This window comes from Bacillus yunxiaonensis (genome assembly GCF_037104695.1).
GTDB lineage: Bacteria > Bacillota > Bacilli > Bacillales > Bacillaceae_G > Bacillus_A > Bacillus_A yunxiaonensis.
Genome location: NZ_JBAWSV010000001.1, coordinates 1038084 through 1095754, shown reverse-complemented (window position 1 = coordinate 1095754; position 57671 = coordinate 1038084). Strand labels below are relative to the sequence as shown.

At 35.6% G+C, this 57671-nt stretch carries 55 protein-coding genes (2 of these 55 cut by a window edge); 44 read left to right on the top strand and 11 right to left on the bottom strand.

What is annotated here, in order from left to right; all coding sequences use genetic code 11:
- The 5 genes from WAX78_RS05460 to WAX78_RS05440 form a co-directional block, all read left to right on the top strand.
- Positions 1–1161, top strand: partial view of a glucosamine inositolphosphorylceramide transferase family protein gene (locus WAX78_RS05460; RefSeq protein WP_336481239.1) — the 3' portion only. Its footprint begins 474 nt before the window's first position; only the last 1161 of its 1635 coding nucleotides appear in the window; its start codon lies off the left edge, out of view; its stop codon occupies positions 1159–1161.
- A 276-nt stretch (positions 1162–1437) separates the two neighbouring features.
- Positions 1438–2052: a sugar transferase gene (locus WAX78_RS05455; RefSeq protein WP_336481238.1), complete on the top strand. Its 615-nt coding sequence runs from the start codon at positions 1438–1440 to the stop codon at positions 2050–2052.
- Positions 2049–2684, top strand: a complete 636-nt coding sequence (locus WAX78_RS05450; RefSeq protein WP_336481237.1) for an acetyltransferase — start codon at positions 2049–2051, stop codon at positions 2682–2684. The genes WAX78_RS05455 and WAX78_RS05450 overlap by 4 nt, the downstream gene beginning before the upstream one ends.
- An 11-nt stretch (positions 2685–2695) precedes the next feature.
- Positions 2696–3847: an aminotransferase class I/II-fold pyridoxal phosphate-dependent enzyme gene (locus WAX78_RS05445; protein ID WP_336481236.1), complete on the top strand. Its 1152-nt coding sequence runs from the start codon at positions 2696–2698 to the stop codon at positions 3845–3847.
- A gap of 540 nt (positions 3848–4387) precedes the next feature.
- Positions 4388–4732 carry a helix-turn-helix domain-containing protein gene (locus tag WAX78_RS05440; protein ID WP_336481235.1) on the top strand — a complete coding sequence of 115 codons (345 nt, stop codon included), beginning with the start codon at positions 4388–4390 and terminating at the stop codon, positions 4730–4732.
- A gap of 420 nt (positions 4733–5152) precedes the next feature.
- Here WAX78_RS05440 and WAX78_RS05435 read toward each other — a convergent pair whose 3' ends face one another.
- The 3 genes from WAX78_RS05435 to WAX78_RS05425 all read right to left on the bottom strand — a co-directional run bounded on the left by WAX78_RS05435 (position 5153) and on the right by WAX78_RS05425 (position 8490).
- On the bottom strand, positions 5153–6277 hold the full coding sequence (locus WAX78_RS05435) for a nucleotidyltransferase domain-containing protein (RefSeq protein ID WP_336481234.1): 1125 nt from the start codon (positions 6275–6277) through the stop codon (positions 5153–5155).
- Positions 6278–6314: 37 nt separating this feature from the next.
- Positions 6315–8141, bottom strand: coding sequence for an ABC transporter ATP-binding protein (locus tag WAX78_RS05430; protein WP_336481233.1), 1827 nt, complete (start codon positions 8139–8141; stop codon positions 6315–6317).
- A 130-nt stretch (positions 8142–8271) separates the two neighbouring features.
- Positions 8272–8490, bottom strand: a complete 219-nt coding sequence (locus WAX78_RS05425) for a hypothetical protein (protein ID WP_336481232.1) — start codon at positions 8488–8490, stop codon at positions 8272–8274.
- A gap of 593 nt (positions 8491–9083) precedes the next feature.
- Here WAX78_RS05425 and WAX78_RS05420 point away from each other — a divergent pair.
- From WAX78_RS05420 to WAX78_RS05375, 10 genes are all read left to right on the top strand, one after another.
- On the top strand, positions 9084–9878 hold the full coding sequence (locus tag WAX78_RS05420) for a hypothetical protein (RefSeq protein WP_336481231.1): 795 nt from the start codon (positions 9084–9086) through the stop codon (positions 9876–9878).
- Positions 9875–10147, top strand: coding sequence for a PqqD family protein (locus WAX78_RS05415; RefSeq protein WP_336481230.1), 273 nt, complete (start codon positions 9875–9877; stop codon positions 10145–10147). Before WAX78_RS05420 ends, WAX78_RS05415 begins: the two co-directional genes overlap by 4 nt.
- Positions 10134–10598, top strand: a complete 465-nt coding sequence (locus tag WAX78_RS05410; protein WP_336481229.1) for a S24/S26 family peptidase — start codon at positions 10134–10136, stop codon at positions 10596–10598. The genes WAX78_RS05415 and WAX78_RS05410 overlap by 14 nt, the downstream gene beginning before the upstream one ends.
- A gap of 312 nt (positions 10599–10910) precedes the next feature.
- Positions 10911–12848 (top strand): lasso peptide isopeptide bond-forming cyclase, encoded by a 1938-nt coding sequence (locus WAX78_RS05405; protein ID WP_336481228.1) that lies wholly within the window; start codon positions 10911–10913, stop codon positions 12846–12848.
- A 14-nt stretch (positions 12849–12862) separates the two neighbouring features.
- Positions 12863–12994 carry a paeninodin family lasso peptide gene (locus WAX78_RS05400; RefSeq protein WP_336481227.1) on the top strand — a complete coding sequence of 44 codons (132 nt, stop codon included), beginning with the start codon at positions 12863–12865 and terminating at the stop codon, positions 12992–12994.
- Between the two features lie 107 nt (positions 12995–13101).
- Positions 13102–14034 carry an aldolase gene (locus tag WAX78_RS05395; RefSeq protein WP_336481226.1) on the top strand — a complete coding sequence of 311 codons (933 nt, stop codon included), beginning with the start codon at positions 13102–13104 and terminating at the stop codon, positions 14032–14034.
- Complete coding sequence (locus tag WAX78_RS05390) at positions 14031–14330, top strand: lasso peptide biosynthesis PqqD family chaperone (RefSeq protein ID WP_336481225.1); 300 nt, start codon at positions 14031–14033, stop codon at positions 14328–14330. Before WAX78_RS05395 ends, WAX78_RS05390 begins: the two co-directional genes overlap by 4 nt.
- 46 nt (positions 14331–14376) lie before the next feature.
- A complete protein-coding gene (locus tag WAX78_RS05385; RefSeq protein WP_336481224.1) occupies positions 14377–14859 on the top strand; it encodes a lasso peptide biosynthesis B2 protein in 483 nt (160 codons plus the stop codon).
- A complete protein-coding gene (locus WAX78_RS05380; protein ID WP_336481223.1) occupies positions 14852–16039 on the top strand; it encodes a nucleotidyltransferase domain-containing protein in 1188 nt (395 codons plus the stop codon). Before WAX78_RS05385 ends, WAX78_RS05380 begins: the two co-directional genes overlap by 8 nt.
- Positions 16040–16051: 12 nt before the next feature.
- Positions 16052–17854 (top strand): ABC transporter ATP-binding protein, encoded by a 1803-nt coding sequence (locus WAX78_RS05375; protein ID WP_336481222.1) that lies wholly within the window; start codon positions 16052–16054, stop codon positions 17852–17854.
- Positions 17855–18021: 167 nt separating this feature from the next.
- On the opposite strand, the gene WAX78_RS05370 is transcribed toward WAX78_RS05375, so the two are convergent.
- Complete coding sequence (locus WAX78_RS05370; RefSeq protein ID WP_336481221.1) at positions 18022–18879, bottom strand: peptidoglycan-N-acetylglucosamine deacetylase; 858 nt, start codon at positions 18877–18879, stop codon at positions 18022–18024.
- Between the two features lie 297 nt (positions 18880–19176).
- Here WAX78_RS05370 and WAX78_RS05365 point away from each other — a divergent pair, with 297 nt between their 5' ends.
- The 3 genes from WAX78_RS05365 to WAX78_RS05355 are packed head-to-tail and all read left to right on the top strand — an operon-like array spanning position 19177 to position 20861.
- Complete coding sequence (locus WAX78_RS05365; protein ID WP_230575534.1) at positions 19177–19488, top strand: PadR family transcriptional regulator; 312 nt, start codon at positions 19177–19179, stop codon at positions 19486–19488.
- 3 nt (positions 19489–19491) lie between these two features.
- A complete protein-coding gene (locus WAX78_RS05360) occupies positions 19492–20037 on the top strand; it encodes an HAAS signaling domain-containing protein (protein WP_336481220.1) in 546 nt (181 codons plus the stop codon).
- Positions 20038–20042: 5 nt separating this feature from the next.
- Positions 20043–20861 (top strand): DUF4097 family beta strand repeat-containing protein, encoded by an 819-nt coding sequence (locus WAX78_RS05355; RefSeq protein WP_336481219.1) that lies wholly within the window; start codon positions 20043–20045, stop codon positions 20859–20861.
- Between the two features lie 27 nt (positions 20862–20888).
- Here the strand turns inward: WAX78_RS05355 and lexA are convergent, their stop codons facing one another.
- A complete protein-coding gene (lexA, locus tag WAX78_RS05350; protein WP_336481218.1) occupies positions 20889–21509 on the bottom strand; it encodes a transcriptional repressor LexA in 621 nt (206 codons plus the stop codon).
- A 141-nt stretch (positions 21510–21650) separates the two neighbouring features.
- Between lexA and WAX78_RS05345 the strand changes: the two genes are divergently transcribed.
- On the top strand, positions 21651–22307 hold the full coding sequence (locus tag WAX78_RS05345; protein ID WP_336481217.1) for a YneB family resolvase-like protein: 657 nt from the start codon (positions 21651–21653) through the stop codon (positions 22305–22307).
- A 45-nt stretch (positions 22308–22352) separates the two neighbouring features.
- Positions 22353–22592 carry a DUF896 domain-containing protein gene (locus WAX78_RS05340; protein WP_336481216.1) on the top strand — a complete coding sequence of 80 codons (240 nt, stop codon included), beginning with the start codon at positions 22353–22355 and terminating at the stop codon, positions 22590–22592.
- 44 nt (positions 22593–22636) lie between these two features.
- Here the strand turns inward: WAX78_RS05340 and WAX78_RS05335 are convergent, their stop codons facing one another.
- Positions 22637–24220 (bottom strand): bifunctional metallophosphatase/5'-nucleotidase, encoded by a 1584-nt coding sequence (locus WAX78_RS05335; protein WP_336481215.1) that lies wholly within the window; start codon positions 24218–24220, stop codon positions 22637–22639.
- A gap of 183 nt (positions 24221–24403) precedes the next feature.
- Between WAX78_RS05335 and WAX78_RS05330 the strand changes: the two genes are divergently transcribed.
- The 11 genes from WAX78_RS05330 to WAX78_RS05280 all read left to right on the top strand — a co-directional run bounded on the left by WAX78_RS05330 (position 24404) and on the right by WAX78_RS05280 (position 36634).
- Positions 24404–25342: a phosphate/phosphite/phosphonate ABC transporter substrate-binding protein gene (locus WAX78_RS05330; RefSeq protein WP_336481214.1), complete on the top strand. Its 939-nt coding sequence runs from the start codon at positions 24404–24406 to the stop codon at positions 25340–25342.
- Between the two features lie 122 nt (positions 25343–25464).
- Complete coding sequence (gene phnC / locus WAX78_RS05325; protein ID WP_336481213.1) at positions 25465–26238, top strand: phosphonate ABC transporter ATP-binding protein; 774 nt, start codon at positions 25465–25467, stop codon at positions 26236–26238.
- Positions 26235–27032 carry a phosphonate ABC transporter, permease protein PhnE gene (gene phnE / locus WAX78_RS05320; protein ID WP_336481212.1) on the top strand — a complete coding sequence of 266 codons (798 nt, stop codon included), beginning with the start codon at positions 26235–26237 and terminating at the stop codon, positions 27030–27032. The genes phnC and phnE (WAX78_RS05320) overlap by 4 nt, the downstream gene beginning before the upstream one ends.
- The gene (gene phnE / locus WAX78_RS05315) at positions 27029–27832 is read left to right on the top strand and encodes a phosphonate ABC transporter, permease protein PhnE (RefSeq protein WP_336481211.1); all 804 of its coding nucleotides are present in this window, start codon (positions 27029–27031) and stop codon (positions 27830–27832) included. The genes phnE (WAX78_RS05320) and phnE (WAX78_RS05315) overlap by 4 nt, the downstream gene beginning before the upstream one ends.
- A gap of 163 nt (positions 27833–27995) precedes the next feature.
- Complete coding sequence (locus tag WAX78_RS05310; protein ID WP_336481210.1) at positions 27996–28730, top strand: MerR family transcriptional regulator; 735 nt, start codon at positions 27996–27998, stop codon at positions 28728–28730.
- A 441-nt stretch (positions 28731–29171) separates the two neighbouring features.
- The gene (tkt, locus tag WAX78_RS05305) at positions 29172–31172 is read left to right on the top strand and encodes a transketolase (protein ID WP_336481209.1); all 2001 of its coding nucleotides are present in this window, start codon (positions 29172–29174) and stop codon (positions 31170–31172) included.
- Between the two features lie 247 nt (positions 31173–31419).
- Positions 31420–31860: a sporulation inhibitor of replication protein SirA gene (sirA, locus tag WAX78_RS05300; protein WP_336481208.1), complete on the top strand. Its 441-nt coding sequence runs from the start codon at positions 31420–31422 to the stop codon at positions 31858–31860.
- Between the two features lie 78 nt (positions 31861–31938).
- Positions 31939–32160, top strand: a complete 222-nt coding sequence (locus tag WAX78_RS05295) for a YneF family protein (protein ID WP_098309636.1) — start codon at positions 31939–31941, stop codon at positions 32158–32160.
- Between the two features lie 126 nt (positions 32161–32286).
- A complete protein-coding gene (locus WAX78_RS05290; protein ID WP_336481207.1) occupies positions 32287–34038 on the top strand; it encodes an ABC transporter transmembrane domain-containing protein in 1752 nt (583 codons plus the stop codon).
- Positions 34038–35801 (top strand): ABC transporter ATP-binding protein, encoded by a 1764-nt coding sequence (locus WAX78_RS05285; protein ID WP_336481206.1) that lies wholly within the window; start codon positions 34038–34040, stop codon positions 35799–35801. Before WAX78_RS05290 ends, WAX78_RS05285 begins: the two co-directional genes overlap by 1 nt.
- A gap of 254 nt (positions 35802–36055) precedes the next feature.
- A complete protein-coding gene (locus tag WAX78_RS05280) occupies positions 36056–36634 on the top strand; it encodes a DUF2238 domain-containing protein (protein WP_336481375.1) in 579 nt (192 codons plus the stop codon).
- Between the two features lie 322 nt (positions 36635–36956).
- Here the strand turns inward: WAX78_RS05280 and WAX78_RS05275 are convergent, their stop codons facing one another.
- A complete protein-coding gene (locus WAX78_RS05275) occupies positions 36957–37163 on the bottom strand; it encodes a DUF3903 domain-containing protein (RefSeq protein WP_336481205.1) in 207 nt (68 codons plus the stop codon).
- Between the two features lie 139 nt (positions 37164–37302).
- Between WAX78_RS05275 and WAX78_RS05270 the strand changes: the two genes are divergently transcribed.
- The 4 genes from WAX78_RS05270 (at position 37303) to WAX78_RS05255 (ending at position 41751) form a co-directional block, all read left to right on the top strand.
- Positions 37303–37704 carry an NUDIX hydrolase gene (locus WAX78_RS05270; RefSeq protein WP_336481204.1) on the top strand — a complete coding sequence of 134 codons (402 nt, stop codon included), beginning with the start codon at positions 37303–37305 and terminating at the stop codon, positions 37702–37704.
- Between the two features lie 229 nt (positions 37705–37933).
- Positions 37934–38839, top strand: coding sequence for an acetoin biosynthesis transcriptional regulator AlsR (gene alsR / locus WAX78_RS05265; protein WP_336481203.1), 906 nt, complete (start codon positions 37934–37936; stop codon positions 38837–38839).
- A gap of 269 nt (positions 38840–39108) precedes the next feature.
- Positions 39109–41007 (top strand): ABC transporter permease, encoded by a 1899-nt coding sequence (locus WAX78_RS05260; protein ID WP_336481202.1) that lies wholly within the window; start codon positions 39109–39111, stop codon positions 41005–41007.
- Positions 41008–41175: 168 nt separating this feature from the next.
- Positions 41176–41751 carry an FtsX-like permease family protein gene (locus WAX78_RS05255; RefSeq protein ID WP_336481201.1) on the top strand — a complete coding sequence of 192 codons (576 nt, stop codon included), beginning with the start codon at positions 41176–41178 and terminating at the stop codon, positions 41749–41751.
- Positions 41752–41822: 71 nt separating this feature from the next.
- On the opposite strand, the gene WAX78_RS05250 is transcribed toward WAX78_RS05255, so the two are convergent.
- A complete protein-coding gene (locus tag WAX78_RS05250) occupies positions 41823–42731 on the bottom strand; it encodes an EamA family transporter (RefSeq protein WP_336481200.1) in 909 nt (302 codons plus the stop codon).
- 544 nt (positions 42732–43275) lie between these two features.
- Here WAX78_RS05250 and WAX78_RS05245 point away from each other — a divergent pair.
- A complete protein-coding gene (locus WAX78_RS05245; protein ID WP_336481199.1) occupies positions 43276–43983 on the top strand; it encodes a cytochrome c biogenesis CcdA family protein in 708 nt (235 codons plus the stop codon).
- 89 nt (positions 43984–44072) lie between these two features.
- The gene (locus tag WAX78_RS05240) at positions 44073–44579 is read left to right on the top strand and encodes a CcdC family protein (protein ID WP_336481198.1); all 507 of its coding nucleotides are present in this window, start codon (positions 44073–44075) and stop codon (positions 44577–44579) included.
- 25 nt (positions 44580–44604) lie between these two features.
- Here the strand turns inward: WAX78_RS05240 and WAX78_RS05235 are convergent, their stop codons facing one another.
- Both WAX78_RS05235 and WAX78_RS05230 read right to left on the bottom strand, forming a co-directional pair.
- Positions 44605–45036 carry a DUF2621 domain-containing protein gene (locus tag WAX78_RS05235; RefSeq protein ID WP_336481374.1) on the bottom strand — a complete coding sequence of 144 codons (432 nt, stop codon included), beginning with the start codon at positions 45034–45036 and terminating at the stop codon, positions 44605–44607.
- Positions 45037–45140: 104 nt separating this feature from the next.
- Positions 45141–45440: a hypothetical protein gene (locus WAX78_RS05230; RefSeq protein ID WP_336481197.1), complete on the bottom strand. Its 300-nt coding sequence runs from the start codon at positions 45438–45440 to the stop codon at positions 45141–45143.
- A 257-nt stretch (positions 45441–45697) separates the two neighbouring features.
- Here WAX78_RS05230 and WAX78_RS05225 point away from each other — a divergent pair, with 257 nt between their 5' ends.
- The gene (locus WAX78_RS05225; protein WP_336481196.1) at positions 45698–46390 is read left to right on the top strand and encodes an aspartate/glutamate racemase family protein; all 693 of its coding nucleotides are present in this window, start codon (positions 45698–45700) and stop codon (positions 46388–46390) included.
- Positions 46391–46704: 314 nt separating this feature from the next.
- On the opposite strand, the gene WAX78_RS05220 is transcribed toward WAX78_RS05225, so the two are convergent.
- Entirely contained in the window at positions 46705–47652 is a 948-nt protein-coding gene (locus WAX78_RS05220; RefSeq protein ID WP_336481195.1) for a class I SAM-dependent methyltransferase, read from the bottom strand.
- 215 nt (positions 47653–47867) lie between these two features.
- Between WAX78_RS05220 and hutP the strand changes: the two genes are divergently transcribed.
- From hutP to WAX78_RS05190, 6 genes are all read left to right on the top strand, one after another.
- Positions 47868–48308, top strand: coding sequence for a hut operon transcriptional regulator HutP (gene hutP / locus WAX78_RS05215; RefSeq protein ID WP_336481194.1), 441 nt, complete (start codon positions 47868–47870; stop codon positions 48306–48308).
- A 107-nt stretch (positions 48309–48415) separates the two neighbouring features.
- The gene (gene hutH / locus WAX78_RS05210; protein WP_336481193.1) at positions 48416–49933 is read left to right on the top strand and encodes a histidine ammonia-lyase; all 1518 of its coding nucleotides are present in this window, start codon (positions 48416–48418) and stop codon (positions 49931–49933) included.
- Between the two features lie 16 nt (positions 49934–49949).
- Positions 49950–51608, top strand: a complete 1659-nt coding sequence (hutU, locus tag WAX78_RS05205; protein WP_336481192.1) for a urocanate hydratase — start codon at positions 49950–49952, stop codon at positions 51606–51608.
- 12 nt (positions 51609–51620) lie between these two features.
- Positions 51621–52892: an imidazolonepropionase gene (gene hutI / locus WAX78_RS05200; RefSeq protein WP_336481191.1), complete on the top strand. Its 1272-nt coding sequence runs from the start codon at positions 51621–51623 to the stop codon at positions 52890–52892.
- Positions 52871–53842, top strand: a complete 972-nt coding sequence (gene hutG, locus WAX78_RS05195) for a formimidoylglutamase (protein WP_336481190.1) — start codon at positions 52871–52873, stop codon at positions 53840–53842. The genes hutI and hutG overlap by 22 nt, the downstream gene beginning before the upstream one ends.
- A 255-nt stretch (positions 53843–54097) precedes the next feature.
- Positions 54098–57671: the 5' portion of a S8 family serine peptidase gene (locus WAX78_RS05190; RefSeq protein WP_336481189.1), read on the top strand. It continues 635 nt past the right edge of the window; the window shows 3574 of its 4209 coding nt (coding positions 1–3574); it begins with the start codon at positions 54098–54100; its stop codon lies beyond the right edge, outside the window.

Sequence of the window (57671 nt, the reverse complement as noted above, 5' to 3'; positions counted from 1 at the left end):
GGAAAAGGGATAGAATCCTTTTGGGAGATGGCTAGCAGGAATATACCTTTAGAAACTACCCTGCAAATTTTAGCAAGCAAGCCTGAAAATCACAAGGTTATTTATAGAACAGTGTCTTCACTGAACGTTGAATCTTTATTTTTTAACCGCAATCTTCTGTATTGGAAAGTTAAAGATATTGTTTTGAGAAGGCTTTCCGATTTATACAAAAAGGGATGGTCGTATATTACAAACTTAGATACAAATAACCAACCTTCATTGGTCAATGAGCGTCAAGATAGATACCCAACAAATTTTCAGATGATTCTTTTTATTTTCCAGCTTGCTATGAACAAGTTAAAATCTAGATTATTTATGGAACATTGGTTTATAGCATTTAAAAATAGAAAAGAGGACCGTAGTAAATTTCATATCATTAAAGCTCCGTTAAGTAGATTTTATGCCGATCCTTTTGTTATCGAAAGAAATGAAAGAAATTTCATTTTTTTCGAAGATTATATATACAGCGAGGGTAAGGGAAATATTGCGTTTGTCGAAGTAGATATTGAATCAAATAGTGTTTCACAACCTACTACTGTGTTGGATAAACCGTATCATTTATCATATCCTTTCTTGATAGAAGATGGCGGAGAGATTTATATGATACCTGAGACGGCAGGTAATCAAACAATAGAACTTTATAGAGCAACTAATTTTCCGTATGAGTGGGAAATTGAAAAAGTATTAATGGAGAATATTAATGCTGTTGATACTACAATTATTGAGCATGACGGTAAGTATTGGTTATTTACTAACATTTTTACTGATGGAGCTAGTTCACTTGATGAGTTATATTTATTTTATTCTGATTCTTTATTCGGCCAATGGGTGCCGCATCCAATGAATCCTATAGTTTCTGATGCAAAATCGGCTAGACCTGCTGGTAATATATTTGTCCAGGATGGTAAATTAATTAGGCCATCACAAAATTGTTTGTTTTCTTATGGATATTCAGTTAATTTGAATGAAATCGAAATACTAAATGAAGAGTCATATAGAGAAAAAATTTTAAAAGAGATTACTCCAAGTATTTTTAAGAGGAACAAAGGTACTCATACTTACGTTTTTAATGAAGATTTGGAAGTGCTTGATGGTAGGAGGCAGGTACTTAAATTTAAGTAATCTCTATATTATATATGTTGTTTGTTTTTTATAAGAAGCGGAAAAAAGTAGCATTAAGAACCAATTGGTGCAAAGAAGATACAGCTACCTATAATCTAGATTGTATCTGTTAGTGTGAAGCTTTTATATTATTGTCTACTAGTTCAATAAAAAATGAGTTATCTTTATAGAGTCAAGAGTAAAAGGAAGGGAAACAATAGCCCTTCCTTTTATTTATTGTATTCATATGGTTTAGGAAGACGCTCTAAAAAATTTGAATGAGGAGTATAATTATATATGAAGAGACTTTTGGATTTGTTAGTTTCTTTGTCATTCTTATTAACTTTGTTATTACCTATTCTTATAGTAGCTATTTTAGTTAGAATTAAGTTAGGCTCTCCGATCATATTTAAACAGCAACGCCCCGGGCTGCATGGTAAGCCTTTTTATCTTTATAAGTTTCGATCCATGATTAATGAGAGAGATAGCAATGGTAATTTATTACCTGATGATAGAAGGATTACGCCGTTTGGGAGTTTTATGAGAAAATATAGCATAGATGAATTGCCACAGCTTATAAATGTTGTAAAGGGTAATCTAAGTTTAGTAGGACCGCGGCCATTATTAATGGAATACTTACCTTTATATTCTAATGAACAAGCTAAAAGACATCATGTAAAACCGGGAATTACTGGGTGGGCCCAAGTGAATGGGAGAAATGCAATTACTTGGGAAGAAAAATTTGAATTAGATGTATCGTATGTAAATAATCAATCCTTTTTATTCGATATGAAAATATTATTTCTTACAGTAATAAAAGTGTTTAAGTCAGAAGGAATAAACCAAGTTGGTCACGTAACAATGGAACGTTTTACAGGTACAAAATCAGCTGTAAGAGAGGGTAGCAAATGAAAATTGTAATTATTGGACAAGGTGGTCATAGCAAGGTCATACAGGATATTATTTTATCAAACAATGAATATGAAATCGTTGGATATTTAGATGATCGATATGAAGATATAGTTATTGTAGATAATATTTATTTTGGGCCGATTTCAACTGCATACGATATGATTAATTATTTTAATCAAATAAACTTTGTTATCGCAATAGGGGATAATAAAGTTAGAAGAAAAATTGTCGAAAAATTGCATCTATCTGACGATTTTTACATCACGTTAATACATAAAACAGCCGTTGTCAGTCCGAGTACTAAGATAGGAAACGGCACAGTTGTCATGCCCAATGTAGTGATAAATGCTGATACTCAAATTGGCAATCATGCCATTATAAATACAGGTTCTGTCGTTGAACACGACAATATAATAGGTGATTTTGTGCATATTTCTCCTCACGCTACACTTACAGGTTCTGTCATCATAGAAGAAGGGGCACATATAGGGGCCGCGGCTACTATGATTCCAAGTGTCAAAGTCAGAGAATGGTCTATTATTGGAGCAGGAGCTGTAGTAATAAATGATATGCCGCCTAATTGTACTGCTGTTGGTATTCCTGCCAAAGTTATCAATGAAGTAAGTTACTAGGGGTGATAAAAATGGTAATGACACAACAAAAAAAACGAATCTATCTCTCTTCACCGCACATGAGCGGTAATGAACAAAAATATATTCAGGATGCATTTGATACAAATTGGATTGCTCCTCTTGGTCCGAATGTAGATGCCTTTGAAAAGGAACTTGCAACTTTTGTTGGCGTAAAGGATGCTGCAGCGGTTAGTTCAGGCACTGCCGCTATTCATTTGGCACTGCGGTTATTAGAAGTTCAAAAAGGGGATAAAGTGTTTTGTTCAAGTCTTACTTTTGTAGCAAGTGCAAATCCAATTGTTTATTTAGGAGCTGAACCAATATTTATTGATTCAGAGCCAGAAACATGGAACATGTCACCTCAAGCATTGGAACGTGCGTTATGTGATGCGAATAAAGAAGGGAAATTGCCAAAAGCTGTGATCGTTGTTAACTTATATGGACAGAGTGCGAAAATGGATGAAATTCTTTCATTATGTAATGAATATGATGTTCCTGTCATTGAGGATGCAGCAGAATCTCTCGGTTCTACATATAAAGGAAAATTAAGTGGAATATTCGGAAAATTCGGTATTTATTCATTTAATGGAAATAAAATTATTACAACCTCTGGTGGAGGAATGCTTGTTTCTGATGATGTTGAGGCATTACAGAAAGCACGGTTTTTAGCAACTCAAGCAAGAGATTTAGCATCTCATTACGAGCATAGTGAGTTGGGTTACAATTATCGAATGAGTAATATATTGGCCGGTGTTGGAAGAGCTCAATTAGAGGTGTTAGAAGAGAGGGTTAGGGTTAGAAGATTCATATTTGAGCGGTATTACCGAGAATTATCCAGTATACCTGGGTTTCACTTTATGCCCGAACTAGAAAACACTTGCTCAAATCGGTGGCTTACAACTTTAACGATTGATGAAAAAGAATCAGGTATATCTATAGAATCACTATTGGGATACTTGGCCGAGGAAAATATTGAAGCTCGACCTGTTTGGAAACCGCTTCATATGCAGCCGCTTTTTGAAGGAATGAAATATTATCCTCATAGCGAAAGTAATCATGTGAGTGAACAATTATTTAAAATGGGGATTTGTCTTCCTTCTAGTTCTAACATGACAGATGGGGAACAACAAAGGGTCATTCAATGTATCAAAAATGCTTTATAAAATAAAGCACCTTCTGAATGGTATGTATAAATTCAGGAGGTGTTTTTAAATGAATTATTATGTTTGAAATTGGATTAAACACGAATAAAAGTAGCTGGATGTATCTTCTTCTCGTGATGTTTTCTTCTTTTATAGAACTTTTCCTTTAATTGAATATCAAGGCAATCTCTATAAAGAATGTAATTATAAGTATACATAATCTTATGGTAATTGTTCTTTGCCTTTTTATATGAAAGTGTTAAAAGTGAAAACATAGTGCTGAACCTCCTTGATAGACTTTATGAGCGCAAAGAAGTATGTATTCAATGATGTGTAACTCATTAACTGTTTTGCGTTGCTATTTCTTAATAATTTTATTTATGATGATTGTACATTTCTTTTTAAAGAATAATATTTTTATATTGAGTTTCTTATTACGAAAATACTTTATGAACATCAACCTTATATATATTAACAGTTTTTAAAAGAAGGGTAAATCTTAGTTTCCCTTATAGAGAAGTGTATGATATAAAAAATGGGGCTAAGGAGGGGTTTAAACGAATGATTGGGAAAAATATTTATCAATTTCGAAAAAATAGGGGGCTTACTTTATCTGAACTAGCAGAAAGGGCTGGAATTTCCAAGTCCTATTTAAGCAATATTGAAAGAAATATAAACCAAAATCCGTCTATCCAAGTGATGGAAAAGATAGCATTGGTATTGGAGGTAGATCTAAATACATTACTCGAAACGAAAACAAATGTGGAAAAAAAGCAGCAGATTGAAAGAGAGTGGATTGAATTTGTTTATGAATTAAAAAAAGCAGGGGTTGATAAAGAGGAACTTCGGGAATATAAAATATTAATTGATTTTATTAAATGGCAGAATTCAGGAATAAACAAGTAAGGGAATTGTACATTCTTGTTTATGGTAGTTTCGTTATTATGATAGATTTTATGTTATGTAGTGTACTGTAAAACTTATCTCCATGCAGAATTTACGCATAAAAAGACAACCTCTCCTTATGATAACTCCTCATAAACATGTCTTGCAAAAGTTGTTTTATTATGTTGACAGTAGCACTCTGCTTATTTTTTTACTTCTATCTTTTCAGGTTGAATATGGTAAATTTTATTTCGTGAAAAATTGTAAGCGCTTTTTCTATCTTTAATCTTACCAGTAATACCCCACCTTAAAGTTTGGAGGAAAATAAGGAAGTTAGGTGGGGAATAAACTGCTGGCATGTACCTAATTGGGCTGACTTTAATTTCAAAAGGATGAACCTCCGCTGATGAAAGTATTATTTTTTATAAAATAGAGTTCTTATTACTTTTCGCTTTTCTGGCGATGTAATATTGTGCTAGAAAAGTTATATCCCCTCTTTTTATATAATCTTACATATTCAAAGAAAAGGCGTTTCTCCTTATTATGTGATCCCAATTCGAAAGAGAGCTCTATTTTGGAAGGTAGTATCCAATTGTATAACGCTATCAAACGATGTTTAATTGTATCAAAATCTAAAAAATTGAAGTAAGCAAAATTTATGTATTGCTTAAATGATTTAAAATCCCTGTCTCTGATTGCCTTGTATTCCCACCATAAATTGTCACTTCTTTTAGAAGGGAGTTGTTTTACATTTTCTAATTGTGGAAACAAATTATAGACAATCGCTAAAGTTCTAAGGACTCTTTTTAAAGTTTTGTGAGAAGCTGCTTCTTTCAATAAAACAGCATAATCAAGTTTGTCATTTAGCACATATATCATTTGAATTATATCTATAAAATACTTTAAAGAATTCAAATTATGCTTCCAACCATGAAGGCAAATCATATAAAAGGTATGATAATCAGATAGTTCTTTTATATGGTTATATGGTTTTAGAGATTGTGCTTGATCCCAAAATTCCTCTATTTGAAGATTGGATGTGTTTTCTTTTAATAGATCCCAATGTATCTCAACTGTTAGCGGAATTGGTGAACCAGGCAATACCTTACTAAGGCTACAATGGAAATGAGAAGGGATATATTGTTCTTCAACTGTAAATCCTAGTGATTTTATGCAATCAATTGCTTTTTTTAGATCGGGTGCTTTGATTAACAAATCAATATCTGATGTCGATCTAGCGCCTATGTGACCAAAATATTTTTCAGCAAAGACAACACCTTTAAGTGGGATAACATCAACTTGAATTTCCTCAAATTTGTTTAGAATTTGTTCTGTTTGGTTTTTAATGAATAAATTTAGGTATAATGTTTCGTTGTATTTTTGAGTCAACTGTTCCTGAAAAAAAAGGGGTGTTTGATTAAGTATCCCTTTTTGTTTTAATAAATAATAAATTTGGGAATGAATTTCAAAAAACTCAATATCCTCCATGGCTTGCTTATAAAATGCTTCGTCAGTTGGTACAGGAATTTGTGAATTATATAATGCTTGTATCAAATGAACAATCAAGGATTTCAGCACCTTTCTGCATTAGATCAATTTCAATTTAAGCATTTAAAGTTATTGTATTGTTTTCTTTTGATTGTTGAGAAACTTGCATATGGTATAAGTCACGATACAAACCGTCTTTGGATACGAGCTCCTCATGGCATCCAGCTTGTACAATTTTCCCCTCATCCATTACGATAATATAATCTGCATTCTGAATCGTTGATAATCGGTGTGCGATGACAAGTGTCGTTCGATGCATCATTAATCGATCTAAAGCATTTTGTACTTGTTGTTCAGTTTGGCTGTCTAGTGCAGATGTCGCCTCATCTAACAAGAGAATAGGTGCATTTTTTAATATAGCTCTGGCTATGGCAATTCGCTGTTTTTGTCCTCCAGACAGTTTTATACCTCTTTCGCCGATTTCTGTGTCATATCCATTCGGTAGAGACATAATAAATTCATTGATATTAGCAGCCTTTGCAGAATCGATCATTTCCTCCTCAGAAATAGTAATACCTGGACGTGCTAATAGGAGATTTTCCCTTATTGTACCTCCAAAAAGGAAGGTTTCCTGAGGAACATGAGCAATCGAACTTCTTAGTTCAGAAGGAGAGAGGTTTTCAATTGCGATATCATCAATCAAAATGCAGCCAGATTGCGGTTTATAAAAACCTTGAAGTAAATTAAATAGAGTTGTCTTCCCTGCACCGCTTAAACCAACAATCGCAGTTACTTTCCCTGCTTGAATCTGTAAATTGAAATGATTCAATGTTTGTTGTTGTTCATCGTAGCTAAACGTGATGTTTTGGAACTGGAGTGACTTTACCACTGGTTTAGCTGGGGAATAGGTTGCTATATCTGTAGATTCAGTTGGTAATTCCAAAATCTTTAGGAGTCTTTCTACAGCTGTAATCGATCTTTGAAACCCTGCCCATTGACCTGCTAGTCCTGTTAACGGATATACTAAATGATTAACTAGATTGATAAAGGTTAATAAGGAACCTACTGACATTACTCCATCTGAAACAAAATATGCCCCTAAACAGAGACTGATAAGAAATGTGAAGGAGCTTACAGCTTGACCGCCTGCATAAAACCATCCTCCTAGTTTTGTGTTCTCCAATTCTAGAGAATATAGCTGTTGATTTTGCTTGGTGAATTTTTTATATAGTAATTTTTCCATTGTAAACGAACGAATTACAGAGAAGCCAAGAAAAGTTTCGTTAAGCAGGTTATTCATCGTACCTAGTAGGTTATGTATGAGTCGACTGTTTCGCCGAAGTAGTAGACCGAAAACGATACCTGATAGTGCTGCGAGAGGGGCAACTAATACACTTAATAAAGCTAATTTCCAATTGATATAAACTAAATAAATAAAAACAGTAATATAAATAAGAGGAAGTTTAATTAAGTTAATAAGGCTCCTTCCAATAACTCCATTAATATTATGAATATCATTAGTAAAGTGAGATAACAATTCTCCTGAACGGAGGTTAGAAACATCTTTGGTAGAGAGTAATAATATATGTTTAAATAACTGTTTTTTTAAATCTCTTTTTACACCGTTTGTTGCGACAGATTCGAAGTAAGTATCAAAAAACCCTGACGTAATGCTCATGAATGTTAGGATGCATGCTAGTGGAACTAGCAATTTTATACGATGAAAGTCGCTTCGTACAGCTGCGTCTAAAATATTCCCAAAGAGCCAAGCGAACGTTAATGTAAGGAAGATATCAATAAATAGCAAGAAAAGGAGAACCATATACGCTTTGCGATGTCTCATAATATAAGGCTTTAATAAGGAAAGGGTTTTTTGCATGTCTCCCATTGTAAAGTATTGTTTCATTGTATCTAGTATCGCCTGTTTTTTTTGTCCGATCATATGAGCCTCTAATTTTATATTTTTTTATAAAATGTATTATCTGTCATAGATATGAAAATTGATAATGTTTATGCCAGAGAATTCAATTGTAAGATTACAATGAACGCTCTGGCTGACATGTATTTACTATTTACTTGCCTTTTCCACCGCCATGGCCGCCGCCATTCCCAGGACGCGGACCTGTGTATGGAGGATTTGGATAGTGTATTCCTCCATTTCCGTGTCCTGGGTGATCTACATTACCATGCCCTTTGTTCCAGCTTTGAGCGGTTTCAAAGCGGATAGGTTGACTGCTTAATACCATAGGACGGGTGTAGGACTTTTGTCTATTTTGATTCTCTGTTTTCATCGAGTTACCCCCTAAAATAAAATGTAGCACTTTTTGTTCATTATAAAGAACAGGCAACATAAAGTAAAGATACATAAAAAGATATTTTCTGAATTTTTTATTATATTAATAAGTAATTATTTCCTATATCAAGATTGTCAGGAATCAAAGGAAATATATGTGGAATAGATACTACTGGAATGTACCACTTTGTCATACTTTCCATCAATGAGGATGAAAAACCACCCATTGATGGAAGTTTCACTTTATACTTGTATTTCATTACTACAAAATAGAGAATTTATTCGTGATGCTAGATTAAAAAAAGAAATGAAGGGACTAAAGAAAGGGTACAAACCATATGGGAACTTTGTAAGTTTCTAAGTTGAAAAGAGTAAGGGAAAGCAAAGAATGTTTCAGTAGCTATATCTATTTTGAATTATATAAAAATATATTTACAAACAGAAAATCAGTGTTTAAAATGAAAATAAATTCATTATATAGAACAAAGTCAGGTGAAATGTTCGTCTTAACGAATTGGATGTAAGGCTTAATTAAAGGAATTAAAATTTTGTCACACGCAGAAACCAATATGAAATATAGGAGCTTATGCTATGGAAAATATATTAGTTCAAATAGCAGAACATATAGTTTCAATCTATTCTACATCTGAAAAGTTAATGGATTGGATAAAAACACATTTTCAAATTGCTGAAGGAAATCATGTTGCAAAAATTAACTCACCAAATTTATCTATTCGTATTGAAGACAATTATGGAGTTCCTTTTGTGGATTATAATGTAGAAATTTGTTCCGATTCAGACGAGATTACGTACCGACGTGCTGATTATCTCATAGATGTTAACAGTACATATAATGAAGCAACGATTTCAGTTTATGATGAGCTAGCTTTAAAACACGCTTTACATAATCTATATAGCGCCTTTATCATTCATAATCGTTGGGGACTATTAATTCATTCATCTTGTGTGGATCATCAAGGAAAAGCTTATCTATTTAGTGGTCAATCAGGAGCAGGTAAATCGACAGTTGCTAAGTTATCAGCTCCTAGATCGCTTTTATCTGATGAAGCTACTATTGTGAAAATAGATGAGAATGAAATTAGAGTATTTGATTCTCCATTTCGAAGTGAATTAACGACATCTTATGACCATCAATCTTGCCATCTTTCGTCAATTTATTTTCTGATTCAGTCGTTGGATGTGAAGGCTCTACCAGTGAAAAAATCAGATGCTATGTTAGGGATAATGGATAAAATTTTTTATTGGCACCATGACTCCTTAGAAACTACAAAACTATTGGATATGTGTAAACAATTAGTAGATAAAGTTCCGGTTTACAATATGTATTTTCAAAAAAATAATAGCTTTTGGGAGTTGATATCATGAGTCTAAAATGTGAATGTTCAAAAAACGTAAATATTGTAGAAATTGATAATGAGTGGATTATTATGGATACAGAAAATTTTACGGTAACAAAAGTAAACGCTATTGGCGCTTATGTTTTAGAGGAAGTAAGAGGACAAAAAGAGATTGAAGACATCATTCGAAACATTTCATTTAGTTACGATGTCGATCTAAATACAGCCCGGTCAGATGTATTGGTTTTTCTAGAAGAATTAAAAGGAATAGGTTTAATCCAAAATGGAAGAGCGTAGCCTTCCACTTTCAGGTATCAAATATTTACTTCAAAAACAAGGGTGGGTTGATATTCCTTCCTCTGGAGTCAGCATGTATCCTCTGATTAAGGAGGGGGATATTTGCAGGTTCATCCCTTTAGGGAGTGAGGAATTAAAAAAAGGTGAAGTTGTATTATTCGTATCGAATCAAGGGCAGTTAATAGGGCACAGATATTACGAAAATTTTGTTGAAAATGGTGTGCTTTATTATGTATGTAAGGGAGATACGAATATTTCTGTCGACTCCCCTGTGCAAATTTCCCAATTAATAGGAAAGTTAGTTTGCATTAAAAAAAAGAAATTTCAACTAAATTCCAAAGGTTTCATCGCTCAATTATGGGGAGGTATTGTTCTAACCTTCCCTAGTTTGCCAAGGGGTTGTAAAAAATATCTTAACTTGCGGAAAAGATTGAGGATATGGAGCAAATAGAAAGTTCACTATAACGAATATAATGCTTGAGAAAATTCTGTCTAAAAATTCTGTTTATTAATTGACTTAGAAAAGGTAAAGTGATAATTTTATCTTATATAAGTTCTTTTTATAGAACGAAAAATAGCTATATAATAAAAAACAGATAGTAATATTAATTTGTAGTATTAAATTAGTAATTTACTGAAGAAAAAACTTTTGTTCTTTAAAAAGAACAAAAGCGACGTAACACAATACGGGAATTCAAACATATATTAACGGTTATTTATCTAAATAGGCTTTTACTTACTTGTTGCATAGCGGGAGGGGAAAATGAGTGCTATAACAGGAATTTTACATTTTAATGATGAGCCTATATCGATTGAGCACGGTACAAGATTAATGAAGGATTTGCAAAAGTATCCTGCTGATGATGTTCAAATATGGCACAAAGATAACGTCTTCTTTGGTTGTCACGCACAATGGATCACACCAGAATCCATTGGTGAACAATTGCCTTTTTATGATTACGAAAGACAATTAGCGATTACAGCAGATGCCATTATTGATAATCGTGAGGAGTTATTTGAAAGACTACAAGTGGAGTATGCTGATAGAAAAAGAATGACAGACAGCGAATTAATCTTGCTTTCCTATCAAAAGTGGGGAGAAGAAACTCCTAAGTATTTAATAGGCGATTTTGCTTTTATGATTTGGGATGAGAGAAACCAAAAACTATTTGGAGCAAGGGACTTTTCTGGGAGTCGGACTCTTTATTTTTATCGTGACCAGCAACGGTTTTCTTTTTGTACGCTTATAAAGCCGTTATTTACTTTACCATATATCGAGAAGACTCTGAACGAGCAATGGCTTGCTGAATTTTTAGCTATAACTAATATGATTGATACAATAAATGCTTCATCAACAGTCTATAAAAATATTGAACAAGTGCCTCCTTCCCATACTATTACAGTAGTCAGTGAGAAGATAACGATTTCCAAATATGACGCATTGGCTACAGGGGAGCAGCTACAATTAAAATCAAATCAAGAATATGAAGATGCATTTCGCGAGGTATTTCAAAATGCAGTGACAGCAGGGTTACGTACCCATCGCAATGTTGGTGCTCATTTAAGCGGGGGATTGGATTCGGGTTCTGTTGTTAGTTTTGCGGCAAAAGCTTTACGTAAAGAAAATAAGAGATTACATACATTCAGCTCTGTTCCCGTAGCTGATTTTATAGACTGGACACGTAACCACATGCTAGCGGACGAAAGACCATTTATCCAGTCAACTGTACAACATGTAGGAAATATTACAGATCATTATTTAGATTTTGCAGGAAAAAGTCCACTTTCAGAAGTTAACGATTGGCTTGATATAATGGAGATGCCATACAAGTTTTTCGAGAATTCTATTTGGGTGAAAGGGATTTATGAGAAGGCACAGCAGCAAGGGGTAGGAAAACTTTTAAACGGTGCAAGGGGAAACTTTACGATATCTTGGGGACCTGCTTTGGACTATTATGCTGTTCTTTTAAAGAAGCTAAGTTGGATTCGTCTTTATCATGAAGTTAATTTATACAGTAAAAACATTGAGGCAAAAAGATCGAGAATTATGAAGGTTGTCGGAAAGAAGGCATTTCCGTTTATAAATCGAATTCTTTCATCGAAATATCAATATGATTTTCCAATGTTAATAAATCCAGATTTTGCAGAAAGGATTAATGTGTTTGATAAGCTCAGAGAACATGGGATTAGTATAGCGGAATCTTCTAGGCCAAATATATATGAAATAAGAAAGAAACATTTTGAACAGTTAAATTTGTGGAATGTAACTGGGACCAGTGGAACGAAACTATCTTTACGTTACGGGTTACAAGGGCATGATCCAACAAATGATATACGAGTTATTCGATTTTGCTTATCTGTTCCAATTGAACAATTTGTTCAAAATGGTTTAGATCGAGCACTTATCCGGAGGACAACAAAAGATATCCTACCTGATAAAATCAGATTAAATCAACGCGTTCGGGGTATTCAAGGTGTTGATGTGGTTCATCGTATGATTCCTTCTTGGAATACATTTATTGATGAACTTCAACAAATGAGCACAGATTCTATAGTTTCTGAGTTTTTAAATGTAGAAGTGATTAAAGCTGCCATTTTAAAGATTCGAGAAGCACCACGTTCGGAATACGCATTGGATCCAGACTTTAGAATTTTAATGCGCGGTCTTATTGTCTATCGGTTTATAAAAAAAATTACTTGAAAGGAGGTGATAATATGAAAAAAGATTGGCAAAAACCTGAATTGGAAGTACTTGATATCAACATGACAATGGCTGGACCGGGTAAAAAAATTGTTGATCAAGTTTTTGAGGATGAGGATGAAAGAGGAGAGCTTCACCACAGCTAATGTAACTGATATTTAAATGAGACTTGTATGTTTTATTGCCCTTATATGGTACAAAAGAGTATAAGGGCTTTTCAAATTTACTATGTCAACTATTTGGAGTGAGAAAGATGGTACATACTGTGAAAAAGTTTGTTTACAAGGCCTTCGGATTAAGCTTGTTAAGTGAGATTCCTCTACCAGAATTGCCTCAGATAAGCAGCTATGAAGATACGATAGATATAGTAATTGAAAGGGCTAGTTTATCCGAATTATGGAATGAATTATCTTATCCAAAAGCTATATTCATAGTTAAAGAGAATTTGGTCATGTTTCAAATTCCAAATACCGCAACGTTTTGTATTCAAGATGGAGAGAAAATCATCGTCTCACCTATAAAGGGATCTGATGAAGATAAGATTCGACTTTATATTCTTGGAACTTGTATAGGTGCATTATTAATGCAGAGAAGGATACTTCCGTTACATGGTAGTGTAGTAGCTATCAATGAAAAGGCATATGCTTTTATAGGTGATTCAGGAGCTGGGAAATCGACTCTTGCATCAGCCTTCTTAAGTAGAGGATATCAACTTCTAAGTGACGATGTAATTGCTGTAACTCTTTCTCAAGACAATATCCCTTTTGTTACGCCCTCTTATCCACAGCAAAAGCTATGGCAAGAAAGTCTTGATAAATTTGGAATGGAAACCGCTCATTATCGACCTTTATTTGAAAGGGAAACCAAATTCGCTGTACCGGTCCCTTTTAATTTTCTTAATGAGCAATTACCCCTCGCAGGTGTATTTGAATTAGTAAAAGCAGATAAAGAAAACGTTGGACTTCGTCGGATTGAAGGATTAGATCGATTACGTACCCTGTTCCATCATACATATCGCAATTCTTTAATTCCGCGATTAGACCTCATGGAATGGCATTTTACAAACTCTACAAGTATCGTAAATAAAATTGATATGTTCCAATTGTGGCGTCCAACTTCAGGGTTTACGGCTCATAACTTAGTATCCCTAGTGTTAAGTTCTTTAAATGAGGAGGAAAATAAATGATTAATACTCAGAAAATCTCAATAGATTGCTTAATTATACAAAGTGAAGGAAATATAGTAAGCAATATGGATGGAGAAAAGGTTATGATGAGCATTCATAACGGAAAATACTATAACTTAGGCACGCCTGGCAGTACAATTTGGGATTTAATTAAGACGCCAATCTCAATTAATCAATTAATTACTACACTAATGTCTAAATATGATGTAGAAAAAAATGAGTGTGAGAAGCAAGTTATTTCCTTTTTGGAACGTTTATATGAGGAAGGCTTAATTCGAATTGTAGATAGAAGTTAATTCGCCTTTTGCTACTTTATACTCGGTAGGTTAAGGAGAGGAAATAATGAATATTGTAAAAAAGATAAGGATTTTTTTATCAATGAATATATTAAAGAAGTTCTTGTTTTTTGAGGCTTTTTTTTATTTGGGATGGGCTCGTATTCTCAAATCTATACCATTTTCTAGGATTGCTCCTACATTAGGTGTCCATATGGATGAAACGTCTTTAAGCTCTAACGAATCTAATAAGTTGGTATTAAGGAGTATTTCTGAAGCAATCCATATTATGAGTCGTTATACTTTTTGGGAAAGTCAGTGTCTTGTAAGAGCGATAGCTGGAATGAAGATGCTAGAGAGACGTCAAATTGAGAGTACTCTGTATTTAGGAACTGCGAAGGATGAGAACGGAAAGATGGTTGCTCATGCCTGGTTGCGTAGCGGCCCCTTTTATATTACCGGAGCAGAAGAAATGGAGAGGTTCACTGTAGTTAGTAAATTTGCAAAGGGGCTAAGCAAGAAAACGACTAAGGGAGAATACAATGAGTAATGATTTTAGTCTTAATGTGGGATTCATGTCTAATGAATTAAAATTGCTACTTGAAATTTTGAAGTTACAAGAGGGTAAAAGTATACGAGCAAACAGAAATGAATGGTTTATAGATATAGATTGGAATCAATTTCTTGAATTAGCGATGCATCATCGAGTGTATTCATTTATTTATCCAAAGGTGAAAAAGATAGATGGAGAGCTAATTCCTTCCTATGTCATTCAAACTCTGTCTCGAACATTTAAAAAAAATACGTTTCAAATGCTTCATTTAAGTGCTGAAATGGAACGAGTAAGTAAACTGTTTACTGAAAATGAAATCTGTACTCTTTTTTTAAAAGGGCCAATACTTGCGCATAATCTTTATGGAGATATTTCCTTGCGAACATCCTGCGACCTAGATATCCTTATTCCCATTTATGAGTTAGAAAAAGCGGAAAAACTTCTTTTAGAGCAGGGCTACGTGAAAGATGATTATATTCAAACGATATTAAATGACTGGAAATGGAGACATCATCATATAACATTTTTTCATCCTCAAAAGCAAATTAAGCTTGAAATTCATTGGAGGCTAAACCCTGGTCCTGGGAAGGAACCAAGCTTTGAGGAACTATGGGAACGAAAAAGAACAAGTGCACTTACGAGTTATCCTGTGTACTTATTAGGAAGTGAGGACTTGTTTTTATTTCTTGTTTCTCATGGTGCGCGTCATGGATGGTCTAGACTGCGTTGGTTAGTAGATATAAACCAAATGGTAAAACAGGAACTTAATTGGAAAGAAGTTAATAAGTTATTCAAAAAATATCAATGCGGCCATGTAGGAGGACAAGCACTAATTCTAGCTACTGAGCTCTTAGATACGAAAATTATAGAAGAAATGAAAGTGTTGACAGGTCAGAGACAGTCAAGACAATTGGCAGAAGATGCGTTATTTTATATTAAACAAATGATAAATCTACATACAGATCCTGTTCCAGATGAAGTAGCTACGTATCACAGTCGACATTTATTTTCATTAATGTCAAATCGACAAAAGTTTTTATTTATTATGAGTTATCTTTATCCTTATCCGATTGATGCAAAGACATTACCATTACCTAAGTATCTTCATTTTTTGTACTTTCCTTTACGTCCTATTCTATGTACCTGGAGGAAAGCGAGAAAGCATGTATTACCATAGGAGGACATAAAAGTGGAACATCTCTTATACTTTACAAAGAAGTTACATTCTTTTTCTGGGAAAATATTATATATAAATCTATTAGGGATGGCCTTAGTTAGTCTTTTAGAGGGGATTGGTATTCTTTTATTAATCCCCATGATAAGTATCAGTGGAATTGTAAAGGTAAATAGCAGTTCAACCCCGGTTTCGGAGATGTTTGCATTTCTGCATAATATCCCTGAAACATTGAGCTTGCTGCTTATCCTAGGTGTTTATATTTTTTTGGTAGTAGCTCAATCCCTCTTACAGCAAAATCTTACCCTTCGAAATATGAAAATTCTTATAAGCTTTACAAACCATATAAGATTGGAAATCTATCGTGCTTTATTACAAGCTAATTGGGCTTTTTTTGTAAAAAAGAGAAAATCCGATTTGATCAATGCTTTGACTGAAGAATTAGGACGTGTTGTGAATGGAACAAACTTATTTTTTCAAATGTTAACTGCTCTTATTTTTACGTTAATTCAGATTGGAATTGCTTTATGGCTATCTGTAACGATAACGCTTTTTGTATTATTCGCCGGTTTAGTACTTGCTTTTTTTTCTAGACATTTTATAAAAAAGTCAAGAACACTTGGAAATCAAACATCTGAGATAGCTAGAAGTTATCTTGGCGGCATAACAGACCATTTTAACGGAATTAAAGATATTAAAAGTAATACGTTGGAAGACTCTAGATACACATGGTTACATACTTGGTGCCAAAGGATAGAACAAGAACAACTGGCATTTATGAAATTAAAAAATAGTTCACAACTTTTTTATAAAATTGCATCGTCTATTTTAATTGCATTTCTTATTTTTACATCTGTAAAACTATTTCAAGCCCAGCCAGGACAACTATTATTAATCATTCTCATTTTCTCTAGACTATGGCCAAGATTTACAAGCATTCAATCCAACCTGGAACAACTTGCTGCAAGTATTCCAGCTTTTAAGTCTTTAATAGAATTGCAGGAAGAATGCAATAAAGCCGCTGAATTGCAGAATATAGAACAACAATATAAATATATAAAACCAATGTCTATAGAAAAAGGGGTTGAATGTCGGAACGTTTATTTCCGCTACAATCAAAAAGAATCCTTATATGCTCTTCAAAATGTTAACTTACAAATTCCATCTAATTGTATGACAGCTATTGTCGGACGTTCGGGTGCTGGAAAAAGTACATTGATTGATATTTTAATGGGACTCATGCAGCCGGAAAAGGGACAAGTATTAATAGATAGTACTCCTCTCACAAGTGATAATTTATTGTCATTAAGAAGGTCGATTAGTTATGTACCGCAGGATCCATTTTTATTTAATGCAAGTATAAGAGAAAATTTGCTAATGATTGAACCGGATGCAAGTGAAGAACAAATTTGGGAGGCGCTGGAGTTTTCAGCAGCAGCTGAATTTGTAAGGGGGCTTCCGCAAGGGCTTGATACATTCATTGGAGACCGCGGAGTTAGGCTTTCTGGAGGAGAACGTCAGCGACTTGTGTTGGCGCGAGCAATTTTAAGAAAACCTTCGATTCTCGTTTTAGATGAAGCTACTAGTGCTCTAGATACGGAAAATGAAGCAAAAATTCAAGCCGCTTTAGAAAGGTTAAAGGGAACGATGACTATTGTCGTTATTGCCCACCGTTTATCAACGATACGTAATGCTGACCAGGTGATTGTATTAGACAAGGGAGAAATCGTTCAAAAAGGAGCATTTCACCAATTAGCAAAAGAAAAAAGAGGTATGTTTAGTAAACTGTTAGGAACTCAGGTAGAAGTTAGTGTCTAAATAGAATATGTTCCGTACGCAAGTTTATCAATCGGAATGAGAATATTAAGCATGGGAAGCCTTGATATTGTACGGTATCAGGGTTTTTTGTTGCAAATAATAAGAATCAATTGGTTAACTAGCCATAAGTGAGGGAGGAAACAAGCCCCACTTATGGAAGTTCCACTTTATTTCCTCTGTTTTGAAGTATTAAACATTTTTGGGAGAGTCACGAACCGTGCTCCTTGAGATATAAGGTCAGGAATGAACTTGTCAAGAGCGTCTACAGAACCTTGCAGTTTCCCACCTGGTGCAGCGTGTTGCAAGAGAATACTTCCAGGGAAGGTATTCCCTAATACTGTGTTAGTAATTACCTGAGCGCTTAACCCTTTCCAATCTAACGTATCTACACTCCATTGAATAATCATAAAGTTTTGTTCGGAAGCCCATTTAACCTGATTTTCCTTAATAATACCATAAGGCGGACGGATGAATTTAGGGGAGTAGCCGGTTAGATTTTGTAGTATTTTTTCTGTTTTTAAAATCTGTTCATGATATTGCTCATCACTTATTTTTACTAAATTAGGATGATTATAAGTATGATTCCCCACAATGTGTCCCTCGTTAACGATTCGTTTTACAACTTCAGGATATCTTTCGGCATTTTCACCTAGCAAAAAAAACGTAGCTTTTACACCATGTTTTTTTAACTTATCTAATACTTGTGGCGTATATAAGAGATCGGGGCCGTCATCAAATGTGAGAGCGACTTCGGCTTTATTATAAGGTCCTGCAAAAGCGTATGCATATTTTTCAACCCAAGGAAAAGGAGTCCATGATCCTCTCGTTGCTTCTTCCTTGGGTTGAATCTGAAAAGGAAAGGGGGCTTGTGATGAAGCAGGAACTGATTTCATATAATCTAAAGGATAAAATGGATTCTGAATGGATGAATATGAAACCTTTGAAGGAAGAGCGCAAGGTGAAATACGATTGTAGGGAGTGCCTTGAAAGGGAAATACCACTTTTGGTGGATAAAAAGAATACATGATTGAAACACCTCCTTAGAAAAGATAGAAATCTCTCTAAATTTTTTATATGCCAATGATTACAGTTTGGTTAGGGAAGAAAAAAGTGTGAGTAGTTTGTTTTTCAGCCGTAGTAACGGGTGGCAAGATCTATGTGTTAATGGTGTGGGAGAGATAAAGAAAAAAACAAGTCGCCCATTTTTTAACTTATTTTATAAAAATAGGAATAGTACCTTGCAATATTTAGTACTGAATGGTATATTATGGTTAATATAGTACCTTGTATTGAACAGTACTGAATAGGAAGGAGGATTGCCTTTGAATGTTCAATTTAAAAAAGGTGTATTGGAGCTTTGCGTTCTTGCGCTTGTAAGGAAACGAGATTGCTATGGCTATGAATTAGTTCAGCAAATTTCAAATAAGTTTTTAATATCAGAAGGATCAGTGTACCCATTGTTACGTCGGCTAACGAATGAAGGGTACTTTCAGACATATTTAAAGGAATCATCGGAAGGACCTCCACGGAAATATTATCAGTTAACAAATCAAGGTGCAGAGCAACTCTATGCGCTTGTGACAGAATGGCGTGATTTTGCAAGGGGAGTACAAGAAATTATTGAAGAGGTGTAGCAAATGACTAAAGAACAATTTCTTCATGAATTATCAGAACACCTTAGAAGGCTGCCAGAAGAAGAACGAAACGATATTTTATATGATTACGAGGAACATTTTCAATTTGGAATAGAAGAAGGGAAAACAGAAGCGGAAATTATAAAAGCCCTTGGTTCACCTAAAACAATTGCTAAGGAGACGTTAGCGTCCCATCGTTTAGAGCAGGTGAAACATAATCCAACTTTTTCTAATGTAACAAGAGCGATTGTAGCAATTATTGGACTTAGCTTTCTAAACTTGGTTATTGTGTTAGCTCCGTTATTAACGATCGGAAGTCTTATTTTCGCACTTTGGATGGTTAGTACTGTATTTGTTTTATCACCTTTACTTTTGCTAACAAAAATTATTTTTGCTCAAATTTTTATTTTATCTGATGTATTTGCTTCTATTATACTCTTCGGTATTGGTTTACTTTTAGGGATTGGTGCGTATTATTTTACAATTTGGTTTAAAACGCTTTTTGTCAAATATGCCAATTGGAATTTGAAAGTAATTAAAGGGGAGTAGATAAAATGAGGAAAGTTGTATTCATAGCACTTGTTTGTATTGTGATTGGAGGAATCGGTTTATTTTTTACAGGATCAGCTTTTTTTGTGAAATCTGTGACTGGGTCAGCAGAAACAAAGAAATTGGAACAGAAACAATTTAAAAATGAGCAAATTAAAAACATCAACGTTGACACAGATGTAGGAGATGTTGTAATTGAAAAAGGAAAAACTGATTCATTTGAAGTTCGGTATAGCGGTGATCAGGAAAAACGAAAGTTATACGTAAATGAGAATGGCGAAACGCTGCAAGTGAAAGTGAAAACAAAAAAGAATCATATATTTGACTTTTCTTTTTCACCGTTTGGTTTTAAAGATGAAAGCTTAACAGTTATTGTACCTGAACGCGTGTACAATAAAATTGAATCAGAGACAGGAGCAGGAAAGATCCAAGTACAAGATATTCAAAGTGAAGATATATCTGCACATACAGCAGCAGGGAATGTAGAAATGAAGCAAATGAAAGCGCAGAAGATAAAAGCTTCATCTAGTGCGGGAAAGATTGTTCTTCATAAAGTAGAAGGGAAAGTACGTGCAGAGACAGCAGCAGGAAGAATAGAAGTAACGCAGCACAACCCGCAATATAGTATTGATGCGGAGTCAGCAGCAGGAGATGTCGATATTCAACTTCTGGAAGTACCGAAAGATGCCGTTGTAAAGGGTTCTTCTCATGCAGGAAATGTAAAGATTTTCGGGAAAGAAAATAAAGAAGTTACTTTAGGGAACGGAAATGTACAGATTAGCGGGGAAACAGCAGCAGGATCTGTAAAAATCGAGGCGGATTAAAAACAGACCAGCTTAGCTGGTCTGTTTTTAATGTAAATGACGATAGACACCGATGACTTTTCCAATAACAGAAACGTTATCTAAAATAATAGGCTCTAAAGAAGAGTTTTCTGGCTGCAAACGGAAGTGATCTTTTTCTTTGTAAAAACGTTTTACCGTAGCTTCGTTATCTTCTGTTAAAGCGACAACGATCTCACCATTGTAAGCAGATTGCTGTTGGCGAACAACAACTAAGTCTCCGTCAAAAATACCAGCTTCAATCATACTGTCTCCAGAAATGCGTAACATAAATACTTGATCTGAGCCCGAAACGAGGTTTGCCGGAAGTGGGAAATGTTCTTCTACACTTTCAACTGCTGTAATTGGTGAACCAGCTGTAACTTTTCCGACAATCGGTACGTGAACGACTGGTTGTGTATCCGTTTCGATGCTATCGTTTCCTAAAATTTCAATAGCTCTCGGTTTTGTTGGGTCGCGGCGAATGTATCCTTTTTCCTCTAATCGAGATAAATGTCCGTGCACAGTAGAGCTAGAAGCAAGACCGACCGCTTGACCGATTTCACGTACGGAAGGCGGATAACCTTTTTCTTGTACTTTTTGTTTAATGAAGTCGAGAATGTCTTGCTGTCGTTTCGTTAACTTTTCCATGTTTTTCACACCTCGTTTTCTTTAAATTTTCTTACTTGTATTATAACATGCGAAAAAATATTCTACAAACATAAGTTCGAACAAATGCTTAGTTTGTGATACACTATGATGTGAAAAGTGAGATAGAGAAGAGGGTATGAAATGAATGCGATTATTTATGCACGTGTGAGCACGACGAAAGAAGCGCAGGAAACATCATTAGCACGCCAAAAAGATGAATTATTGCATTTAGCTAAGCAGTATCAAATGAATATTGTAAGGGTAGTAGAAGAGAAAGCGAGTGGGTATAGTATAGAACGAGATGGTATTTTAGAAGTGTTAGATACTATTCGTGATGAACATGTTGATGTGCTTCTCATTCAAGATGAAACACGTCTTGGGAGAGGGAATGCGAAAATTGCCTTAATGCATTGTTTACATAAAGAAGGAGTAAAAGTATATACCCATGCGCATAATGGTGAATTACAGCTTTCTGACTCAGATTCAATGGTACTTGATATTATTGGTATCGTAGAAGAATACCAGAGAAAGATTCATAATTTAAAGATTAAACGTGGAATGAAGCGAGCCGTAGAGAATGGATTTCGTCCAGAGAAAAATTTAAAGAACCGTCATTTAAGTACCGGTCGGGAGAAAAAAGAAGTGCCTATTGAAGAGATTGTTCGTCTGCGCCGCAATGAATTAACATTTGAAGAAATTGCGGCAACGCTCCGTGGTTTTGGTCATGAAGTATCAAAAGCGACTGTACATCGCCGATATGTAGAGTATACGAAGCAATTGCTTGATAAACAAGAGTAACTATTGTATGATAATAATCAGTTTTTAGTAGAAAGGGGATTCGAGATGCTAAGTCACGAACTCATTGAACGCATTAATTTCTTAGCGAAAAAAGCAAAAACAGAAGGTTTAACTGAAGAAGAGCAACGTGAGCGTCAATCGCTCCGCGAACAATATTTAAAAGGATTTCGCCAAAATATGTTAAACGAATTGAAAGCAATCAAAGTCGTTAACGAAGATGGCAAAGATGTTACACCGAAGAAATTAAAAGAATTAAAAAAGCAAGATCGTGCAAAGTTAAATTAAAAAGATGGGCGTAGCCCATCTTTTTTGAGTTTGATAAAAAATTGTTATTTGATCACTTTCCAATTATAATTAGTCGTCGCTTCGATCATTTTTCGTTCTAATATGTAATTCGCAATGAGCTCAGACATATCAATTGGTATATCTTTTATAATGGGCTTATTTTGATACATGAAATAATTTCCGCCGCCACTTGCACGATAGTTATTCATGACCACATCGTATTCTTGATGAAATTGAATCGGAGATCCCTCATATTGTAAGGAAACAACCCTTTCCCCAACTGGTTTTGAAATGTTTAATATGTATGAAATTCCTTCCCACATATCGTAATTATAATGCTGTGGTTTTGGTTCGATATATGCAGGGTTTACAATGATATTTCCATCTGTATCTAATGAGAAATATTCAGAAGATAGTTCAAGAGCCTCTTTTATATCTTTTCCTGTAACACGAACGACCTTTAACGTATTGGGATAAATATAATTCGAAACGATATCCCTCATTGTAATGCGGTTTGGAAAGCCGGAAGATTCATTATGAAACAGGCTTGTACAAGAAATATTCACTCCAGCTACATCCATCTGTACTTTATTTATAAACTCGATGAAGGGGTGATCTTGTAAACGGGTTTGCATCGCATCTCGAATCAGCATATCACCAATAATAGTACCAATTGGCTGATCTAACCAACGCTGAGTTTGTTTTTCGTATGTAGATGCCAGCGAAAGTACCATTTTATCTGTTGGAACATTTTCTGCAGATAACAATTCAGAATAACACTCCTCAACAATCCACCCAGTAGTATCCTTTTTTAAGGAGACGTGTACTTTTCCTAATGATTTTCCATTGCTGCCCGCCTGTAAGACGGTTACACCATTTATCTTTGTATCAACAATATAGCGATGTTGGTGTCCTGTTAACAATACATCGATTCCTTCTACTTCTTGACATATTGCATATCCTTGATTTTCTCCAGTTAAAACTTCTGTTGGCTCTCCTGTATGTAAATCTCGTTCAAACCCTCCGTGATATGACACAATAAGTAAATGCGGTTGTTCCTGTTTCCGAATATAAGAAACCCACTTTTTTGTTGATTGTAATGCATCTTCAAAAGTTAGATTTTCAATATGCTGCGGCTGTTCCCAGTTTGGTATGTAGTGAGTTGTAACCCCTAGTATCGCAATTTTTATATTAGGATGTATATGTTTAATGATATAGGGTTTTCCAAAGTAGGGCTCCATTGTTTTTTTATCTAAAATATTAGCAGCCAAATAGGGCATCTTTGCATTTGTAATTGCTTTGTTTAATACGTCCATTCCATAGTTGAATTCATGATTTCCAATAATTGCTGCATCATAGCCGATATGATTGGCGATGATGGACATTGGGTGCTTTTCATGTTGCATATATTTGGCGTAGTAATAAGTAAACGGAGTTCCTTGTATGAAATCACCGTTATCGATCAAGATTACATGTTCATTTTGAATACGTTCTTGCCCAATACGTGTTGTGAGTTTTGCTAATCCTAATTCTGCTTTTTCGTTATTTTGATAGTGAATAGGATAAACCGTACCATGTACATCACTTGTTAGCAAAATATTTATATTTACGACATTATTTGGATTCAATAGTATCAACCTTCTTTATTGTTATCTTATGATAAATCATAACAAATAATCTTAATAAAATATTTTCCGAATGTTTTAAAAGTGTAAAGTTTCTGTAAATTAAAGTCAATGTAAGAAATAATGTGCTATATTTCTAAATGTTTACAAAAAATGTTTATAATTTAGAAAATTGGAGGATTTGACATGTTTAAGAAATTTTTCGCAATGGGTGCAACAGTTGTATTAGCAGTCGGTCTATTAAGTGGTTGTGGGACAAAGGAATCGAGTGCAAGTAAAAGTGAAGATACGAAAAAAGGGTATGTTCCTAAAACATTAAATGTTCAATTTGTTCCTTCACAAAATGCTGATACGTTAGAAGCAAAAGCAAAACCGTTAGAAAAATTATTAAGCGATAAACTCAATATTCCTGTGAAAGTTAGCGTTTCAACGAATTACAACACAATTGTAGAAGCGATGGCATCTAAGCAAGTGGATGTAGGCTTTTTACCTCCAACTGCATATGTGCTAGCTCATGAAAAGAAAGCAGCAAATGTGATATTGCAAGCACAACGATTTGGGGTCGATGATGCAACAGGGCAACCAACAAAGGACTTGGTAGATTATTATAAGTCTGAGTTTGTTGTAAAGAAAGATTCGAACATTAATAGTATTAAAGATTTAAAAGATAAAAAGATTGGTTATCAAGATGTGACATCTTCTGCTGGATATGTATGGCCTGCGGCGCTTTTAATGAAAGAGGGAATTGATCCATTAAAAGATGTGAAACCTGTAACATTAAAGGGTCATGACCAATCTATTATCGCTCTTCTTAATGGTGATGTGGATGCGGCAGTTGTGTTCCAAGATGCTCGTAACATTGTAAAAAAAGATTATCCAAATGTATTTGATCAAACGAAAGTTGTAAAGTTCACAGAGAAAATTCCGAACGATACAATTTCTGTACGATCTGATATGGATGCTGATTGGGTGAAAAAGCTACAAGATGCGTTTATTGAAATTGGAAAGAGTGAAGAAGGTCATAAAATCATCAAAGAAGTATACTCACATGAAGGGTATGTAAAGTCTGATGATAGCAAATTTGATATTGTTCGTGATTACGGAAAGAAAGTAAAAACGCAGTAATCGACTGGTCGTTTTGAAATGATGGCTGAAGATGGCGAGCTAGCTGAAATGATTTTCACTTTCTGCTAGTTAGCCGTTTTTCAGTTTTTTCTTCTATAACATTGAGAAAGTAGGTAAGGTTTGTGATAGAGTTTCACAATGTTTCTAAAGTATATTCCAATGGTACAAAAGGATTAAAAAATATCAATATTAAGATATATAGAGGGGAATTTGTTGTTACTGTTGGGTTATCTGGTGCAGGGAAGTCGACGTTACTTCGCTCTATTAATCGTCTTCACGAAATTACAGATGGAGAAATTTTAATTGATGGACAGTCAATTACAGCAGCGAAAGGAAAAGAGTTGCGCCATCTTCGCCGGGACATCGGAATGATCTTCCAAAGTTTTAATCTTGTGAAGCGGTCTACTGTGTTAAAAAATGTATTAGCTGGACGTGTTGGATATCACTCGACACTTCGGACAATATTTGGACGTTTTCCAAAAGAAGATGTGGAGCTAGCATTCCGTGCATTAGACCGTGTCAATATTTTAGAAAAAGCATATTCACGAGCTGATGAGCTATCTGGTGGACAACAGCAGCGTGTTTCTATTGCTAGGGCATTAGCACAAGAAGCCAAAATTATTTTAGCTGATGAACCGGTTGCTTCTTTGGATCCACTCACGACGAAACAGGTGATGGATGACTTGAAGAACATTAATCAAGAGTTCGGGATTACAACGATTGTAAACTTACATTCTATCGATTTAGCAAGAGATTATGCAACTCGTATTATTGGGTTACATGCAGGTGAGATCGTTTTCGATGGCCCGGTAGAAGAAGCAACGGATGAGAAATTTGCAGAGATTTATGGTCGTTCTTTACAAGAAGAAGAGTTTTTAGGAGTGGCAGCAAAATGAATGATGTGACAATAAAAGCCCAAACAATCCCAAAGCCCCCAAGTAAATTGAAACATATGTTGACCTTTGTTCTTTTGATGCTATTGTTCTGGGGAAGTAGTGTGCAAGTTGAGGCGTCTTTTTCGAAGCTTGTAAGCGGTTTTCCGAATATGATGGATTTACTGAAAGAAATGGTACCACCAGACTGGAGTTATTTCAGCACGATTACATCTGCCATGTTAGATACGATTCGAATGGCAATTATCGGAACAACTTTAGGTGCAATCCTTGCTGTTCCGCTTGCTTTACTGGCAGCGAGTAACGTATTTTCATCTGTTTTTTTATATGGACCAGTTCGGTTTCTTTTAAATTTGATTCGGACGATACCCGATTTGCTACTCGCGGCAATTTTTGTTGCGATTTTTGGTATTGGACCGCTTCCAGGTATTTTGGCTCTTACTTTTTTTTCTGTTGGAATTGTCGCGAAATTGTTGTACGAATCGATTGAATCGATTGATCAAGGCCCACTAGAAGCAATGACGGCAGTGGGGGCGAATAAAGTACAATGGATTGTTTATGCGGTTATTCCGCAAGTAGCAGCTCATTTCGTTTCTTACGTGTTGTATACATTTGAAGTTAACGTAAGAGCAGCAGCCGTTTTAGGTTTAGTTGGTGCTGGAGGAATTGGTTTATATTACGACCGAACACTCGGTTTTTTACAATATCAACAAACTGCTTCTATTATTATTTATACACTGATTGTTGTATTAATCATTGACTATATAAGTACAGTGTTACGGGAGAAATTATTATGAGTAGGGCGATACAAGTAATGCCAAAGCCAAAGAAACTAAGTTTATATCGCTGGATCATCATAGGTGCGTTAGCGATGATATACATATGGGCATTTTCAGGTGTTCCAATGGAGGGGATAAAAGAAACTGCTGGTCAAATTACAAAAGCAATCATGACGGGGATAATCAATCCTGATTGGGATTATGTCTCTTTGCCAGACGGAGAGGATTTGCTGCACGGGCTTGTTGATACGCTAGCGATCGCTGTGTTAGGAACATTTATATCTGCTTTCCTTTGTGTGCCGTTTGCTTTTTGGGCAGCAACGAATATGAGTACAGGAAAAGTGACTTCCGGCTCAGGGAAATTTGTATTAAGTTTTATTCGAACATTCCCTGAATTGGTCATGGCGCTTCTTTTTATAAAAGCGGTCGGCCCAGGTTCTTTTGCGGGGGTGCTAGCGTTAGGATTACATTCAATAGGAATGCTTGGGAAATTATATTCCGAAGGTATTGAGAATATCGATAAAGGGCCTACAGAAGCATTAGTAGCTACTGGAGCAAATCGTTTTCAGGTGCTTTGGTATGCTGTATTACCACAAGTATTACCCGACTTTTTATCGTATACGCTATATCGCTTTGAAATTAACGTCCGCTCTGCCTCTATTTTAGGTATGGTTGGTGCAGGCGGAATTGGGACACCATTAATTTTTGCATTGAGCTCTAGAAATTGGCCTCGTGTAGGAATTATTTTGCTAGGGATTATTATAATGGTAATTGTCATTGATTTCATTTCTAGCTCAATTCGAAAACGGATTGTATAAAGTTCAGCTTCCATTAGTAGGATTGCAAATGTGGGAGATTGGTAGTCCATTGAAAAACACCTTCTATTTCATGTGAATGAATAGAAGGTGTTTTTTATATATTTTTCTATTGACCCTAACGCTACGTTATACTTTATTGTAGGGAATGAGGGAGGGCAAAGTGATGACAATGAAAGTGAAAGAAGTAGCAGATTTAGTTGGTATTAGTGTGCGCACACTGCATCATTATGATGAAATTGGGTTATTAACCCCGGAGGAGACTACCGAATCTGGTTATCGCCTTTATTCCAACGATAATTTGGAGACATTGCAACAAATCTTGTTTTTCAAAGAACTGGGCTTCCCTTTAAAGAAAATTAAAGAAATTATCAATAATCCTTCATTTAATCGAGAAGAGGCACTTGTTTTGCACCGTAAAATGCTGCTTGAGAAGCGCTCTAGACTAGATAAAGTGATTGCGACGATTGATAAGACGATTCAACATTCGAGAGGAGAAATTCAAATGACAAACAAAGAAAAATTTGAAGGGTTTGATTTTAGTCAAAACCCATATGAGCAAGAAGCACGTGAAAAATGGGGAAATGAAGCTGTTGACAAAGCAAATAAAACAGCAGCAAACATGACGAGAGAAAAACAAGAAGAATATAATGCAATCTATAGGAAGCTTGCGGTACTTCGTAATGACTCACCTGAATCAGAGCAGGCTCAAAAAGCAATTAAAGAATGGTATGATTATTTGCAGAACTTTGGTCATTATTCATTGGATGCATTTAAAGGTCTAGGGCAAATGTATGTCGATGATGAACGTTTTACAAGAAATATTGATCAATTCGGTGAAGGCTTGGCGGAGTTTATGCGTGATGCGATGGCAGTGTATGCAGATCGTAATAAGAAGTAAAATGTATATTTACAATTTTAAAGGTCCTATTCTCCATTTTGGGGGATAGGATCCTTTGTTTGTGAAATAAGAAAAAAGTGGCTTTTATATTAGAAAGTGTTTGAAAGTATGGTTATCAGTTGTAAACAAAATACGATATTTTAAATTATAAATAAAAAATGCGGAAAAATACGTGTATCATTTCGAATGCAATGTTTAAAGATAATGAGGGGTAGTATGTAATTATTGATTAATGACAAGAAAGAATCCAAGGGTATAAGAAAGGTTTGGACATAAGAGTATAGCTGATATATATATCATGAATTTTAGTACGTTTTTTGAACAAATCCGAAAAAACATCAACATATTTGTCCGTACATGTTGTATAATCTTGCAAGGAAAGATATCATATAGATGTGTAAAACGAAAACGTTTACTACTATAAACGAAGGGAAGAATAGCATGTCACATTCAATCGAACAACTTTCTATCAACACGATTCGCACACTATCCATTGATGCGATTGAAAAAGCAAACTCTGGTCACCCAGGAATGCCAATGGGTGCAGCACCAATGGCGTATACAGTATGGACGCAATTTATGAAACATAATCCAAATAACCCAACGTGGTTTAACCGTGATCGTTTCGTATTATCTGCAGGTCATGGTTCAATGTTACTATACAGCTTACTTCATCTATCTGGTTATGATGTAACAATGGATGATTTAAAGAATTTCCGCCAATGGGGAAGTAAAACACCAGGTCATCCTGAGTTCGGTCACACAGCAGGTGTAGATGCAACAACAGGTCCACTTGGACAAGGTATCGCAACAGCTGTTGGTATGGCAATGGCTGAAAGACATTTAGCAGGGAAGTACAATCGTGATGAGTATAACGTTGTTGACCATTATACATACGCAATTTGCGGTGATGGAGACTTAATGGAAGGCGTTTCTGCTGAAGCATCTTCATTAGCGGCTCATTTAGGATTAGGTCGTCTTGTTGTGTTATATGATTCTAACGATATTTCATTAGATGGCGATTTAAATCGTTCTTTCTCTGAAAGCGTAGAGGATCGCTATAAAGCATACGGCTGGCAAGTAATTCGTGTTGAAGATGGGAACGATATCGGAGCGATTACGAAAGCGCTTGAAGAAGCAAAAGCTGACGAAAAACGTCCAACATTAATCGAAGTAAGAACAACAATTGGATTCGGTTCACCAAACAAATCTGGAAAATCAGCTTCACACGGTTCTCCACTAGGCGTAGAAGAAACGAAATTAACAAAAGAAGCATATACTTGGGCATTTGAACAAGATTTCTATGTACCAGAAGAAGTATATGAAAACTTCCGTAAAACAGTACAAGATGCTGGACAGACGGCAGAAGCTGAGTGGAATGCAATGCTTGATGGATACGCAAAAGCATATCCAGAATTAGCAGCTGAATTACAAACAGCAATGAAAGGTCTTCTTCCAGAAGGTTGGGATAAGAACTTACCAACATACGAAATGGGTTCAAAAACAGCAACTCGTTCATCTTCAGGACAAATTATTAATGCAATTGCTGAATCTGTACCATCATTCTTTGGTGGATCTGCAGACCTTGCTGGTTCTAACAAAACATACATGAACAAAGAAAAAGACTTCACAAGAGAAGACTACAGCGGTAAAAATATTTGGTACGGTGTACGTGAGTTCGCAATGGGTGCAGCAATGAATGGTATCGCACTTCATGGCGGTTTAAAAACTTACGGTGGTACGTTCTTCGTATTCTCTGACTACTTACGTCCGGCAATTCGTCTTGCTGCGTTAATGCAACTGCCAGTAACATATGTGTTCACACATGATAGTATCGCAGTTGGGGAAGATGGACCAACGCATGAGCCAGTCGAACAGCTTGCAGCTCTTCGTGCAATGCCAAACGTATCTGTTCTACGTCCTGCTGATGGTAATGAATCTGTTGCAGCTTGGAAGCTAGCGTTAGAATCTACAAAAACACCAACAGCATTAATCTTAACTCGTCAAGATCTTCCAACATTAGAAGGTGCTAAAGACGATACGTATGAAAAAGTTGCAAAAGGTGCATACGTAATTTCTGCAAGCAAAAAAGAAACTGCTGATGTAATCTTACTTGCAACTGGATCTGAAGTAAGCTTAGCAATTGAAGCACAAACAGCATTAGCACAAGACGGTGTTGACGCAGCTGTTGTCAGCATGCCGTCTATGGACCGCTTTGAAGCACAATCTGCTGAATATAAAGAATCTGTATTACCAAAAGCAGTAACAAAACGTTTCGCAATTGAAATGGGTGCTACTTTCGGATGGCATCGTTACGTTGGTCTTGAAGGAGATGTACTAGGTATCGATACATTCGGTGCTTCTGCTCCTGGTGAAAAGATTATGGAAGAATACGGATTCACTGTAGAAAACGTTGTTCGCAAAGTAAAAGAAATGCTTTAATGATTTTAGAAAAATCTCTCCGGCATGGAGAGATTTTTCTATATAAAAGAGTTTATTCCGTTGCTTAGGAGCAATAAGACTCTAATTGATGAGAATTTTTTATCAGTGGAGGGGGAAATCTCCATTGATGGAAGTGTCACTTTATTCGACAGAAAAAGTTTTTTCTTTCTCCGCAGTCAGACAATCATTGCATATTTGTTTCTATATAATGAAAAGAAATGAAGTTGTCCAATGCGGGAGGGAAAATATGAGAACGTATGAACTGTACTTAATTCAAGAAGATGTTACGAAGTCATATTTCGGTCGTGAGTTTTTATTGTTTGATTTGTTTGCTAGTTTTGCACAGTCTCGTTCCCTTTCAGAAAAGAAAGTGTTGTATAAACAAATAAAGTATATTACGTTGCCCTTACAAGTAATGAAATTACATCATAAAATGGAACAGGTACTGCGAACATACGGGAAATATGAAAGAAATGAGCATATGCATATTATATCCAATGAAAATGTGTATGGAGAAGTGAGTATTAAACCGCAATATATTCGAATGCATACTTCTAAAAATGTTGAAATGGAAACAGCCATTTTTGAAGTACTTAGAAAGTGTGAATTAACATTTCTTGCGATGGATTATGAGAGTCAACAATACGGATGGTTAAATCCTCTCAAACAAGTGCGTACTTATATATAAAAAATGTCGAATACAATCTTGTCTTATTGAAAAGGTTTTAGTACACTGTAAGGTAGACAACATGAAGGAGGAAAATATATGTCAATTTGGGTAGTTGTTCTAGTGGGCGTATTAGCACTAGTAGCAGGCGTTGCGTTAGGGTTTTTCATCGCACGCAAATATATGATGAACTATTTACAAAAAAATCCACCAATTAATGAACAAATGTTAAAAATGATGATGATGCAAATGGGACAAAAACCATCCCAAAAGAAAATCAATCAAATGATGAGCGCAATGAATAAACAACAACTAAAATAAGCGCTACAAAGGGCACTCCTATTCGAGTGCCTTTTTATTTTGTTTCCTATAAATGTTTTAAACTTTAAAAAATTCAGTAATTTTGATAAACTGAAAACATCGCTCATTTGGGATAGGAGGTATATAATGAAAGTTTTTTTAGACTTGGCGTGGTTTTTTAAACAAGAGAAACGAGCGTACATATCTGGTGTTTTTTTATTGTTTGGCGTTGCTCTTCTTGAACTTGTGCCACCAAAAGTGATCGGCATTGTTGTTGATGAAATTAGCAATCATTCATTAACAGCTAAGAAGCTATTACAATGGGCAGGGATTTTAGTTGGTGCCGGGGTGACGATGTATATTTTGCGTTATGTGTGGCGCATAATGATTTTCGGCTCTTCTTTAAAGTTGGCTCGTCAATTACGTCAAAAACTGTATAAGCACTTTACTAATATGAGCCCATCATTCTACCAACAGCATCGTACTGGTGATTTAATGGCACACGCAACAAATGATATTCAAGCAGTTCAGCAAACAGCTGGCTCTGGGGTGTTAACGCTTGTAGACTCATTAGCGGTGGGCGGATGTGTTCTTGTTGCGATGGGGTTTACGATTAGTTGGAAGTTAACATTAATCAGTTTAATTCCAATGCCAATCGTAGCGGTTGCGACAAACTATTATGGAACGTTGTTACATCGTCGTTTTCATAAAGCGCAGCAGGCTTTTTCAGAAATCAATGATAAAGTTCAGGAAAGTATGAGTGGAATGAAGGTAATTCGTTCACTTGGTCAAGAAAAAGAAGATTTACAAGCATTTCGTGATAAATCGGAAGATGTAGTACAGAAAAATATTCTTGTTGCTCGCATTGATTCATTATTTGACCCAACAATTTCTTTAATTGTAGGTTTTTCTTTCTTAATTGCAGTGTGTTATGGTTCTGTATTGGTTGTTCGTGGTGAGCTTACGATAGGAGAACTTATTACGTTTACTTCTTATTTAGGGACGCTCGTATGGCCGATGTTAGCGTTTGGTTGGCTATTTAATATTATGGAGCGTGGACGTGCTTCTTATGATCGTATTCAAAAATTATTCATGCAAGTATCGGATGTTGTGGATAGAGAAGGGGCAAGTAAAGAAGTAGCAAGTGGTAATATCAAGTTTGATATTGATACATTCTCGTATAAGAAAAATGAAGTGATAAATCTACAAGATATTCATTTTTCTTTACAAAAAGGGGAAACTTTAGGGATTGTAGGGCGTACCGGTGCAGGAAAAACAACATTATTAAAGTGTTTAATTCGAGAATATGATCATTTTGATGGAGGGGTACGAGTTGGCGAAACTGATATTCGAGATATGACGTTACATGCCATTCGTTCCGCTATTTCGTATGTACCACAAGACCATTTCTTATTCTCTGCAAATGTAGGAGAAAATATCGCATTTGGAAAACCGGATGCCACATATAAAGATATTGCACACGCAGCTACTATTGCATGTATTCATGAGGACATTACGAAATTCCCAGAAGGATATGAAACAGTGGTTGGTGAACGCGGCGTTTCTTTATCAGGTGGCCAAAAACAGCGTATTTCGATTGCGCGTGCATTATTAACAAATGCTGAAATTTTAATTTTAGATGACTGTTTATCAGCAGTAGATGCAAAAACAGAAGAAACGATTTTAGCGGCATTAAAGCGTGAACGTGAAAATAAAACGACTATTATTACAGCGCACCGCCTAAGTGCTATTCAACATGCAAATTTAATTCTCGTTATTGACGATGGGAAGATTGTACAGCGTGGAACGCACGAAAGTTTGATGCAACAAGACGGCTGGTATAAAGACATGTATGAAAGTCAACAATTAGAAGCACTAGTTGAGAAAGGAGGGGTATAATGAACGAGAAAAAGCGAAGTGACCTATGGCGTCTATTATCCTATATGAAGCCATATAAGAAACTGCTGACGCTAGCGTTTTTATTTTTAGTTGGTGCAACTATAGCGGAAATGATGGGCCCTTTTTTAATTAAGAAATTTATTGATGAGCATTTAGTTCCGAAGAATTTTGAGCAAAATGTATTAGTGACGTTATTTGTTGTGTATATAGTCTTTCATTTATTAAAAGTGTTCTTTACGTATTTGAATTTATTATATTTCCAAAACATTGCCTTCAAAATTGTGCAAGATATGCGTGTAGAAGTATATGAACATGTACAAAGTTTATCGCTTAGCTTCTTTGATCGTACACCAATTGGAACGCTCGTTTCTCGGATAACGAACGATACGGAGGCGATTAAAGATTTTTTTGTAAGTGTATTATCTACTTTTGTAAAAAATATTGTGTTTTTAATCGGTATTTTAATATCTATGTTTCTACTTAATGTGAAACTTGCCTTATTTTCATTACTTCTTATTCCAACTATGATTACGATTATGGCTTTTTATCGTCGCAAGAGTTCGGTCTTTTATTTAGAACTGCGCAATCAATTAAGTATATTAAACGCAAAATTGAATGAATCTATTCAAGGTATGAACATTATTCAAGTACTCCGCCAAGAAAAACGGATGCGTAAAGAATTTGAAGAAGTAAATGAAAAACACTACGGAGCAGGACGCCGCAATTTGAAATTAGATGCACTGCTTTTACGTCCAGCGACTGATCTTGTTCATACTTTGGCAATTGTATTGGTGTTGACGTTGTTTGGAATTGATGCAATGCATAGTCCTGTTGAAGTTGGTGTATTATATGCCTTTGTTAACTACATTCATCGTTTCTTTGATCCAGTAAACGAAATGATGATGAAATTGTCTTTTTTCCAGCAAGCAGTTGTGTCATCATCGCGTGTGTTTCTTTTAATGGATGAAAAAGATTTAGCACCAGTGCAACAAGGGAATGAAACTCCTTTCATGACAGAAGGGGAAATTGAGTTTAAAAATGTTACGTTCTCTTATGATGGAAAACGTGACGTACTGAAAAATGTATCTTTTCATGTAAAACCGGGGCAAACTGTTGCTTTTGTTGGGCATACAGGTAGTGGGAAAAGTACAATTATGAACTTATTGATGCGTTTTTATCATGTTAATCAAGGGGAAATTGTAATTGATGGGGTTGGGTTAGAAAACTTTCAAGAGATGGAAATACGAAAACGTATCGGTCTTGTATTACAAGATGCTTTCTTATTTGCTGGAACAGTTAAACAAAACATTCGCATGTATGATGAAAGTATTACGGATGAAGAAGTGGAAGAATCTGCAAAATTTGTGCAAGCAAATACATTTATCGAACAGCTATCAGATCAATATGATACAGAGGTAGTTGAAAGAGGAGCGGCGTTTTCGAGCGGTCAAAGACAGCTTGTAGCATTTGCGAGAACTGTTGCTACAAATCCGAAAGTATTAGTGCTGGATGAGGCAACAGCGAACATCGATACAGAAACAGAAGAAGCAATTCAAACGGCATTGCAACGTATGCGAAAAGGGAGAACAACCATTGCGATTGCACATCGTTTATCGACAATTCAAGATGCTGACCAAATCTTCGTGATGCATGATGGTCAAATTGTTGAGAGAGGAACACATCAAGAATTGTTGACGCAACAGGGGTTATATTACAATATGTATTTGTTGCAGAATAAAGGAAGCCTTCAGAAAGCCTTGTAAGAACAAGGTTTTGAAGGCTTTATTTTTTTAAAATGAGCATACAGAATTTAATACTGGATCTCTAGAAAGTTTTTATATTATGTTTAATAGGACTTAAATATTTGTTTTTTGTTCATTCATTACTTAACAATAAGGATTGTATGAAATGTTGTAATTTGTATTTTAATCGAACGCATATTCTTTGGATGGGTTGAAATATGGTATAAACAACTTAATTATAGGAGGAGGAGAATTTGACGATATATCGTTCACATATGTTATTATTTATTAGTTTTTGGATCGCTTTATTTATCTCAGGAATACAGCCGAAAGATTTGTTTACATGGTGGCTAGAAGTATTACCGGCTATTATTCTTGTATTGATTTTAGCGGCGACATATCATCGTTTTCGATTTACGACGTTTACGTATGTTTGGATTTGGCTCCATATGCTTATATTACTTATTGGTGGACATTATACATATGCGGAAGTACCTCTCTTTAATTGGTTGCGTGATACGTTTCATTTAGAAAGAAATTATTATGACCGCGTAGGTCATTTTGCGCAAGGCTTCGTTCCTGCTCTTATCACACGTGAGGTTCTCATCAGAGTGGTAGAAATTCAAAAAAGGGGATGGTTATCAATCCTTGTAATTGCTGTGTGTCTAGCATTTAGTGCGCTATATGAATTGCTTGAATTTTTAGTTGCCAAATTGACAGGAACGGCAGCAAATGCTTTTTTGGGTACGCAAGGAGATCTGTGGGATACACAGTGGGATATGACTTTAGCACTAATAGGTGCAATTTTAGCTCTATTATTGTTTAGAAATGTACAAGATAGAAAGATGAAATAAGAGATTAATATGTATTACATATTAATTATATATGTAATACATATTTCACATATAAAGAAGATTACTATACTATAATAAATGTAACATTTGAATGTTTGATGTATTACCGGTAATATCCCTATCCCTTTTTTAAAAATGCGAACTCGATTGATTTCTTTTCCTGTACGGAAAATATTGTTCGATATCCATTATGGAACGTACATAATGGAAAAAATCCCGATTTCCTAGAGGATGCCCCTAATCTTCATGTGATAATGTGTACGGAGAAAACATAAATGTTTCTTCCGTTTACAATCGGAAAAAAGAAAGCTGGCCATTTTGGTCAGCTTTCTTTTTTTTCTGCAATGATGTCCTCTTTTATAATCTCTGTTTTCAATAATAATGCTTTTCCAAAACGGCGCTGACATTCCTCAGTTATTTTTTGAACTGCCAATGTGTTAGAAGAAGCAGCAACAGTTACTAATGTTTGTCGTGTTCCTCGATTTTCCTCACAAAACACACAATCCACAACATACTTAGAAACTTTCACAGAATCCTTCCTTTCTGTTTTTTAGGAATGCGCTGTCTTTGAAGTTGCTAAAAGTATTCGATAAATTATAAGCTTCTTCCTCTTTTTTCGAGGGAAAATTAGGTGAAAGACAGAATAATATGTATGGGAGGGATAGAGGATGAAGCGTTGGATTGGAGCAGCAGCCATTTGTATGAATGATAATAATGAAGTATTAATGGTATTACAAGGAAAGCCAGAAGAAGAAAAACGTTGGTCTGTACCTTCAGGTGGCCTAGAAAAAGGAGAAACATTAGAAGAGTGTTGCATACGTGAAGTATGGGAAGAAACAGGGTATCGTGTTGAAGTTATTGAGAAAGTACATGAAAAGATAGGTGTTACATTCGATATTCCTGTACAAGTACATTATTATGTTGTGAAAATAGTAGGGGGCGAAAGAAAAATTCAAGATCCAGATGGATTGATTTATAAGATCGAGTGGAAGCCACTTCAAGAACTTGAAAATATTCCTCTTTCATTTCCGGAAGATTATGAGTTGTTGTGTCAGTTGTGTATATGCTAGGAAATGATTGAGGCGAGAAATACGAAAATGTATATGGAGAGATAATTGAATATTGAAGGGAATAAAAGAAAACGTATATTAGGACTCCCTTGTATACGTTTTTTTTATCTCGTAAAAGCCCGATTGGTGAGAGCTTTCCATCAGTGAGGGCTTTTTAAAAATATTTGTCTAATATATAATTCTTATGGTATTAATTTATTATATATATTAGTAAAAAAGGGTGTTTTATATGGAATTACGGCATTTACAATACTTTATTGTTGTAGCAGAAGAGCTTCATTTTGGAAGAGCAGCAGCTCGCTTACAGATGACGCAGCCACCGCTTAGTCAACAAATTCAACAATTAGAACAAGAAATGGGAGTTACACTATTTTCAAGAACGAAACGAAGAGTAGAGTTAACAGAAGCAGGAGAGCTGTTTTTAAAAGAAGTGAAAAAAGCATTTATACAAATTGATAAGGCAGTCGAAGTTGCCCAGCGAGCACAAAGAGGAGAAATCGGATCACTGTCTATTGGCTTTGTTGGTTCAGCAATGTATGATATTTTGCCGCCGATTGTTCGAGAATATCGAAAGAAATTTCCGAATGTATCTGTTGTACTTCATGAATTATCGACACCAGAACAAGTAGATGCACTTCACGATAATCGAATTGATGTCGGATTGTTGCGGCCACCTATTACAAGTCAGTTATTACAATTGGAAACAGTTCATCATCTTTCTTGTACACTTTGTTTACCGAAGGCGCATCCGCTTGCGAATAAACAAGAAATATATATTGAAGATTTGCAAAAGGAGCCTTTTGTTTTCATTTCACGAAATGTTTGGCCAACATTATATGATAATATTCTCTCTTTATGCCGTGATGCAGGGTTTAGTCCGCAAATTGTACAAGAGGCGACAGAATATCAAACCGTTGTAGGACTTGTTGCTGCTGGAATTGGGATAACGGTAATACCAGTGTCTGCAAATAAATTATACCAATCAGAGGTTGTATATAAAGAAATACGTGATTCTAATTTTGTGGCGGAACTAGCGGTTGCGTATCGAAAAGCAAGTACAAGCCCAGAATTACAAGAGTTTTTGAAAATAGCGAAAGCAAGGAGAATGAATTTATCCCGCACTAACGAGCAGTAAGGCTAGGGAAGAACGGGAAGGAAAACTGCCCGTAAGAGCCCGATTGGTGAGAGCTTTCCCTCGGAGAAAAGGCACTCCGATGGAAGTTTCACTTTATAAAATGACGAGAAAAATGACAAAACTGTAAGAATGTACTGAGGTATGTAAGGAAGTTCGATGTTTTCCTCATTCTTTTTTTATTATAGTGAAAGAGAAGAAAGAATAAGGAGATGTCATGCTCATGATGATACATATGTTTATAAAAATAAAAAACGTGGGAGGGAAGGTAGATGACGTTTTCTCAACTCGCGTTTAAAAATGTTAGTCGAAATATACGTGCATATGCCGCGTATTTTTTAAGTAGTGCATTTTCAGTTATGATTTTCTTTTTATATGCTTTATTTATTTATCATCCTGATATTTATGGAAGTAAGGAATTTCCAGGAGCTGTTCGGCAAGGAATGCTTGTTGCAGAATACATTATTTATTTCTTTTCTTTTTTCTTTATTTTTTACTCTGTTAGTTCATTTTTAAAGGTTAGGAATAAAGAGTTTGGTATTTTTGTTATTCATGGTATTACAAAGCGGCAATTGATTCAGATGATTTTCTTTGAAAATATGATTGTCGGTATAAGTGCTCTTATAAGCGGTATTGCTTTCGGTTGTTTATTTGGAAAGTTATTTTTTATGCTAGCAAGTACAGTAATGAACTTAAAGAGTTTGCCGTTTTATATGCCATGGCAAGCTATGAAATTAACAGCGATTGTGTTTTTGACATTGTTTTTCATTGTTGCTTTTATGACAAGTTTATTTGTGCAAAGTAAAAAAGTGATCGCGTTATTAAAAGGGAATAAGAAACCCAAGCCTGAACCGAAAGCTTCTATTCTATTATCTATAGTAGCAGCAAGTTTGATCGCAATTGGATATATTTTATCTATGGCAGCAACTCCTGGTACTATCATGTTTTTATTGTTACCTGTTTCAACTATTGTAATTATTGGTACTTACTTTTTATATTCACAACTTAGTGTATTTATCATAAGGTTTTTAAAACAATGGAAACATATATATTGGAAGAAAACAAATTTATTATCCTTTTCTATGCTAGCCTACCGCATGAAAGATAATGCACGTATGTTCTTTATGGTAACGATTGTATCGACTGTTGCTTTTTGTGCCATTGGAACGTTTGCTGCTTTTTTAGAAGCGCAAAAGGATGAAACGATGAATAACATACCATTTGCTTTTAGTTTGATGACTTATAATGAACATCAAGCACAGAAAGAACAATACGAAAAAGAAATTGAAGCTACTTTTCAAAAGGAAAAAATTATCTATAAAAAGGTCAGTGCAAAGTTGAGTTTTCAAGCAATTTCTAATCAGACGCAACCAGCGGTTATTATGAGTCAGGCTGATTATAATACATTTGCAAAGCAGCTTGATTATGAAATGGTGGCATTAACAGGTAAAGAAATAGCCCGTGTCCCTTCTTTTGGACAAAGTAATTTTATTGATACTTCTAAAGAATCAGATGTAACGTTACAAGGAAGCGGAACACAACTTCATGTTTCTCATGTGTTGCAACATAATATTTTTTCAGGCGCTGTATTTCCAGGTCAAATCTTAGTTGTTTCTAATGAAATGAAACAATTGATTACAGAGGGACAGAAAACAGTAAGTTATACAGCGTATGAAGTGAAGAACTGGGAAGAAACGACGCAAGTAGCAGAGCAATTAGAGAAACAAATAAACCAAAAAGGGCAATATGAATTTTCATCACGCATTACAACTTATAATGAGATTAAACAAATGACAAGCATTATTTTATTTATCGGTTTGTTTGTCGGAGTGATATTTTATCTATCTGCTGTCAGTTTTTTATATTTTCGTTTATTTACTGATTTAGAAACGGATAAACAATATTATCAATCGCTTATGAAACTAGGTATGGGCGGAGATGAACTGAAAATAATTATGACCGTACAAATGGGAGTATTATTCTTTATTCCGATTCTCATAGCTGTTTTGCATACGAGTGTTGCTTTGATGACATTGCAAAAATTATTTTTATCAGAGATTCTTCGTTCTTCACTTATTGTTATGGGGGTATTTTTATTCGTTCACACATGTTACTTTTTACTATTAAGAAAACGATACTTTTTACAACTGAAAAAGCAAATTATGCGATAAAAACAGCGGTGTTACTTTGTAACATCGCTGTTTTTAATTTCAATACAATATGTATTTTTCAATCTAGGTCTAAAGACTTAGATATAATTCCTATTGGAGTTGGATGCGAAGGCACATATCATTTTATATACTAATTTGTGGTATAGGAAGTTGTACGGAGGAGTTGTTATGTCGTTATTTCAATTAGCACGAAAAAATATACAAGAGCATGCAATAGAACATTTACAACATTTTGTTTTTATTTCTTGTAGTGTGATTGTATATTTTCTTTTAGTATCCATTCAATATAATGAAGCTGTTGTGGGGGCAATAAAGCATAAATGGTTACTAATGAATTTTTTATATTATGAATCCACAATAACCTTCAGTTTTTCATGTCTTTTCATACTGTATGTACACGCTCGTTTTATGAAAAAGCGTCAAAAAGAATTACAATCGTATCGATTAACTGGCATGAAACGAAAGCAAATAGGGCTTATATTATGCTATGAGCAAGTTATGATAGGGGGAGGAGCGCTTGTTTTTGGGCTTCTTCACGGTATGTTATTTTTAAAGTTATTTACTGTTATTATTCTGAAAGTAACGGGTTGTCAAGGGATAAGTAGTGCACCAATTACGATACATGCCTTTTTGTATACAGTTATTTTAATTCTTATTGTTATTTTATTGACGACAGGGCAATGTTATCGATGTGTGTATCAATTGAGTAGTGTAGATTCAAATGAAGTGAAAGGCAAAGTATGAATGCTTTGTGTATATGTAAAACATTAATATAAAATGAAAACCGGGCTTCTTAGAAAAGTCCGGTTTTCATTTTATGCTGCCACTTTTTTATGTGTATGCTGTCTTGTGTAACGTCCGCGCATTTTATATGCAATTTGTGGAATTATAATGCCAACAAGAATAAGAGCAACACCAAGCCATTGTGAGGCCATTACAGCTTCTTTTAAAAGAAGTACGGACATAATTGTTGTAACTGGTAGTTCAGCAGCGCCTAAAATCGTCGCTACACCAGAGCCAATTTTGGGAATTCCAATTGTAAATGTAATGGTGGGAATCACAATACTAAATGTCCCTAATGCTAATCCGTATTTCCATAATCCATTTGTAAGTGCACCATTGTATATAAACGTTGGTGGGAAAGCAATCATTACTAATGTTAATGCGCCTGCCATAAGCAACACGCCGCGAGGTAATGATGGGACTTCTACTGCCACTCTTCCGCTCACGAAAATATAAAAAGCAAATGCAATTGCTGATAATAATCCGAAGAAGATACCTTTCATATCAAAGCTTCCTGCTGATTGTTCGAGTAATCCGCTTGAAAGAAACGTTCCAGCTAGTAAGAAAAGTACAGAAATCATTTTCTCTCTAGAAGGGAATGTTTTTGTTGCAACTGCTTCAATGATAATCCCGATCCAAACGAATTGGAATAGTAAAACAATAGCGATAGAAGCTGGTACAGTTTGTAATGAACCGTAATAAAAAATACCTGTTAAGCTGGCTGATGTGCCTGCGATAAATAAAATAATCATTTGCTTTAATGGTACACGATGCCTAGAGATTAATAATGTAATCGCAAGTAAAATGAGCCATCCGAACAAATATTGACTTCCGATTACTTCTCCTAGTGTAAATCCTTCACTGTACGCAAATTTAACAAAGATTGCTAAAATACCGTAACTGCATGCTCCTAATAAAACGAGTAATGAATAACGAAGCACCCTATATTCCTCCAATCTATTTTATTAGTAACTATGTTCCAAAACGAACAAATATAGCTAGATGGAAGTATACAAAATTAAAAATGTAGGGTCAACTGAAAGAAAAGTGTGACATTTTATAGAATAATAATAAAAGTATGATATTTATGCATAATGATGAAAAAAGAGGGATATATTGCTTGAGAATATAAGAGGAATATGAATATAACTTTCATTACAAAAAAATATTTTATAATAATAAATGAAGTGAAATATATAAATCTAAATTAAAAAACGACAGAAAAACCTCTTTCTTTTTAGATGGGCAAGAGCATTTAATGCATAGCAGCGACTTATATGTTGAAAAATCAAAATGGATTTATCTCGCTATTCGCGGGCAGTAGGACCCCCGACTGATGGAAGTTTCACTTTATATAAACAAAGCAAATATCAATACTACGAATAGAATTTCATGATATTCATAGTGATAATAGTAAGTTCATGAATTTTTCATGGTATTCGCTGTGGATTTTGCTACAATAAATAAGAAGAGAGGAGGCGTAACATGCAAGACATTAATATCTTTTTAGCATTTGGAGCAGGTTTTTTATCATTTATTTCTCCATGTTGTTTACCGCTCTATCCAGCATTTTTATCGTACATAACAGGGATGTCTATTTCTGATTTAAAAGAGGAGAATGCCATGCTTCGTAAACGGAGTATGTTGCATACAGCATTTTTCTTAATTGGGTTTTCGATTATTTTTATTGCAATCGGTTTTGGAACAAGCTTTGTAGGGACATTTTTTGTAGATTATCAAAATCTAATTCGTCAATTAGGAGCTATTTTTATTGTTGCTTTTGGTCTTGTTATAATAGGAGTGTTTAAACCAACATTCTTAATGCAAGATAAAAAAATTACATTTAAAAGTAGACCGAGTGGTTACTTTGGTTCTACTTTAATTGGAATCGCATTTGCTGCGGGATGGACACCTTGTACAGGCCCGATTTTAGTATCAGTTATTGCACTTGCTGCAACAAACCCACAATCAGCGATGTTATATATGGTTGCTTACATACTTGGTTTTGCAATTCCATTCTTTATTTTGTCGTTCTTTATTACAAAAATGACTTGGATTAAAAAGCATAGTGCATCGTTCGTTAAAATTGGCGGTTATATTATGATTGCAATGGGTGTATTACTTTATTTTAATGGTCTTACAAAAATCACTATATTCTTTTCGAATTTATTTGGTGGATTTAAAGGATTTTAGTTTTTTTTATAGAAATGTTGGAAATACTAAAAGTAGAGCATATAATGAGACTATATTTTCGATATTTTCAAAATAAAGGGTGAGTACGAATGAATTTAGCTCTTTTATCAAGTATTATGGCGGTTTGTATGGCTGTCGGAGTCATGTTTATTCGTTTGAAAGCAGCAAAGAAACCAGCTACTTTGAAAAAAATTGTACTTCCACCAATCTTTATGAGTACGGGTGCAATTATGTATCTTCTCCCTGAATTTCGTCTAACAGGACAAGAAATATTAGAAGCAATTATTGTAGGGTTAATTTTTTCTGTTTTTCTTATTAAAACATCAAAATTTGAAATACGTGGGCAAGAGATTTATTTAAAACGTTCTAAAGCGTTTGTCTTTATTTTAATCGGTCTACTTGTGGTTCGCATTGCGTTTAAATCGTATTTAAGTCAGACGGTTGATGTAGGACAATTAAGTGGAATGTTTTTCTTACTTGCATTTGCTATGATTATATCTTGGCGCATTGCAATGTATCGTTCGTTTACGAAGTTGCAAAAAGAAATGAAAAAACAATCTGATTTTTATAATGAAAAAGATATAAAATTAACGTAAAAACCTCAAGAATTCTTGAGGTTTTTCATTTGGCTAGTAACGATTGATAACGTGAATAGTCAATTTGCTTTTCTTTTAATTTTTTTATTAAAAATTTATGATCCCGTTTTGGAGTTGCTAAAATATATCCTTTGATGATTAAATCTTCTGTTATTTGTGATGCTTGTTCTTCTAAAGCGAGTGCACCAATTTTACCAGCTATTTTAGAGCGAGCGACGTCGCGAAATAGTTCTGGAACAGGGCTGACAAGCTCTTCTAATAAAGCTTTTTGCTCAGCTTTCCATAAATGTCTCGTTTCATCGATATAATGCTCTTCCCAATCTAAAATAGACATACCATCTTCTTTCGGTAATCGCTTTAAGAATTTTCGGAACATAAAATATCCACCAATGGACATGAGTCCTAATAAAATAACTGTCCATATGACAATAAACCAACTGAACCATCCTTCAAGCAACATAATTCCCCCCTTTATGTTATTAGAAACCGATTCTTTTCTTTTTATTATAAGCAGTGAGATTCATAGAAAGCAAGAAAGCTTGGCCTATTGGCCAAGCTTTCTTATACAAAGTATAATTGTTCAATTCGGAATGTTTCTGTATCATCTTCGAAATATTCGATGATTAGCGTGCCAACTTTGCGATTTTTATCCTCGGTAGTGAAAATAGAATAAGAAGTAAAGCGTGCTGTTGATAAGCCGCTAATATGTGTAGGAAGGGCAATGTATTCGTTGTTTTGAAAGAAAGTCATAAGTTCAATGTCTTCAAACTGCTTGCGATTTTCAACTGCTTCTCCAGTATAACGCTTTTGTAATTGTTTCAATGTTTCGTTCCATGATCGTACCTTTGTGTCGTATACCATTGTTCAAGCTCCTTACTGTATGTAGTAAAAAGAACATATGTTCCTATATAGTATACTCCTTTTAAAAGAAAAGGAAAAGCAAAAAATAATGTAAGCTTGGTTTTTCAAGCTTACATAGCGGAAAAATACGTTCAATTTAATCTCTGTTTTTTATTATAAGACAGATAGAAAAAGGAAACAAGGAGAGAAGTATCTTGCTTATAATTTTGAAAATTCCATATAATTAATGGAGAAGATTTTTTGTAGGGAGGAAAATTATGAAAACGATTGGGCTTATTGGTGGAATGAGCTGGGAATCAACTGTAGAGTATTATCGGGTTATTAACGAAGAAATAAAAAATAAATTAGGAGGATTACATTCAGCAAAGTGCCTTTTATATAGCGTTGATTTTGAAGAAATTGAACGTTATCAATCAGAGGATAACTGGAAACAAGCAGGTGAAGTATTGGGGGAAGCTGCATTTTCATTAGAAAAAGGTGGGGCTGATTTTATTATTATATGCACAAATACGATGCACAAAGTTATAGAGGACATAAAAGAAAAAATCAATATTCCTATTTTACATATTGCCGATGCTACAGCTAATCAAGTAAAAAAACAAGGAATTAACAAGGTAGGTTTACTTGGGACAAAATATACAATGGAGCAAGAATTTTATAAATCTAGATTAGAGTCAAATGGTATAAAGGTGATAGTCCCAAATGAAAATGATCGGGAAATTGTAAATAAAGTGATTTATGAAGAATTATGCTTAGGAAAAGTGTGTCAAAAATCAAGAGATTACTACAAAGAAGTAATTAAACGTTTAGTTTGTAACGGAGCCGAAGGGATTATATTAGGCTGTACAGAAATTGGGTTATTAGTAAAACCAGAGGATTCTAGCGTTCCATTATTTGATACGGCTTTCATACATGCTGTTGAAGCTGTTAATAAATCTTTAGAAGATTGAGGGAATCCAAAGAGAACTACGGAAATGTCGTTCACAGGCTATTTTCTATTTAGTTGCTTCAAAAGAAGTACTACAAAAAAGAAAAGAATTTGATGATGTAAGACAACGAAGTACATTTGAAGAACAAATAAAATTAATAGAAATAGAGAAAAGTTGGTATGAACGATTTCCAGTTACGTATTTGAATGTGGATACAAAGTTAGTAGAGGAAATAGGGCACTATTTTATAAAATGGTTAGAAGTGCATGGAGGGGTATAAAAGAAAGCTGTCTTTTTCTAGAAGAGACAGCTTTGCTAGTATAGTACTATTTTAATTATTTTCTACAGCGATAAATCGCAACAGCCTTAGGATCGCGCCATATGCCGTTGTGGTGAGATAAAACCTGTTCTATTTCAACTTGTAACCATTTTTTCATCTCTGTATGTAAGCTAAAATCATCTGGTATGTTTAGCGATGGAAACATACTTGCTATATAATTTACTATAGGTATAGATTCATGGAAAAGAAGAGAGTTATGAATAACAGTCTCTTCAACAATAGGAAAAATTGAACTTAATAGTTCTTTACCGTTTTCTAAACAAAATGGACTAGCCGTAGGTGACTTTTCAGGTAACCCAAATGCGAGTAACATTCGATTACACATTTCTTCTATGCGTGGTAATGATACATAGGAATTTGTTGTAGCTAGAAAACCACCATCTGGACGGATAATATTTTTAAACCCCCGAATAGTCTTTTCGACATCGGTTACATGATACAACATGTGACGTGCAATAACCCAATCGTAAAAATTATAGGGAAAAGGGAGTTTCGTCGCATTTCCAATTACCCATTCAATAGTTCTTTTATTGCTACTGTTATTTTTTGCTTCTTGAATCATAGTGGGGGATTGATCTAACCCTGTAAGCTGACCTTGGTGACCAAGTTTTTGTAATGTTATAAGAAATTTTCCAGATGCACAGCCAATATCTAATATTTTTTCTTGTGCTGTTACTTGCAATTGAGAGATTACTATTTTATCTAAGTCTACTGGTTTTTCTTCATATTTTAGATGTGTATCGATTCGTACTTGCAGATGGTCATTCACTGTATATTGCCGTTTTACATCATTCATCTTTTGAGATTCCACTTGCGCACAAAAATTTCGAATGGCATGCGTTAACACTTCTGTTTTGTTAAGTCCCTCATATACCAAAGCTGAATCAAATCTTTCTAACAAGTCGTTACATATTCTAAAATGAATATCTTTACTTTTGACCATTTTTTTCCTCCTCTAAGCCGTTAGAGAGAATATAGCATGCGTCAAATTTCGCTGTAAATAAATTGTGTACACAATTGTAGGTTGTTTTTGTAAAAAATTGTGTGATAAATATTTTTTATTAAAATTCTTATAGTAAACCATTGACGATTTAAACGTTTTCATATATTCTTAACTTAAGAAATATTTAAACAATTCAAAAGAAAAGAGAGAGTCACATGCTTCTTCATGGAACACAGCGAATTGGTCGCATGGCGATGTTACTTGCACTTGCGGAGGAACACGAGAGTCCGATTTTATCTCTTCCGAAAGGTTGGAAATATTGTACGGGCAAAGTTGGTTCAATGAATTCGCAAAAAGTTGTTGCTGCAATGGAAACAGCTGCACGTAGTAACCATGTTATTCAAACAGACGTTTACAGAGAAACACACGCGCTTTACCATGCAATTATGGAAGCGTTGTACGGAGTAACGAGAGGACAGATTCAGTTAGCAGACGTTCTTCGTACAGTAGGGCTTCGATTTGCGATTGTGCGCGGCACACCATACGACGGTGAAAAAGAAGGCGAATGGGTTGCTGTTGCGCTATATGGTACGATAGGTGCGCCTGTGAAAGGATCTGAGCATGAGGCGATTGGATTAGGTATTAATCACATATAAAAAACTGCCCATAGTTAATTAGTTAAGAGGGGGCCTTACTTTTTAGGACATTAGTCTGTCTTAAAAAGATAAGGTCCCCTTTTGCTTTTTTTAAAAGGAGGAAAATTATGATTACGTTAACTGGACATTCATTAACATTACAAGAAATGAAACGAATACTGTTTGAAGGAGAGCAGGTAACTGCTTGTCCAAATAGCATGCAAAAAGTTACAGAATGTAGGCAAGCTGTAGAGCAAATTGTTGAAGAGGGTAAAGTTGTTTACGGCATTACAACAGGATTTGGAAAATTTAGTGATGTACTAATTCAAAAAGAAGATGTGAAAGCGCTTCAACATAATTTAATCCAATCTCATGCATGTGGTGTTGGGGAACCTTTCTCTGAAGAAGTATCACGCGCTATGCTTGTGTTACGTGCAAATACAATGTTGAAGGGTATCTCTGGTGTTAGACCACTTGTTGTAAATATGCTTCTTGAACTTGTGAATCGTCAAATTCATCCCGTTGTTCCACAGCAAGGTTCACTTGGAGCGAGCGGAGATTTAGCACCGCTTTCTCATCTTGCTCTTGCTTTATTAGGAGAAGGGGAAGTCTTCTATAAAGGTGAGCGTGTTCATACGATGATCGCTTTAACAAAAGAAGGATTAGAACCAATCACATTAGAAGCAAAAGAAGGTTTAGCGCTTATTAATGGAACACAAGCAATGACTGCACAAGGAATTGTAGCTTATATAGAAGCTGAAGCAATTGCTTATCAAGCAGAATTAATTGCTTCGATGACAATTGAAGGATTACAAGGCATTATTGATGCATTTGATGAAGATGTTCATCTTGCACGTGGATATAAAGAGCAAGTAGAAGTTGCAAGTCGTATTCGTAATGTGCTTCATGATAGCAAACTTGTTACGAAACAAGGGGAACTTCGTGTACAAGACGCGTACTCACTTCGCTGCATTCCGCAAGTGCACGGAGCATCTTGGCAAGTGTTGAATTATGTGAAAGAAAAGTTAGAAATTGAAATGAACGCTGCAACAGACAATCCGCTTATTTTTGACGGCGGTCAAAAAGTAATTTCTGGTGGTAACTTCCACGGACAGCCAATTGCGTTTGCAATGGATTTCCTAAAGGTAGGAATGGCAGAGCTTGCAAATATTTCTGAACGTCGTATTGAGAGACTTGTCAATCCGCAGTTAAACGATTTACCACCGTTTTTAAGTCCAGAACCAGGACTTCAATCTGGTGCGATGATTATGCAATATGCTGCAGCAGCACTTGTTTCAGAAAATAAAACGTTAGCTCATCCAGCGAGTGTAGATTCTATTCCATCATCAGCAAATCAAGAAGATCACGTAAGTATGGGAACAATTGCGTCGCGTCATGCACATCAAATTATTCAAAATGTACGCCGCGTACTAGCAATTGAAACAATTTGTGCGATGCAAGCAGCTGAGTACCGCGGTATTGAACAAATGAGCACACAAACGAAAGCGTTTTATCACCAAGTTCGCCAAATCGTACCATCTATTAAAAATGATCGTATTTTTTCAACAGATATTGAAAACACGGCTCATTGGTTAAGAACAACAAATTGGACGATGGACCGTATTAATGCAAATACAACACTATAATAAGGGAGAGATTACAATGGAAAATGTAAAACAAACAATTCGCGCGCCAAGAGGTACTGAGTTAAATGCAAAAGGTTGGGTACAAGAAGCAGCACTTCGCATGCTTATGAATAATCTTGATCCTGAAGTAGCAGAAAAGCCGGAAGAGCTTGTTGTATACGGTGGTATCGGCCGTGCTGCTCGTAACTGGGATAGCTATCATGCAATTGTAGAATCTCTTAAAAATTTAGAGAGTGATGAAACATTATTAGTTCAATCTGGGAAACCGGTTGCAATTTTCAAATCTCATGAAGATGCACCACGTGTTCTTCTAGCAAACTCAAACTTAGTACCAAAATGGGCAACATGGGAGCATTTCCGTGATCTTGAGAAAAAAGGCTTAATGATGTATGGCCAAATGACAGCTGGTAGCTGGATTTACATTGGTACACAAGGGATTTTACAAGGAACGTATGAAACATTTGGTGAAGCAGCACGTCAACATTTTGGCGGTTCATTAAAAGGGACATTAACAATTACTGCTGGTCTTGGCGGTATGGGTGGTGCACAGCCGCTTGCTGTTACGATGAACGGCGGTGTTGTGATTGCAATTGACGTTGATAAACGCAGCATCGATCGCCGTATTGAAAAGAGATACTGTGATATGTATACAGAATCCCTTGAAGAAGCATTAGCTGTTGCGAAGGAATATAAAGAAAAGAAAGAGCCTATTTCCATTGGATTATTAGGTAATGCAGCTGAAATTTTACCAGACCTTGTAAAACGCGGCATTACACCAGACTTAGTAACAGACCAAACATCTGCACATGATCCGTTAAATGGTTATGTTCCAGTTGGTTATTCATTAGAAGAAGCTGCTGTGCTTCGTCAAGAAGATCCAGAGCGCTACGTACAATTATCAAAAGAAAGCATGACAAAGCATGTGGAAGCAATTCTTGATATGCAAAAGAACGGTGCAATTGCGTTTGATTATGGTAACAACATTCGTCAGGTTGCATTTGATGAAGGCTTAAAAAATGCATTCGATTTCCCAGGATTCGTTCCAGCATTTATTCGTCCGCTATTCTGTGAAGGAAAAGGACCATTCCGCTGGGTAGCACTTTCTGGTGATCCAGAAGATATTTATAAAACAGATGAAGTCATTTTACGTGAATTTGCTGATAATGAGCATTTATGTAATTGGATTCGTATGGCTCGTGACCAAGTTGAATTCCAAGGACTTCCATCTCGTATTTGTTGGTTAGGATACGGAGAGCGTGCGAAATTTGGCCGTATTATTAATGAAATGGTAGCGAACGGTGAATTATCTGCACCAATCGTTATCGGTCGTGATCATTTAGACTGCGGATCTGTTGCTTCGCCAAACCGTGAAACAGAAGCAATGAAAGATGGCAGTGATGCTGTAGCTGACTGGCCAATTTTAAATGCGTTAATTAACAGTGTAAACGGCGCAAGCTGGGTATCTGTTCACCACGGCGGCGGTGTTGGTATGGGATATTCTCTTCATGCGGGAATGGTTATTGTTGCGGATGGAACGGAAGCAGCGGCAAAACGAATTGAGCGCGTCTTAACTTCTGACCCTGGAATGGGTGTTGTTCGTCACGTTGATGCTGGTTATGATCTTGCGGTGCAAACAGCAAAAGAAAAAGGCGTTAATATTCCGATGATGAAGTAAGGGGGAGAAACTATGCTAGACATTTTACTAACGAATATCGGTCAATTATTAACAATGGATCAAGAAGATGGATTACTAAGACAGGAAGCGATGAATACGCTTCCTGTCATTGAAAACGGTGCGGTAGGTATTGAAAATGGTGTTATCACATTCGTAGGAACAATGGAAGAAGCGAAGGGATTACATGCAAAAGAAGTTGTGGATTGCGAAGGGAAAATGGTTTCACCGGGTCTTGTCGATCCACATACACACCTTGTATTTGGCGGCTCTCGTGAAAATGAAATTGCTCTTAAATTACAAGGTGTACCATATTTAGAGATTTTAGAAAAAGGCGGCGGAATTCTTTCTACTGTAAATGCTACAAAACAAGCAACAAAAGAAGAACTTGTTGAAAAGGCAAAATTCCACCTAGACCGCATGTTGTCTTTTGGTGTAACAACAATGGAAGCGAAGAGCGGTTATGGATTAGATGATGTAACAGAGTGGAAACAATTAGAGGCGGCAGCACAAGTTCAGAAGGAGCATCCAATTGATGTTGTGTCAACGTTCTTAGGGGCTCATGCAGTGCCGAAAGAATATAAGGGGAAATCGAAAGAATTTTTACAGTGGATGTTTGACTTGTTACCAGAAATTAAGGAAAAGCAATTAGCAGAGTTTGTTGATATTTTCTGTGAAACAGGAGTATTCTCTGTTGAAGAATCAAAAGAATTTTTACTCAAGGCGAAAGAACTTGGTTTTGATGTGAAAATGCATGCAGACGAAATCGATCCGCTTGGCGGTGCGGAAGCGGCTGCTGAGATTGGTGCAGCATCAGCTGACCATTTAGTCGGAGCATCTGATAAAGGGATTGAGATGTTAGCAAATTCAAATACGGTTGCTGTGCTACTGCCAGGTACAACATTCTACTTGAATAAAGAAAGCTTTGCTAGAGGCCGTAAAATGATTGATGATGGTGTAGCAGTAGCTTTAGCGACTGATTTCAACCCTGGTAGCTCTCCGACAGAAAACATTCAACTCATCATGAGTATTGCGATGTTAAAGTTAAAAATGACACCAGAAGAAGTATGGAATGCTGTAACAGTAAACTCAGCGTATGCAATTAATCGCGGTGATGTAGCTGGAAAAATCCGTGTTGGGCGTAAGGCGGACATCGTATTATGGGATGCATACAATTATGCGTATGTACCGTACCATTACGGCGTTAGTCATGTAAATACAGTATGGAAGCAAGGGAATATTGCATATACAAGAGGTGACAAGGCGTGGAGCAAGGCCACTATTTAAAGAAGAATGCAAAGTTTATTGATCGTGAAGTAACGAAATGGAGCGATATGATTAAGGGCTGGGATGAAAGTGAAGAAATTTTCGGAGCAGCATTAATTGGTGCTCCGCTTTCAAAACCATCCATTAGTCATTCAGGAGCATGCTTTGCACCGAATACGATTCGAGCGATGTTAGATGCTTATAGTACGTATGCAATTACAGAAGAGCATGATATGAAAGATAGTGTTCTGTATGACTGCGGTGATATTACGATGCATGTCACGGATATAAAAGAAAGTCATGCTCGCATTGCGAAGACGTTAGAGAGTCTTACAAAGTTGAATCCACAGATGGTACCAGTTGTTCTTGGGGGAGACCATTCTATTAGCTTTCCAAGTATAAGTGGTTTTGCAAAAAGCAAAGGCAAAGTTGGGATTATTCAATTTGATGCCCATCATGATTTACGAAATTTAGAAGATGGCGGACCGTCAAACGGTACACCATTTCGTAGTTTACTAGAGAATGATGTGATTACAGGGAAGCAACTGGTGCAAATAGGGATTCGAAACTTTTCTAATGCCCGTACCTACCATGAATATGCAAAAGAACATGGAGTAACGGTATATACGATGCAACATGTTAGAGAGCGTCATATAAAGGACATTATTACAGAAAGTATTGAATTACTACGCCATCAAGGTGTTACATCTATTTATATTTCTGTTGATATGGACGTATTAGATCAAGCTTTTGCACCAGGGTGTCCAGCAATTGGGCCGGGTGGTATGGATAGTACTACGCTACTTGATGCAATGACAGTACTTGGGCAAGAACCTCTTGTGGCAGGTATGGATATTGTGGAAATCGATCCAACACTTGATTTTCGCGATATGACAAGCCGCGTGGCAGCGCAGGTCATTATGAGTTTTTTATTAGCGCGCCAAACGGCATTTGCTGCTTGCGAAAAGTGAAATTGCCCCATGGATGAGACATCATACTAATGTATAAATAAAACAGAAAAGCTAACAATCAGTTGGCTTTTCTGTTTTTTATTTGTGAAGGGTTATGTTTTATGTTGAAAAATGATATTTTTTTATTTAAATTGTCGAAATATATTTACAATTGTTAGAAAATAACGTATATTCTAAATAATTGGTTTTTCAGTTAGGGATATAAAATTTATATTGTGGAAACCATTTATTTCGTTTTGTGGGGGTAAAGACGTTATGGGACAAAAAAAGAAAAATAAAGCGGTTGTAGCTGTGCTTACTACAGTACCTTTGTTGTTTTCAACAACGGCATTCGCGGAAACAAATCAAACGGGACAAGCAGCACAAATAGCGAATGTAGCAAAAGAGATAAAACAACAGCTAGCTAATACTTCGTCACCTGATGTACAGTTTAACAAGAAAGAAGAAGTGCGAGTTATTGTGAAATTAAAAGAGAAGTCTGTTCTTGAATATGCACAAGAAAAAGGGATGGACTATGCAAAAACTTCTAAAAGTAAAAAAGAACAAATTCAAAATCAGGTACAAAGTCAGCAAAGCAGTGTAAAGAAAAAGATTAAAAAAGAGGGCATTCAAATGTCCTATAAGGAAAGTTTTGATACTGTATATAATGGTTTCAGCGGAAGTATAAAAGCGGAGGAGATTCAAAAAATACAAGCTCTTCCAGAAGTAGAAAGTGTACATATTGTAAATGAATATAAACGTCCAGAAGTGAAACCAGATATGATCACAAGTAATGAGATGGTACAATCACAGCAAACATGGGGAGATTATGGTTATAAAGGACAAGGTATGGTTGTAGCTGTAATTGACACAGGAATTGATTATACGCATAAAGATATGAAAATATCAGATCCTTCCAAAGAACGCTTGACGAAAGAAAAGGTAGCAAAAACAGTTGATCAAAACGATATGAAAGGAAAGTATTATACAGATAAAGTTCCTTACGGATATAATTATTTTGATAACAATGAAGAAGTGCGTGATATAGGGCCTGGCGCAAGCATGCATGGTCAACACGTAACAGGAACCGTTGCGGCAAATGGTGATGAAAAGGCGGGCGGTATTAAAGGTGTTGCACCAGAAGCACAGGTTTTAGCTTTAAAAGTATTTAGTAACGATCCAAACTATGAGTCTACATTTGGAGATATTTACATTAAAGCTATTGATGATGCGATTAAGTTAGGTGCAGATGTTGTGAATATGAGTTTAGGTTCATCTGCTGGATTTGTTAATGATAGTAATCCTGAATCAAAAGCTATTCAAAATGCGGTTGATAATGGAATTGTTATGTCCATTTCAGCTGGAAACTCTGCGTTTGCAGGTTCAGGAAAGGATACACCGTTTGCTTCTAATCCTGATTACGGCACAGTTGGTTCTCCAGGCATTGCCCATGATTCTCTGCAAGTAGCTTCTGTAGAAAATTCTCATATTCAATTAGATGCTATGCAAGTGAAAGTAGACGGAGACAAAACTATTAAACTAGGTTGGAAAGCGCAGTCAGGTCCTAATTTCTTAGACACATTGAAAGATAAAGAAGTAGAGCTTGTATATGTTGGTGATGGAGCTGAGAAAGATTACGAAGGAAAAGATGTAAAAGGAAAAATTGTTGTAGCGATTCGTGATGCTGCGAATCCAAATTATACGGAAATCCAAAAGAAAGCAGAAGAAAAAGGAGCTGCTGGTATTATCGTGCGCCCGCGTGTTGCTCACGGTGACTACGTGTCTATGGCACTAGATGCACCGAAAATTCCGCTTGCTTCTGTAAGTATTAAAGATGGAAATACATTAAAAGAATTGTTAACAGCAGGTAAAAAGGCATCAGTTACATTTGATGGATCTCGTCTAGAGATTGTAAATAAAGATGCTGGCACAATGTCTGACTTCACATCATGGGGGGTAACACCAAATTTAGATTTTAAACCAGAAATTACAGCACCAGGAGGAAAGATTTATTCTACACTAAATAACAACCAATACGGTTTAATGAACGGTACATCTATGGCAGCACCGCACGTAGCTGGGGGATCGGCACTTGTACTTGAGCGTGTAGAGAAGGAATTTAAATTATCAGGCGCGGAGAAAGTATTACGTACGAAAAATTTATTAATGAATACTTCAAAGCCAGTTTTGGAGAAAGGTGACTATAATACACAATTAGGTTTGGAGAATTATGTATCTCCGCGTCGTGAAGGTGCTGGACTTATGCAACTCCATGCAGCTGTGGCAACGCCAGCTATGGTATATAACAAAAAGACTGGTGAGGCAAAAGTTGCATTAAAAGAGATTAAAGGTAATACAGCAACATTCACGTTAGCTGTTCAAAACTTTAGTGATAAACCGTTAACGTATAAAGTGAGCGGGAATGTACAAACAGATTTAGTTGTAAAAGAAAAAGACGGCACCGATCATATGGCGCTTGAGTCACAAGAATTAAAAGGTGCGAAAGTAAATGCTCCAGCCGCAATTGAAGTAGAGGCTGGGAAAACGAAATCTTTTGATGTAACAATTGATTTATCGAAAGTGACAGTTCTTGATTCTTCATTATCGTCACAAGTATCACCAGAAACTGTATTCCCAAACGGATACTTTGTTGATGGATTCATTAAATTAGAAGCAGCCAACAAAGATGAGCAGCCAACGTTACACGTTCCATTTGTTGGGTTTAAGGGAGATTGGAGTAAAGCACCAATTTTTGATAACGGTGTATACGATGAGAAGTCATACTATGGACGCACAGGGTTAGTAAATGAAAAGGGCGAGTACTTAGGGAAAGATGAAATTACAAAGCAGTTTCATAAAGATAAAATTGCAATTTCTCCAAATGGAGATGAACTAAATGATCGTGTAACGCCAGCGTTTTCTTTACTACGCAACGCAGAGAAATTAGAAGTTGCTGTTGTAGATGAAAAAGGAAAAGTGCTTAGAAAAATTCGTACAGATGAGTTGTTAACAAAGAATTATGATGGCAGTCGCCCTGAAAGACAATTTTATATCTCAGATAATTATACATGGGATGGCAAGATAAACAACAAAGTAGCCCCAGATGGCACGTACTACATTCAGTTAAAAGGAACATTAAATGGAAAAGAACAAACGGTAAAATATCCAGTAATTGTTGATACGAAAGCACCGGTGGTAACATCGTTTATTGACAACGGAGATGTAATAATTGGAGCGCAAGACAGTGGGGCGGGTGTGAACTATTTACGCGTTGCTTACGTTGATAAAGATGGAAACATTGCGAAAGTATTCCCAGAAATGTTAGCTCCAGATACAACGAAGTTTACTTTGCCAGAAGATGTGCCAGCAGGATTGCATGTAGCAGTTATTGCGTTTGATTATGCAAATAATGTGACTGTATCATTTGTAAATGACAAAAAAGAAGCAAATCTGCCGGTGATTGATTTGAAATCTCCAGAAACATTGAAGGCGTGGAATACAAAGGACGTTGTCTTTGAAGGAAACGTATCTGATGAATCCGGTATTGTTGAATTTAAAATTGACGGAAAATCTGTTCAATTAAAACCAGACGAAAAAGGAAACTTATATTCATTTAAAACAACTTTACCATTTGAAGATGGTATACATGCTGCAGATGTGTCTGCAAGAGATGGTTCTGGAAATAAATTCTCTATTCAACGTCAATTTATCGTCGATACGAAAGCGCCAAAACTTTCTGTTACACGTGCGCCTAAGTATGTCGGTAAAAATGAAGAATCAGCGAAAATTAGTGTCGCAATCGAAGACAATTTTGATGAAGCGCGTTTATATGTAAATGGCAGCGAAGAGT

Coding starts and splice junctions, on each gene's coding strand:
- WAX78_RS05340 (WP_336481216.1), top strand. CDS start 22,353: ATGCTAAGTCACGAACTCATTGAACGCATTAATTTCTTAGCGAAAAAA.
- WAX78_RS05390 (WP_336481225.1), top strand. CDS start 14,031: ATGATTAATACTCAGAAAATCTCAATAGATTGCTTAATTATACAAAGT.
- tkt (WP_336481209.1), top strand. CDS start 29,172: ATGTCACATTCAATCGAACAACTTTCTATCAACACGATTCGCACACTA.
- hutP (WP_336481194.1), top strand. CDS start 47,868: ATGCTTCTTCATGGAACACAGCGAATTGGTCGCATGGCGATGTTACTT.
- WAX78_RS05380 (WP_336481223.1), top strand. CDS start 14,852: ATGAGTAATGATTTTAGTCTTAATGTGGGATTCATGTCTAATGAATTA.
- WAX78_RS05245 (WP_336481199.1), top strand. CDS start 43,276: ATGCAAGACATTAATATCTTTTTAGCATTTGGAGCAGGTTTTTTATCA.
- WAX78_RS05270 (WP_336481204.1), top strand. CDS start 37,303: ATGAAGCGTTGGATTGGAGCAGCAGCCATTTGTATGAATGATAATAAT.
- sirA (WP_336481208.1), top strand. CDS start 31,420: ATGAGAACGTATGAACTGTACTTAATTCAAGAAGATGTTACGAAGTCA.
- WAX78_RS05385 (WP_336481224.1), top strand. CDS start 14,377: ATGAATATTGTAAAAAAGATAAGGATTTTTTTATCAATGAATATATTA.
- WAX78_RS05410 (WP_336481229.1), top strand. CDS start 10,134: ATGGAAGAGCGTAGCCTTCCACTTTCAGGTATCAAATATTTACTTCAA.
- WAX78_RS05310 (WP_336481210.1), top strand. CDS start 27,996: ATGACAATGAAAGTGAAAGAAGTAGCAGATTTAGTTGGTATTAGTGTG.
- WAX78_RS05415 (WP_336481230.1), top strand. CDS start 9,875: ATGAGTCTAAAATGTGAATGTTCAAAAAACGTAAATATTGTAGAAATT.
- WAX78_RS05290 (WP_336481207.1), top strand. CDS start 32,287: ATGAAAGTTTTTTTAGACTTGGCGTGGTTTTTTAAACAAGAGAAACGA.
- WAX78_RS05445 (WP_336481236.1), top strand. CDS start 2,696: ATGGTAATGACACAACAAAAAAAACGAATCTATCTCTCTTCACCGCAC.
- WAX78_RS05295 (WP_098309636.1), top strand. CDS start 31,939: ATGTCAATTTGGGTAGTTGTTCTAGTGGGCGTATTAGCACTAGTAGCA.
- WAX78_RS05225 (WP_336481196.1), top strand. CDS start 45,698: ATGAAAACGATTGGGCTTATTGGTGGAATGAGCTGGGAATCAACTGTA.
- WAX78_RS05220 (WP_336481195.1), bottom strand. CDS start 47,652: ATGGTCAAAAGTAAAGATATTCATTTTAGAATATGTAACGACTTGTTA.
- WAX78_RS05355 (WP_336481219.1), top strand. CDS start 20,043: ATGAGGAAAGTTGTATTCATAGCACTTGTTTGTATTGTGATTGGAGGA.
- WAX78_RS05255 (WP_336481201.1), top strand. CDS start 41,176: ATGTCGTTATTTCAATTAGCACGAAAAAATATACAAGAGCATGCAATA.
- WAX78_RS05370 (WP_336481221.1), bottom strand. CDS start 18,879: ATGTATTCTTTTTATCCACCAAAAGTGGTATTTCCCTTTCAAGGCACT.
- WAX78_RS05405 (WP_336481228.1), top strand. CDS start 10,911: ATGAGTGCTATAACAGGAATTTTACATTTTAATGATGAGCCTATATCG.
- WAX78_RS05330 (WP_336481214.1), top strand. CDS start 24,404: ATGTTTAAGAAATTTTTCGCAATGGGTGCAACAGTTGTATTAGCAGTC.
- WAX78_RS05280 (WP_336481375.1), top strand. CDS start 36,056: ATGTTATTATTTATTAGTTTTTGGATCGCTTTATTTATCTCAGGAATA.
- lexA (WP_336481218.1), bottom strand. CDS start 21,509: ATGGAAAAGTTAACGAAACGACAGCAAGACATTCTCGACTTCATTAAA.
- WAX78_RS05345 (WP_336481217.1), top strand. CDS start 21,651: ATGAATGCGATTATTTATGCACGTGTGAGCACGACGAAAGAAGCGCAG.
- WAX78_RS05450 (WP_336481237.1), top strand. CDS start 2,049: ATGAAAATTGTAATTATTGGACAAGGTGGTCATAGCAAGGTCATACAG.
- phnE (WP_336481212.1), top strand. CDS start 26,235: ATGAATGATGTGACAATAAAAGCCCAAACAATCCCAAAGCCCCCAAGT.
- hutH (WP_336481193.1), top strand. CDS start 48,416: ATGATTACGTTAACTGGACATTCATTAACATTACAAGAAATGAAACGA.
- WAX78_RS05455 (WP_336481238.1), top strand. CDS start 1,438: ATGAAGAGACTTTTGGATTTGTTAGTTTCTTTGTCATTCTTATTAACT.
- WAX78_RS05260 (WP_336481202.1), top strand. CDS start 39,109: ATGACGTTTTCTCAACTCGCGTTTAAAAATGTTAGTCGAAATATACGT.
- WAX78_RS05425 (WP_336481232.1), bottom strand. CDS start 8,490: ATGAAAACAGAGAATCAAAATAGACAAAAGTCCTACACCCGTCCTATG.
- WAX78_RS05440 (WP_336481235.1), top strand. CDS start 4,388: ATGATTGGGAAAAATATTTATCAATTTCGAAAAAATAGGGGGCTTACT.
- WAX78_RS05360 (WP_336481220.1), top strand. CDS start 19,492: ATGACTAAAGAACAATTTCTTCATGAATTATCAGAACACCTTAGAAGG.
- WAX78_RS05395 (WP_336481226.1), top strand. CDS start 13,102: ATGGTACATACTGTGAAAAAGTTTGTTTACAAGGCCTTCGGATTAAGC.
- WAX78_RS05430 (WP_336481233.1), bottom strand. CDS start 8,141: ATGATCGGACAAAAAAAACAGGCGATACTAGATACAATGAAACAATAC.
- hutI (WP_336481191.1), top strand. CDS start 51,621: ATGCTAGACATTTTACTAACGAATATCGGTCAATTATTAACAATGGAT.
- hutU (WP_336481192.1), top strand. CDS start 49,950: ATGGAAAATGTAAAACAAACAATTCGCGCGCCAAGAGGTACTGAGTTA.
- WAX78_RS05400 (WP_336481227.1), top strand. CDS start 12,863: ATGAAAAAAGATTGGCAAAAACCTGAATTGGAAGTACTTGATATCAAC.
- WAX78_RS05420 (WP_336481231.1), top strand. CDS start 9,084: ATGGAAAATATATTAGTTCAAATAGCAGAACATATAGTTTCAATCTAT.
- alsR (WP_336481203.1), top strand. CDS start 37,934: ATGGAATTACGGCATTTACAATACTTTATTGTTGTAGCAGAAGAGCTT.
- WAX78_RS05240 (WP_336481198.1), top strand. CDS start 44,073: ATGAATTTAGCTCTTTTATCAAGTATTATGGCGGTTTGTATGGCTGTC.
- WAX78_RS05285 (WP_336481206.1), top strand. CDS start 34,038: ATGAACGAGAAAAAGCGAAGTGACCTATGGCGTCTATTATCCTATATG.
- WAX78_RS05230 (WP_336481197.1), bottom strand. CDS start 45,440: ATGGTATACGACACAAAGGTACGATCATGGAACGAAACATTGAAACAA.
- phnE (WP_336481211.1), top strand. CDS start 27,029: ATGAGTAGGGCGATACAAGTAATGCCAAAGCCAAAGAAACTAAGTTTA.